The following is a 44,503-nucleotide window of genomic DNA, read 5'->3' on the forward strand; positions in this document are numbered from 1 at the left end:
CGGAAGGTCTGCGAGCAGGTGCCGTGGTGGCGGTAAAAGGCCCCGACCGTGGCAAAGGCCGACGACCGGCCGGCCTTCACCTCCTCATATTCCCTGATCAGGAAACGCCACTTCTGAACATAGTTCCGTTCAATCGTCCGGTCATAGCTGTTGTCGCGCATGGGTCGCTCCTTTCCGCAATCCCATCAGCGAATATCTGAACTCGCACAGCAATGACGCTAAATCGTTGTATTCAGAGGCAGTCTACAGCCGCCAAAGCGTAACGCCCTCCGGCGTTGCCGCCCGGTCCAGCCGACCGGAAAGGTCGGCGACGAGGCCGCGGCCGTCCTTCAACAGCGGTGCGACGACGTCCCAGCCACCATTGGAAACGAAGTCCTGGTGGGCGACCGCGAGCACCACGGCGTCAGCCGGAGTGATGTCACCAAGCTCCTGAAGGCTAACCCCGTATTCGGCCTGCATTTCCCCCGGGTCGGCGTTGGGATCGGCGACCGCCACCTCGGCGCCGAACTCGGTGAGCTTTGCGACGAGATCGACAACCTTCGAATTTCGGATATCGCGAATATCGGGCTTGAAGGTGGCACCGAGGACGATCACCCGTGGCGGGCGCTCGCAGCCGAGGCGCACGCATTCGCGCACCACGGTCGTTGCCACGAACTCCGCCATGCCTTCATTGGTGCCCCGTCCGGCAAGGACGACCTGCGGCTGGTGTCCGACCTCCAGCGCCTTGTGGGTGAGGTAGTAGGGATCGATGCCGATGCAGTGGCCGCCGACGAGGCCGGGCCGGAACTTGAGGAAATTCCATTTGGTGCCGGCGGCGGCGAGCACGTCTCCCGTGTCGATGCCGAGCCGGTGGAACAGCATGGCGAGTTCGTTCATCAGCGCGATGTTGAGGTCGCGCTGGGTGTTCTCGATGACCTTGGCGGCCTCCGCGACGCGGATCGACGGCGCCCGGTGGATCGGCGCGGCAATCACCGAGCCGTAGAGTGCGGCGAGCCGGTCGCACGCTTCCGGCGAGCTGGCGGCGACCACCTTGGAAATGGTCTCGAAAGTGTGCTCCGCATCGCCCGGATTGATCCGCTCCGGCGAATAGCCGACGGCGAAGTCGCGCCCGAAGGAAAGCCCGGAGACGGCCTCCAGGATCGGCACCGCGACCTCTTCCGTCGCACCGGGATAGACGGTGGACTCGTAGACGACCATGGCGCCAGGCCGCAGCGCGCCGGCAACCGTCTCCGTCGCGCCCTTGAGGGCAGAAAGATCCGGTTGGCGCGCCGCATCGATCGGCGTCGGCACGGCGACGATGTGGATGTCGGCGCGGGAAAGGGCGGCCGCATCGTCGGTGAATTTCAGGCCCGAGGCGGCTAGCCGCGCATCCTCGATGGTCGCGGTGCGGTCGTGGCCGGCCGCGAGTTCGCCGATCCGATCTTTCTTTATGTCGAAGGCGACGACGTCGTGGCCACCCTCGGCAAGCGCAACGGCGACGGGCAGGCCCACATAGCCGAGGCCGACGACGGAGACCGTCTCGCGCGCGAACGGCCGGGGGTCGTCAGACATTGTAGTAGTTCCGGTACCAGGCAACGAAGGCGGCAACGCCCTCGGTGACCGGCGTCCCTGGCGCAAAGCCGGTGGCGGCTTCGAGGTCGGAGGTGTCGGCATAGGTGGCGGCGACGTCGCCCGGCTGCATCGGCAGGAAGTTCTTCTTTGCGGTCGTGCCGAGGGCGGCTTCCAGCGCCTCGATATAGTCCATCAACTCGACCGGCCGCGAATTGCCGATGTTGAAGACCCGGTGCGGCGCGCGCCCGCTCGTTGCCGGATCGGGGTGGGTGCCGTCCCAGCCGGGATCGGGCTTCGGCGTGACCGTGGCGACCCTCAGAATGCCCTCCACGATGTCGTCGATGAAGGTGAAGTCGCGCCGCATTTTGCCATGGTTGTAGATGTCGATCGGCTCGCCCGACAGGATCGCCTTGGTGAACTTGAAGAGCGCCATGTCCGGCCGGCCCCAGGGACCGTAGACGGTGAAGAACCGGAGCCCCGTTGCCGGGATCGCAAAAAGGTCGCCATAGGCATGCGCCATCAGTTCGTTGGCGCGCTTGGTGGCGGCGTAGAGCGAGACCGGATGGTCGGCGACGTGGTGTTCGGAAAACGGCATCGCCGTATTGAGGCCATAGACCGAGGAGCTGGATGCATAGACCAGGTGGTCGACCGCATGGTGCCGGCAGGCCTCCAGCACCGACAGGAAGCCGGTGAGGTTGGACTGCACATAGTCGAACGGGGCGTCCAGGCTGTGGCGGACGCCCGCCTGGGCGGCGAGGTTGATGACGATCTGGGGGCGGTGGGTCTCAAAGAGGCCCATCAATGCCGCCCGATCTTCCAGCGCCGTGCGCGAGAACGTGAAATTCGGCACCTCGCCAATCCGGGCGAGCCGCGCCTCCTTCAGGGTCGGGTCGTAGTAGGCATCGACCCGGTCGACGCCGACGACCTCGTGACCGTCCTGCAGCAGCCGCAGCGCGACGTGGTTGCCGATGAAGCCGGCAACGCCGGTGACGAGGTAACGGGTCATGGGACCGCTCCCGATCTGAAACGGGCGACCGCGGAAAATGAGGAAAACGAAAGCGGCGCGGAGCCTTCATAGAACCCCGCGCCGCCGATCACAAGAAAGGCCCGATCTTAAGCGGCCACGATCTTAAAGGGCATTGACGACCATCGTTTCCAAACGCCCGCAGCGTCTCGCGGTTGATGCCCGTTCGGAAAAATCCCTCAGCCGGTGCGATCCAGGATCGCTTGCAGTTCCGGGCGGAACTCCGGCGCAATGTCGCCGCGGGCGAGCGCATAGGCGACGTTCGCGGCCAGGAACCCGACCTTGGAACCGCAGTCGAAGGTGCGGCCGTCGAACTTCACGCCGGTGAAGGTCTGGGTCTTCATCAGCGCCAGCATGGAGTCGGTAAGCTGGATTTCGCCGCCGGCGCCGGTGTCCTGGCCCTCGATGAACTGGAAGATCTCCGGCTGCAGGATGTAGCGGCCTGTGATGATGAGGTTGGACGGCGCGGTTCCCGGCTTCGGCTTCTCCACCATGCCGGTGACCGGGAAAACCTTGTCGGAGCCGCCTTTGCCGACTTCGACGACGCCGTACTGGAAGGTCTGGTCCTCCGGCACCTCTTCGACGGCGATGACGTTGCCGCCGGTTTCGTTGAAGGCGTCGATCATCTGAGCCAGGCAGCCCTTCTCGGCCTGCACCAGAACGTCCGGCAGCAGCACGGCAAACGGCTCGTCGCCGATCATGTCCTTGGCGCACCAGATGGCGTGGCCGAGGCCGAGCGGCTCCTGCTGGCGGGTAAAGCTGGTGCGGCCGGCGCGCGGGCGGCAGGCCTCGACGATGTCGAGCGCTTCGGTCTTGCCGCGTTCGCGCAGCGTGTGTTCCAGCTCGAACGAGATGTCGAAATGGTCGGCGATGACGCTCTTGTTGCGGCCGGTAACGAAGATCAGATGCTCGATGCCGGCATCGATCGCTTCGTCGACGACGTATTGGATGATCGGGCGGTCGACGACCGTCAGCATTTCCTTGGGCATGGCCTTGGTCGCAGGCAGGAACCGCGTTCCGAGGCCGGCGACCGGAAACACCGCTTTGCGCAGCTTTTTGGTTGACATGTTCTTTACCGTGGTTGGTGAGTGTTCGGACTATCTTCGAGGAATGGGCTTTGTGCCCCGCTATTGCGCACGAACTATGACACTTTCTTAGACAATTTACCGGAAGATGCTCCACGAGCTCGGGAATTTGCCATAGCCGGCCGCGATAAAAACGCGGCTCTTGGCCGGAGGTTCCCGTACGCCCGGTCGGATACTGCCGATTGTCCATTGCAAGAGGCAGCACATCGACCGCGGAAAGGCAACAGGGTGTTTTCGGGAGTTCGGGTCATGACGGTTCTGGTGACGGGCGGTGCGGGGTATATCGGCAGCCACATGGTGCTGGCGCTCGTCGAGGCGGGCGAGGACGTGGTCGTTCTCGACAACCTCTCCACCGGTTTTCGTGAGGCGGTCGCGCCCGAGGCGGCCTTCTACCGAGGCGATATGGCTGATGAGGCGCTGGTGATGCGCATCGTCGCCCGGCACGACGTCTCTGCGATCATCCATTTCGCCGGCTCGATCGTCGTGCCGGAGTCCGTCGCCGATCCGCTCGGCTACTATCTCAACAACACGGTGAAGTCGCGCAGCCTGATGGCGAGCGCCGTTGCCGCCGGTGTGAAGAACTTCCTGTTTTCCTCGACCGCCGCCGTCTATGGCGATCCGGCCGAGGTGCCGGTAACCGAGAAGGCGCCGTTTGCGCCGATGTCGCCCTACGGCACGTCGAAGATGATGACGGAGATGATGCTCGCCGACGTCGCCGCCGCCCACGATTTCACCTACACGGCGCTGCGCTATTTCAACGTTGCCGGCGCCGATCCGGAGGGCCGCACCGGCCAGTCGACGGCCCGCGCCACCCATCTCATCAAGGTCGCCTGCGAGACCGCGCTCGGCAAGCGCAGCCATCTCGACGTTTACGGCACGGATTACCCGACGCCGGACGGCACCTGCGTGCGCGATTACATCCATGTGAGCGATCTCGCTAACGCCCATCTGCTGGCGCTGGGCGCCATGCGGAACGGGGAGGGCAGTGCGGTCTTCAACTGCGGCTACGGCAAGGGATTTTCGGTTCTGGAAGTGGTCGATGCGGTCAAGCGCGTTTCCGGCGCGGATTTCGCGGTCAAGCTGGCGCCGCGCCGTCCGGGCGACTCGCCGCAAATCGTCGCAGGCGCCGATCGGATCCGAAAAACCCTCGGCTGGGCGCCGAAATATGACGACCTCGACACCATCGTCGAGCACGCCTTCCGGTGGGAGCGGCACCTCGGACTCGCCAAGGCGAGCTGAAACGCTTTTCCCGGAATCGGCCCATCGGCAAAAAGCCGCTGACTTGCGCCCCCTGGCAGCATGCGCTACACGCCCCGTGACCAGAGACATAGGGGCCTTCTTTTGACTGAGGACGCGCTGATCGACGCGCTCGCCGGCATCGCTTTGGACGCCGGCGCGCTGATCATGGACATCTACCGCACGGACTTCGACGCCCGGGTGAAATCCGATAATTCGCCTGTTACCGAGGCCGACGAAAAGGCCGAGGCGCTGATCCTTGAGAGGCTCGCGAGCCTTCAGCCGGACATTCCGGTGATCGCCGAGGAATCCGTTGCCGCCGGCCGGATCCCGGAGCTGAAGGACCGCTTCTTCCTCGTCGATCCGCTCGACGGCACCAAGGAGTTCCTGAACCGCAACGGCGACTTCACCGTCAATATCGCCCTTGTGGAGAACGGAGTGCCGGTTCTCGGCGTCGTCTACGCCCCGGCGCGCAACCTGATCTTCACCGGCGGTCGCGAAAGCGGCGCCCGTATCGGCAGGGTCGAGGGCGACGGCCCGGTCGCCTATGCCCCGACCGCGGTGCGCCCGGCGCCGCAAGAGGGCATCGTCGCGGTCGCCAGCCGCTCGCACATGACCGACGAGACGAGGGAATTCGTCGACCGCTTCACGGTCACAGATCTGGTCTCTGCCGGCTCGTCATTGAAATTCTGCCGCGTGGCGAGCGGCGAGGCGGATCTCTATCCCCGGCTCGGCCGCACCATGGAATGGGATACGGCGGCAGGCGATGCAGTGCTGCGCGCGGCCGGCGGCAAGGTGACGACGGTCGACGGCACGCTCCTTACCTACGGCAAGCGCAACCAGGCCGACGACAGCGATTTCGCCAATCCCTGGTTCGTCGCCGCCGGCGGCTTCGACCCCTTCAAGGAGGCGGAGAGCGCCTGAGGATTTGCAGCTGCTCGCGTTGTCGGTCCCTGCGTCGCACAGCTGCGGCGAAAAGGTGACCAAAACGGCGGTTTTGCCGAACAAAGAACACAAAGAGCTTCGACAGAAGGCGCCGTAACGAGGCGTCTCGTCACTGAGGAAGGATTTATCAGCGGTGTCCGTATCACGCACCTCCCACCTGAAGCGGCTGGAAGCGGAGAGCATCCACATCATCCGCGAAGTCGCCGCCGAGTTCCGCAATCCGGTCATGCTCTATTCGATCGGCAAGGACTCCTCGGTGATGTTGCATCTGGCGATGAAGGCGTTCTATCCGTCCAGGCCGCCATTCCCGCTGATGCACGTGGACACGACCTGGAAGTTCCGCGAGATGATCAAGTTTCGCGACGACACGGTGAAACGGCTCGGCCTCGACCTGATCGTCCACACTAACCAGGAAGGCAAGGCCCAGAACATCAACCCGTTCGACCACGGCTCGGCCTACTACACCCACGTCATGAAGACCGAGGCGCTGAAGGAAGCGCTGACATTGCACGGCTTCGACGCGGCCTTCGGCGGCGCGCGGCGCGACGAGGAAAAGTCGCGGGCCAAGGAGCGGGTATTCTCGTTCCGCAACGCCAACCACGTCTGGGACCCGAAGAACCAGCGCCCGGAGCTGTGGAACATCTACAACGCCCGGATCGCCAAGGGCGAATCCATCCGGGTGTTTCCGTTGTCGAACTGGACCGAGCTCGACATCTGGCAGTACATCATGTCCGAAGAGATCCCGATCGTGCCGCTCTACTACGCCGCCGAGCGCCCGGTCGTGGAGCGCGACGGCATGCTGATCATGGTCGACGACGACCGCATGGAGCTGCGCCCCGACGAAAAGCCGGAGATGCGGCTCGTGCGGTTCCGCACCCTCGGTTGTTATCCGCTGACCGGCGCGATCGAGTCGCCGGCCGACGACCTGGCCGGGATCGTCAAGGAAATGCTGATCGCCCGCACCTCGGAGCGCCAGGGCCGGCTGATCGACCATGACGATTCCGCGTCGATGGAAAAGAAAAAGCGTGAAGGGTACTTTTGATGATGGACACGCCGAACACGTCGTCCAACGACGAAGCGCTGGAGCTCACCGGCGAGGCGTTCGAGGAGTATCTCCAGCGCCAGGAAAACAAGTCGCTCTTGAGGATCCTCACCTGCGGCAGCGTCGATGACGGCAAGTCGACCCTGATCGGCCGGCTGCTCTACGACACCAAGCTGATCTTCGAGGACCAGCTCGCCGCGCTGGAGCGCGACAGCAAGCGCCACGGCACCGTCGGCGAGGACATCGATTTCGCGCTGCTGGTCGACGGCCTTGAGGCCGAACGCGAGCAGGGCATCACCATCGACGTCGCCTACCGGTTCTTCACCACCGACCGGCGCAAGTTCATCGTCGCCGACACGCCCGGCCACGAGCAGTACACCCGCAACATGGCGACCGGCGCCTCGAACTCCGACGTCGCGGTGCTGCTGGTCGATGCCCGCAACGGCATCGCCACCCAGACCCGCCGCCACGCCTTCATCGTCTCGCTGCTCGGCATCCGCCATGTGGTGCTGGCCGTCAACAAGATCGACCTCGTCAATTTCGACGAAGCCGTCTTCAAGAAGATCTGCAAGGATTTCCGGGCGTTCGCCGATTCCTTCGATTTCGACAGCATCGTCGAAATCCCGATTTCCGCGCGCTTCGGCGACAATGTGATGACCCGCAGCGAGCGCACGCCCTGGTACACCGGCTCCGCGCTGCTCGACCATCTGGAATCCGTCGAGGTCGAGAACGATCTGGCGGCCTCGCCGTTCCGCATGTTCGTCCAGTGGGTCAACCGGCCGAACCTCGATTTCCGCGGCTTTTCCGGCACCATCGCCTCCGGCCGCATCCGGCCCGGCGACGAGGTCGTCGCGGCGCTGTCCGGCCGCAAGTCGCGGGTCAAGCGGCTGGTCACCATGGACGGCGACCTGATCGAGGCGGGCCCTGGCGACGCGATCACCGTCGAGCTTGAGGACGAGATCGATATCTCCCGTGGCGAGATGCTCGCCGGCGCGGATGCCCGGCCGGACGTTTCCGACCAGTTCGCCGCCCACCTCATCTGGATGTCGGACGCGCCGCTCTATCCGGGCCGCCCCTATCTCATCAAGCAGGGGACGCGCACCGTCACGGCGACGATCACCGACATCAAGCACAAGATCGACGTCAACAATTTCGATCACCTGGCGGCCAAGACCCTCGACCTCAACGAGATCGCCTTCGCCAACCTGTCCCTGTCCGAGCCGATCGCGTTCGATCCTTACGAGGTCAACCGCGATACCGGCTCCTTCGTGCTGATCGACCGGCTGACCAATGCCACGGTCGCCGCCGGCCTCGTCTGGTTCGGCCTGCGCCGGGCCACCAACATCCACTGGCAGGCGCTCGATCTCGACAAGAGCGCAAGGGGCATCCACAAGGGCCAGAAGCCGACCATCCTCTGGTTCACCGGGCTTTCCGGCTCCGGCAAGTCGACGATCGCCAACATGGTGGAGAAGCGGCTGCATGCGATGGGCCGGCACACCTACGTGCTCGACGGCGACAACGTCCGCCACGGCCTCAACCGCGACCTCGGCTTCACCGATGCCGACCGGGTGGAGAACATCCGACGCGTCGCCGAGGTGGCCAAGCTGTTCGTCGATGCGGGTGAGATCGTGCTCGTCTCCTTCATCTCGCCGTTCCGGTCCGAGCGCCGGATGGCGCGCGACATCGTCGAGGAGGGCGAGTTCATCGAGGTCTATGTGGACACGCCCATCGAGGTCTGCCGCGAGCGCGACCCGAAGGGCCTCTACAAGAAGGCCGACGAGGGCAAGATCAAGAACTTCACCGGCATCGACTCGCCCTACGAGCCGCCGGAGACGGCCGAACTGCACCTCGACACCACCAAGGCCGATCCGGCCGAACTGGCCGAGGTCATCATCGCCGAACTGAAGGCGCGCGGCGTGCTCCTGTAGCACCCGTCGCCACCTGCGAACCCGCTTCGGAAGGCGGTGCGGAGAGATCCGTGCCGCCTTCTTCGTTGTCGCAGACACGGCGGAAAGAACCGCCCGATGGTGACGGGCATCACAACGAGCGCGCCTGCCATCGCCTATTCCTTGACCATCGAAACCGCCGGGACACGGCGACACAAAGGGGTTAGGGACCATGCGCACGTTCGGGAAAATCGTCACTGCGTTCGTTTTCGCCACAGCAGCAATCGGCGCCACCGCGCCGGCAAGCGCCGCCATGGGCAGCCTCGGCAGTGCGGTCAAAACCGCGGCCGCTGCCGGAGAGACGGAAACGCTGACGACGAAGGTCGGCTACTGGCGCAAGCACCGGCGTTTGCGCCGCGAACGCGGGGCGCGCCGCTACACCTTTGCGCGCCGCTACCGGACCGCCCGGCGCCACCGGCACTTCGGCCGCCATCACGAAGGCCGCCGCTTCCGCCAGGCCCGCCGCTCCCGGGATCATCGGTATCACAATGGCCCGCGCTACAAGCGTCATCGGACCGGCACGGCCGCGAACACGGCCCTGGTCACGAAGTACTACACCTACATCGATCGCTACGCCGACTGAGCCGGACCACGGACAGGACATCGACGGCGCGTCCGCGGAACATGCGGGCGCGTCGCTTTGCGTTCGACCGAAGGACGGCTTTTTTCCGTGCCGCTGCGAGCAACCGGACTTCGATGCGGGCTCCCGCGGTCCCGGGCAAGGCCCGCCCGCGCTACATCCGCGTCAGCACCTGCGGCCGCATCGTTCGCTCCAGCGCCAGCGCGATGAACAGCGCCGAGATGGTGAAGCCGTTGAGATAATAAAGGTCCAGGAAATCGCTGTTGAATTCGGCGAAATATCCCTGCCGCGTCCACTCGGTGATGTGAAGGATCGGATTGTAGTAAAGAATATTCTGGATCGACCGCGGCAACGATTCCGCGATGAAGAAGATACCAGAGATGAAGAACATTGGCCGGCTCGTCATCTTGAAGATCTTGACCCAGGATTTGAACACCGACCCGATGCAGACATTGAAGACGCCGATGGAAAAGCCGATCAGCGCGGCATAGATGAACGGTACGATCGTCATGATGAAGCTGTCCGGCAGGCCACCGCCGAACGCCACATGGTAGGAGACGAAGATCACCGACATGACAACCACCATCGTGGTGGTTTCAAGGACAGCCGATGCGACATAGGAATCGATCGGCTTGACGATCGGGAAGAACAGCAGGTTGCGATTGCCCTTGGCCGATCGGTTGATCGCACCTGTGACAGACTTGTAGGCCGAATAGGGCAGCATGCCGCTGGCAAAGAACAGGATGTAGCTTTCGCCAAGCGCCGGCTCGCGACCTTTCAGGCCGGTGGAAAACAGGAGAGCCAGCGCCGCGATCATGCCGACCGGCTCCATCACCGCCCACAGGAAGCCGAGGGACTGGTCGCTGAACCGGGTGCGCATGTCGCGCAGCATCAGCGACCATACGTTCCTGAGAAAAATCTGAAACGGTGAACCGAGCGTCTGCATGGTCGAGCCGCACGCCTTGAATGGAGAATAGGGATACCTAGTTCCCTATGTACGGTTTTCGGCATCTCGATGGCAAGGCGGTCGCCGCCTGACCGGCAAGGACCTTAGCTGTCGCCGCTGCCGGGATCGAACCACCGCGCCGCCGCATGAAGCGCCAGGTCGTCGCGGTTGTTGGCAATGAGGGTCTTCAGCGTTTCGGCCGAAAGGTCGAGCGCGGCCCCCGGCCGGTTGTGGGAGACGTTGCGCCGCCGCCGCACCGGACGGGAAAACCGCGCCGCCCTGGTATCGCATCCCTGCCGTTCGGCGAGCGCCTTGAAGAGGCCGGGAAAATCCTCGTCGATCCGGTCGGTGGTGGTGACGAAGGCAAGGCGTTCCAAAATGGCGAGCGCCGCCTGGAGCATGCTGCCGCCGGTCTGGCGGCTTTGCCGGCCGGTCAGTCCGGCGATTCGCCGCGTCATGTAGTTGCGGGTGTAGGCCGTCAGGCGACGGTCGCTTGCGGCGACGAACGCACCGAAGGAGTTCTCCTGGCAGAATTGGCAGCGGAAAAGATGGGCCGGCTTTCCCCGCGTCCGGTCGCCGGGACCGCGATCCTCCGCCAGCCTGGCGCCCTCGCGGCGGAAGTGGAAATATTGCGAGATCATGCGGTCGACCGGATCGCGCAGCACGGTGAAGACAGGTGCGCCCGCAAACCATTCGGCGATCTGGTCGGAGCGCATGTGCCCGGCGACGACGGCCGCCTTGTTGACCGGCGCATCCGGATCGGCAAGCTCGGCCCGCAGCCGCTCAAGGTTCTTGGCGTGATAGAGCCGCTCCATGCCGACGATCCGTCCCATCGCGTCGATGATGCTGGTGCCGCCGCATTTGAAGAGGTGAAGAAAGACGATCGGCGGCGTTGTCCGCATGGGGGTCCATTTGCCTTCAAGAGCCCGGGGCCGTTGGCCGTAGCGCCTTTTTTCGGCACTGCGGCGGGTGGCGAGCGCCGGCGCGTTTTAGCCGATGGGGTTCCGGTTCGGCAAGGCCTGCCGCGCCGGCGCTCCGTTGGCCAACGGGGATGGACAGGTCGGGCGGAACCCTTATGATCGCGCGCGCTTTCGGCGCCGGACCTGTGTCCCGGCGATCCTTCACATATCCAACAAGGCGACGGATCCCGCGTGACGATGACGACAGACACTGCCGGCGAGGACGCCGCGACCGGCTGGTCGGTCGGTGGCCGGCTGACGCTGCTCGAGATGACGGGGCGCCACGGCGCCCGCTTCCGGGCGGCCGGGCCTGAGGCCGCGATCCGCATCGACTTCGATCCGCCGTGGCGTGGCGGCTGGTGCACCATCGAGATCGACATGTGGTGCGATTCCTTCGCCAAGCCGCGGGCGCTGCCGGATTTCGGCGAGGGCATCGACGACGCCAAGGCGATCCCCTTCAAGCGCCTGCCGACCGGCGTCTACCGCGCCTTCGTCCGGCTGCCCGGCAAATTGCACGGCCTCGTCCTCAGGCCCGCCCAGGTGCCGATGACTTTCGAGATCTCCGACATGCGCATCGACCGCGTCGGCATTGTCGATCTCCTCGGCGTCGCCTGGCGCCATGCGCGGTTCAACTGGAACAAGGGGCCAAAGGCGTTCGTCAAATTCCTCGGCGAGGTTGTCGGCATCGTCGCCCTGCCGAAGCGTTTCAGCGCCTTTCGTGATGCCGAGGCGGGAAGCGGGGGCAAGGACGACCGGCAACTGCGCTATGATGCGTGGTGCGCAAAGCGCGATTTCGACCGGGCCCGCGACGGCGCGGCCTTGCAGGCGCGGATCGATGCCCTGCCGGAAAAGCCGGTCGTCTCCGTCATCATGCCGGTCTGCGACCCCGAGGTCGCCTGGCTCGATGCCGCGATCCAGTCCGTCGTCGACCAGGTCTATGCCGACTGGGAACTCTGCATCGCCGACGATGCATCCACCAAGCCCGACGTCATCGCCGCCCTGAACCGCTGGCAGGCGGCTGACGCTCGCATCAAAGTCGTATTCCGGGAGGAGAGGGGGCACATCTCACGCGCCTCCAACAGCGCCCTGGAGCTTGCCACTGGCACCTATCTCACCTGCCTCGACCATGACGACACCCTGGCGCCGCACGCGCTCGCCGAGACGGTCCTCGCCTTTGCCGCCGACGAGGCCCGCCGCATCGTCTATTCCGACGAGGACAAGATCGACGAGGCCGGACGACGTTTCGAACCGCACTTCAAGCCGGACTGGTCGCCGGACCTCTTCCACAGCCTCAACTACCTGAACCACCTGACCGTCTATCGCCGCGCCGATGTCGTTGCCGCCGGCGGCTGGCGCATCGGCGTGGAAGGCAGCCAGGACTACGATCTCCTCTGCCGGGTCATCGAGACGCTCCCCGACGGCGCCGTCCACCACCTGCCTCTCGTGCTCTATCACTGGCGCGCCATCGAGGGCTCTACGGCGCTGGCGACGGGCGAGAAGACCTACGCTGTCGTCGCCGGCCTCAAGGTGCTCCAGGAGCACGCCGAGCGTGCCGGCATTCCCGCAGACGTGGAGCCGCTGCCGGACTATCCGTTCTACCGCTTCTGCTACCGGCTGCCGGAAAATCCGCCGCTCGTCTCCATCGTCATTCCGACCCGCAACGGGCTGGAGCATGTCCGCCGCTGCATCGGCTCGATCCGCGAGCGCACCGACTACCCGAATTACGAGATCATCCTCATCGACAACCAGTCGGACGACGCCGAGGCGCTCGCCTATTTCGCCGAGCTGGACCGCTCCGCGGATGTGCGCGTGCTGCCGCACCCGCACCCGTTCAATTTCTCCGCGATCAACAATCGCGGGGTCGCGGAGGCGAGGGGCGAGATGATCGCGCTCCTCAACAACGACATGGAGATCCTCAACGAGGACTGGCTGTCGGAGATGGTCGGCCATGCGCTGAGACCCGAAATCGGCTGCGTCGGCGCCAAGCTCCACTATCCGGACGGCCGCATCCAGCATGGCGGCGTCATCATCGGCATCGGCGGCATGGCCGGCCATTCCCACCTGTACATGCCCGGCGAGCGCGCCGGCTATTATGGCCGGCTGGTGGTGGCCCAGAACCTCTCCGCCGTCACCGGCGCGGCGATGGTGATGAGGAAGGAGATCTTCGAGCAGGTCGGCGGCTTTGAGGAGGCGCACCTCGGCGTTGCCCTCAACGACGTCGACCTCTGCCTGAAGATCCGCAAGGCCGGCTACCGCATCGTCTGGACGCCGTTCGCGCGCATGATCCACTACGAGTCGGTGAGCCGCGGCCTCGACAAGGACGACCCGGAAAAGCGCGCCCGCCACGAGCGCGAGAAGGCCTACATGCGCTCCGTCTGGGGCGAGACGCTGAACCGCGACCCCTACTACTCGCCGCATCTGGAACTGCAGAGCGCCGATTTTTTGCCACTTGCCTGAGAGGGATCAGGCGAAGGCGTCGTCCAGCAACCCGGCGAGATAGTCGCCATAGGAGTTGTTGTAGGCTTTTGCGAGTTTGCGGACCTGGTCGTCGTCGATGTGGCCGAGGCGCCAGGAGATTTCTTCCGGGCAGGCGATTTTAAAACCCTGGCGCTCCTCGATGGTCTGTACGAAGTGGGCGGCCTGCAGGAGGCTGTCGACGGTGCCGGTGTCGAGCCAGGCGGTGCCGCGCTGCAGCTTGAAGACGCGCAGGTCGCCGCGATTGAGATAGGCCTCGATGATGGAGGTGATTTCGAGCTCGCCCCGGGCCGATGGCGTCACGGTCCTGGCGATCTCGGTCACCCGGCTGTCGAAGAAGTAGAGGCCGGTGACGGCGAGGTTGCTCTTCGGCTTGTCGGGCTTTTCCTCGATGGAAAGGGCACGTCCGTCCTCGGCCATTTCCACGATGCCGAAGGATTTCGGGTTGCGGACGGGATAGGCGAACACCGCAGCGCCCTGCTCGATCCCGGCCGCACGTTGCAGGAGTTCGGTGAAGCCGGCGCTGTAGAAGATGTTGTCGCCGAGGGCCAGCGCGCAGGCGGAGCCGGCGATGAAGTCGGCGCCGATGAGGAAGGCCTCGGCAAGGCCGCGCGGCTCGTCCTGTTCGGCATAGGAGAGCGCAATGCCCCAGTCCGAGCCGTCGCCGAGGAGGTCCTTGTAGAGCGGCAGGGCCTCGGGTGTGGAGATGATCAGGATCTCCCGGATGCCGGCCAGCATCAGCGTCGACAGCGGATAGTAGATCATCGGCTTGTCGTAGATCGGCAGGAGCTGCTTGCTGACCGCCTTGGTGACCGGATGGAGGCGCGTGCCGCGGCCGCCGGCGAGGATGATGCCCTTCATGGTGTTCCCTGTTTCTTTTGTCACCGGCGCGTTCGCCGCCTCGTTTTCCGGTTTCGGTCTTTAAATCTCTTGGCGTGCGGTCGCCAATCGCTCAGGTCTTTTCCGCAACGATCCGCCCGACGCAGTCGCGCACGCCGACCCACCAGTCGGGCAGGTCGATGCCGAAGGTCGCTTTCAGCTTGCCGCAGTCGAGCCGCGAGTTGAGCGGGCGCACGGCTGGCGTCGGATAGTCCGCCGTCGGGATCGGATCGGCCGCGGCCGTCGGCCCGCCGAGGGCCGCGGAGGCGGCAAAGGCTTCCCTGGCGAGCCCGCGCCAGGTCGTCTCGCCGGCATTGGCGGCATGGAAGACGCCCTGATAGCGCTGCTGCCAGCCGGTCTCGGCGATTCTTTCCGCGATGGTCAGGATGGCGTCGGCCAGATCGAGGGCGTAGGTCGGTGAGCCCCGCTGATCGTCGACGATCTTGAGCCGGTCGCGGGTTTCGGCCAGCGTCAGCATGGTCCTGACAAAATTGCGGCCGAACGGGCTGAACACCCAGGCAGTGCGGAGAATGACGTGCCGGTCGGTGGCCTTAGCCACGGCCTCCTCGCCTGCGAGCTTGGCGCGGCCATAGACGCCGAGCGGGCGCGGGCTGTCGGTCTCCACGTACGGACCGGTCTTGGCGCCGTCATAGACATAATCGGTCGAGATGTGGATGACCGGAACGCCGAGCTTCGCGGCCGCGCTGGCGACCCGTCCGGCGCCTTCGGCGTTGACGGCAAAGGCCGCGTCTTCCTCGTCTTCCGCCTTGTCGACGGCAGTGTAGGCCGCGGCGTTGACGACGACGGTCGGGGCGAAGGCGGCGGCCTGGTGAGGCAGGGTGTCCATCGTCGCGATATCGACCTCCGGCCGGCCGACGCACAAGGCCGGGATCTCCCGCGCCTCGGCACGCTCCAGGAGCGCTGTCGCGACCTGGCCGGACTTGCCGATAACGAGGACTCGCGCCCCCATCCTCAGTCCCCGTCCTTCAACAGGCCCTTGCGGCTTGCCGCGTGGTGCCGGAGCGGCTCCCACCAGGCGGGGTGTTCGAGGTACCAGAGAACGGTCTTTTCGATGCCGCTCTCAAAATCCTCCATCGCCCGCCAGCCGAGCTCCGTTTCGATCTTCGTCGCATCGATCGCATAGCGCCGGTCGTGGCCGGGCCGGTCCTTGACGAACTGGATGAGGTCGCGCCGCGACGTGCCGGCCGGTTTGTGCTTGTCGAGGAGGTCGCAGATGGTCTCGACGACCTGAAGGTTGGTGCGCTCGTTGCGCCCGCCCACATTGTATTTCTCGCCAGGAACGCCCGTCTCCGCGATCAGCTTCAGGGCGCTCGCGTGATCGTCGACGAACAGCCAGTCGCGCACATTCGCCCCGTCGCCATAGACGGGCAGGGCAACGCCCTCGATCCCGTTGAGGATCATCAGTGGGATCAGCTTTTCCGGAAGCTGGCAGGGGCCGTAATTGTTCGAGCAGTTGGAGATGATCACCGGCAGGCCGTAGGTGCGGTGCCAGGCGATCGCCAGATGATCGCTCGCGGCCTTCGAGGCAGAATAGGGCGAACTCGGGTCGTAAGGCGTCTTTTCGGTGAAGAAGCCGGTGGCCCCGAGCGAGCCATAGACCTCGTCAGTCGAGACATGGACGAACCGGAAGGCGTCGCGGGTGCTGGCCGGCGCGGCCTCGAAGTAGGCCCGCGCGGCCTCCAGCATCGTCATGGTGCCGACCACATTGGTGTCGATGAAGACGCCGGAACCGGTAATCGACCGGTCCACATGGCTTTCCGCGGCAAGGTGGATGACGATGTCGGGCTGCGCCTCGGCGAAGACTACGTCCATCGCCGCCCGGTCGCAGATATCGGCCTTGACGAAGCTGTAGTTCGCCCGGTCGGCGACCTTGGCCAGCGACCCGATATTGGCCGCATAGGTCAGCTTGTCGACGTTGACGACGGTGTGGTGCCGCTCCGCGACCAGGAGCCGGCAGACCGCCGATCCGATGAAGCCGGCACCGCCGGTGACGAGGTAACGCATGGTTCGTCCTCAGGCGCCGTAGGAAAAATAGTCGGGCAGGTCGGCAAGCAGCGGATGCGTCCGGTCCTTGGCCGAAAGGATCGCCGCATCAAGGTCCACCGGCCAGTCGATGGCAAGGGCCGGATCGTCGAACGCCAGCCCCTTGTCGCACTCCGGTGAGTAGTAGTCGTCGACCTTGTAGAGAACCTCGGTGTTCTCGGCGAGCGTGCAGAAGCCGTGGGCAAAGCCCGGCGGCACCCAGAGCTGGCGCCAGTTCTCCGCCGACAGCTCAATGGCGTCATGCCGGCCATAGGTCGGCGAGCCCTTACGGATGTCGACGATCACGTCGAGGATCGCACCCGCAACCACGCGCACCAGCTTTCCCTGCGCATGCGGCGGCACCTGGAAGTGCATCCCCCGGATGACGCCCTTCTCGCCCGACAGCGAATGGTTGTCCTGAACGAACGGACCCGAAATGCCGATCTCCGCCCAGTCCCGCGCGTTGAAAACCTCGGAGAAAAACCCCCGCGCGTCGCCGAACTTCTTCGGCTCGATCAGGAGAGCGCCGTCAAGGGCAAGCGGGGTCGCGGCGGGCATAGGAACTCCGGGGTCGGGCCGGCGCTGCGGTCCAGTGAAAGGTAAGCGCCGCGGGTGTCGCCGCAATCCCTACTGCGAAGGGTGCGCCGCGATCAAGTGGACTGTTCCCGCAAGGCTCGATTTGCCGCCCGTTCGCGCAGGCCGAAAGATCCGTTTTCCGGTTTCATAGCGGGCACGGCGATCCCGCTATGCGATGCGGCAAATGGCTTGTTAATCCCGTTTTGTATCTTCGGTTCAATTCGCCCGGCGGGGCCTGTAAAAAGCGGGGACTGTAAAACTCGCGTCAAATAAATCGGAAATTTTACCGAGTCTTTCGGCGCCCCCTGGAGGCGCATTCAAACAGACGGCGGCTGTCATGAAAATCACGATGATCGGAACCGGCTATGTCGGTCTCGTCTCCGGAGCCTGTTTCTCCGAATTCGGCTTCGACGTCACCTGTGTCGACGTCGACGCGGCCAAGATTGCACGGTTGGAAAAGGGCGAGATCCCCATCTACGAGCCCGGCCTCGACGACCTCGTCGCCCGCGGCGTTTCCGCCGGCAGGCTCGACTTCACGACGAACCTTGAGGACTCGGTCCAGAACGCCGACGTCGTCTTCATTGCCGTCGGCACCCCGTCGCGCCGCGGCGACGGCGAGGCGGACCTGCGCTATGTGCACGCCGCCGCGCGGCAGATCGCCAACGCCATGCGGCCGGGCACGGTCATCGCCATCAAGTCGACCGTCGTCGTCGGCACCTGCCGCGAGGTCCAGAGGATCGTCGCCGAGGAGCGGCCGGGCGTCGACTTTTCCATCGCCTCCAACCCGGAATTCCTGCGCGAGGGCTCGGCCGTCGAGGACTTCATGCGGCCCGACCGGGTGATCTGCGGCGTTGCCGATGAGCGCGGCGAGGAGACGATGCGCCGGCTCTACCGGCCGCTGAACCTGCGCGAGACGCCGATGGTCATCACCACGCTGGAAAACGCTGAGCTGGCGAAGTACGCGGCCAACGCGTTCCTTGCCATGAAGGTCACCTTCATCAACGAGGTCGCCAATCTGTGCGAGGCCGTCGGCGGCGACGTTCAGGTAATCGCCTCGGCCATCGGCCTCGACAAGCGCATCGGCAACAAGTTCCTCCATGCCGGGCCCGGCTTCGGCGGCTCGTGCTTCCCCAAGGACACCCGCGCCTATGCGGCGACGGGGCGTAAATACGGCCGGCCGCAGCAGCTCATCGAGGCCACCATCGAGGTCAATGAGAGCCGCAAGATCGACATGGCCGAGCGCATCCTCTCCGCCCTCGGGCCCGATCCTGCCGGCAAGACCGTCGCCGTCCTCGGCATCGCCTTCAAGCCGAACACCGACGACGTGCGCGAGGCACCGAGCCTCGTCATCGTCCAGACCCTGGAAGGGGCGGGGGTGACCGTCCGCGCCCACGACCCGGAGGCGATGGGCCCGGCCAAGGAGCTGCTGCCGAACGTCACCTGGTGCGACGCGCCCTACGAGACAGCCGAAGGCGCCGACGCCCTCGTCATGCTGACGGAATGGAACGCGTTTCGCGCCCTCGACCTGAAGCGCATGCGCGGCCTGATGCGCGGCGATGCGCTCGTCGACCTTCGCAACGTCTATCCGGCCGAGGACGCCAGGGACGCAGGCCTGCGCTACTTCCCGCTCGGCAAGGCCGCGCCCTCCGCCTGACGGGTGCCGGCCTGGCCGCGTGCTGGCCAAAGTGGAGCTCCCGGGCTCCGGTTGCGCCGCGGCCGGAGCCGTGCCATATGCATGCCTTGACACCGCCTGCCGTTGCCGGTAGGCGGACGTCTCTTTCCGAAGCGGCCTCCGGCCCACCGGATGAGAGCCCGTAGCTCAGCTGGTAGAGCAACTGACTTTTAATCAGTAGGTCCACGGTTCGAACCCGTGCGGGCTCACCAATTTCCGATAAAAAGCAACCGCAGCGTGAACCTTCCGTGACGGGTAGTTTTGCCGAGAGGCGTTGTGCCGCGCCTTTCGATACCGGCGGGCGGAGTTTTCCATCCGTGCGACCCGCCGCCAAAATGCTCTCGCCCTAAAATCCAATCAAAATCCTTTAAAAACAATATAATAGAAGGAGTCGTCGTGCCTGCGATGATCATCCGATCGCGACTTTTTACGAAGCCGCGGTCGGCGCCGCGCTCTTCGGCAGGTCAACCGCAGATTTTAGGGGGTTGGCGGTCCGTTCTGTCCGTCGGAATGTATACAGCGAATCCCGGCACCTGTTCCTACAACCTGGCGGAGACGGCATGATGGCAATCACAGGCACCAATGGCGCTGATACCCTCAACGGCACGGACACCTCCGAAGTTATCTCAGGCCTCGGCGGCGGCGATAGGATCAATGCGAGAGGGGGCGCCGATACGGTTTCGGGCGGTGACGGACATGACACCATTTACGGAGGAGACGGTGCCGACAGCCTGAACGGTGGCAACGGCAGGGATTCCATCTCCGGCGGCAATGGCAACGATTTCATCAATGGCAGCACCGGGTCGGATTCCCTCTACGGAGGCGAAGGAAGAGACACGATCTGGGGTGGCGACCAAGGCGACTATATCGACGGCGGCGGTTGGTCCGATTCCCTCCTCGGTGGCCAGGGCAACGACACCATTTATGGCGGTGATGGAGCCGACACACTCGCCGGCGGTGATCAGAATGACGAACTGCACGGCGGCAATGGCAATGACAACGTGATCGGAGGAAACGGCAACGATTTCGTAGCCGGCGGGGAGGGTCACGACACGGTGACCGGAAGTACCGGCAATGACTCCGTCTACGGCAACAACGGCAACGACAACCTTCAGGGCGGCGATGGCGATGACGTCGTTCTCGGCGGCAATGGCGACGATGTCGTGGTCGGAAACGGGGACGATGACTACGTCCAAGGCAACGCCGGCAAAGACACGGTGCGTGGCGACGAGGGCAATGACACGGTTCGGGGCGGCGACGGCAACGACGTCCTGGACGGTGGCAGCGGCAACGATACGCTCTACGGCGATGGCGGCGACGACAGCATTTCGGGTGGCGACGGCGCCGACACGGTGGTCTTCACCGGCACCTGGGCCGACTACGACATAACGGTCAATCCGGACGGATCCTATACCATTTCGGATACCCGCGCCGGCTCTCCGGACGGAGTGGACACCGTTTACGGCGACGTTGAGACCTTTGCTTTCTCCGATGGCCACGGCGGTGTCGTCAGGATCGCCTATGCCGATGTCCCGAACGATGCTCCGGCCGATATCGCGTGGGAGACCGGGAGCGCCGCCGTCGCCGAAGACGCCGCTGTCGGGGACATCGTCGGGACGGTTGCCGCGAGCGATGCCGATTCCGGTATTCCGTCCGAGACCACCTCCTTTGCGATCACTGCCGGCAATGAGGACGGGCTTTTCGAGATCGACACCGCAACAGGCATCGTGACGGTGGCGGCGGGGGCCTCCTTCGACTTCGAAACGACCCCTTCCTACGCGTTGACGGTCGCCGTCTCCGACGCGCACGGGGCGACATCGTCGCAAACGCTGACGATCGCCATCGGCGACGTCAACGAGGCGCCGGATTCGCTGACGGTCTCGGTCTCTCCCATCTATGAGAATTCGGCGGCCGGCACGGTCATCGGCACCGCATCGGCGAGCGACCCGGATGCCGGCGACAGCGTCACTTACAGCCTCGTCGACGACGCCGACGGCGCCTTTGCAATCGACGCGACGACAGGTGAGATCACCGTCGCCGATGCATCGCTCCTCGACTACGAGACTGCGAGTACGCCGGACATTATCGTGCGGGCAACCGACAGCGGCGGGCTCACAAGGGAGGCTGCCCAGACGATTGTCGTCCACGACGTCAACGAGGCGCCGGATTCCCTGACGGTGTCGCTTTCGACAATCGACGAGAACTCGGCCGCCGGCACCGTCGTCGGCACGGTATTGGCGACAGATCAGGATTTCGGCGACAGCCTGACCTACAGCCTCGTCGACGACGCCGGCGGCGCCTTTGCGATCGACGCGACGACGGGCGAAATCACGGTCGCCAACTCGTCGCTGCTCGATTACGAGACGGCGACATCCCTCGACATTGCGGTTCGCGCGACCGACACCGGTGGGCTCTATCTCGGCACCTCCGCGGCCGTCACCGTTAACGACGTCAACGAGGCGCCGGATTCCCTGACAGTGTCGCTTTCGACGATCGACGAAAACTCGGCCGCCGGCACCATCGTTGGAACCGTGTCGGCGACGGACCCGGATGCCGGCGACAGCCTGACCTACAGCCTCGTCGACGATGCCGGCGGTGCCTTCGCGATCGACGCAAGCACCGGCCTGATCACCGTCGCCAACTCGCTGCTCCTCGACTACGAAACCGCGAGCGCGCTGAACATCACGGTGAGGGCGACCGACAGCGGCGGGCTCCATCTGCAGTCGCCCGCGGCGGTGACGTTGAAGGATGTCGTTGGCGAGTCGGTCACCGGTTCCGTCGGCGACGATTCCATTGCCGGCGGCGACGGCAACGACATGCTGGACGGCGCTGCCGGCAACGACTCGCTCGTCGGCGGCAACGATGACGACTATCTCGTCGGCGGAGCGGGCGACGACAATCTTGCCGGCTCGCTCGGCTCGGACACCTTCGTCTATTCCGCCGCCGGCTTCGGACATGACACCGTCACGGATTTCGTGGCGGGTGCCGGGACGGACGACGCCATCGAGTTCAGCACGGACCTGTTCGCCGATTTCAGCGCTGTTATCGCGGCGGCGAGCGACGACGGCATCGACACGACCATCACGCTGGACGGCGACAACACGATCGTCCTTCAAAACGTCGTGGTGAACGATCTGGACCAGGACGACTTCCTGTTCGCGTAGGGCGGGGAGTTGCATCGACCGGACGTCCAGTGATTGATCGCCTGCCGGCGCCAGAGGTGCCGGCAGGCTCGTTCCAAAACGCCGGGCATGTCTCTCGAACGTCGATGCTTGCCCGGGCGATCGTCATGCCACGCTCGGTCTTGTATGGGCGCCATAGAGCGTCGACCGACGGTGTTTTCCGGTTTGATGCGCCGCGGATCGCCGACGCCCCCTTGCTCTCAATCGCGACCGGCCGTCTCGAGCGCCTTCAGGAAGCGCTCCAGAAACGCATTGCCGGCCGCCAGGTCGGCTTTGGAAAAGCCAGCAGCGGCAAGCCGGCCGTGATAGGCATCGAGCAGCATGGCAATGGCATTTTCGGCGAGGGCTCGCCCGGCGGCCGTCAGCCGGATTGGCCGGCGCCGACGGTCGTCGTTGGCCGCGCAGGTCGGCCGTTCGATCAGCTCGCGCGCCTCAAGCCCCTTCATCACCTTGGTCAACCCGCCGGACGAGATCAGCACGGCCTCGTAAAGCTCCGAGGGAATCATCTCGTGCGGCGGCGGACCGGAGCGGAGCGCCGCCAGGACTTCGAATTCGGTGAAGCTGAGGTCAAGCGGCGACAGGGCCCTGCGGGCGGTTTCGTCGAGCAGACGTGCCACGCGCTGGCACAGGACCACGCTGGCATGCTCCGCCGTCCGGCTCTCCGGCCAGTGCGCTTCGAGCCGCCCGAACAGCAATGCGGCGCTGCTCTTTTCCATGCCGGTCTCCTTTCGCCGAACGGTATCGGAGGTCGAAATATCTTGCAAGAAAGATATTTTCCCTATATGTCTTTCTGGAAAGATAGGGTGTGTCTGCCGAGAGCGGGGCCCGGTCTTGGACCAAAGGCACACGCAAGAACAAATGCACGGCGTCGGTCGAGCGATTTCGGCCAGCGCCCCCATTTCCCCACAACAACCGCCGCGTCGCATCGCCGACCGGCGGCGGCAACCAAAGGAGTTCATCGTGGAAGATAAATTCAAGGTAGCGGTCCTCGTCGGCAGCCTTCGCAAGGACTCGCTCAATCGCAAACTGGCCGAGGCACTCGCCGGGCTGGCACCGGACAACCTGGCGTTCGACTTCGTCGAGATCGGCGATCTGCCGCTCTACAATCCGGACCTCGATGATGGCGACGTCCCCGCCGCCTGGCAGCGCTTCCGCAGCGACATCCGCGCGGTCGATGCGATCCTGTTCGTCACCCCGGAATACAACCGCACGGTCCCCGCATCGATCAAGAATGCCCTCGATGTCGGCTCGCGGCCGATGGGCGAGAGCGTGTGGAACGGCAAGCCGGCGGCCGTCGCCACGGGCTCGCCGGGCGGCATCGGCGGTTTCGGCGCCAACCATGTGCTGCGGCAGTCGTTGGTGTTCCTCAACGTGCCGGCCATGCAGCAGCCGGAAGCCTATATCGGCGGCCTCATGAACCTCTTCGACGACGACGGCAAGATCGCCAAGCCCGATACGGAAAAATTCCTGGAAACGATCATGGCGGCGTTCGCCACCTGGATCGCCCGGCACGTCGACCGGTAGAGCAGCCGCGGGCGGCGGCGAGGGACGATCTGCCGTTCCGGCGTCCGACCCGGCATAGCGCTGTCTACAAATCTTCGTGAGTCGTCGCGTTCCTGTCGCCGATGTCGTCGACATTTCGGCTTCGCGCATCAGGTGTATGCGTGAGGCGGCTGCCAGTGCCGTGCCCGAAGCGTATTGGCACGGGCCGTCGCGAGCATGGACGCCAATAGAAACGATACGTCACCAACGACAGGGAGAACGAGCCGACATGACCCAGACAAAGACCCTTTTCGCCGCCGCCGTTGCGACCCTCTTCGCGGCCGGACCCGCGCTTTCCGACGATGTCGGCTACCAGGTCGACGGCAAGGACTTCACCGGCTATTTCGCCGCCGCCGACGAGCCCCAAGGCCTGGTGCTGATCGTCCACGACTGGGACGGCCTCGACGACTACGAACGCGGGCGCGCCGACATGCTGGCCGAGATGGGCTATGACGCCTTCGCCCTCGACATGTACGGCGCCGGCACGCCGACGGAGACCGTCGACGACCGCAAGGCCGCGACCGGCGCGCTCTACAAGGACCGTGCCCGCATGCGCCAGCTTATCCAGGCCGGCCTGGAACAGGCGCGCGGCCAGTCCTCGGCGGAGGGCCTCGTGGTCATGGGTTACTGCTTCGGCGGCGCCGTCGCCCTGGAGATGGCACGCTCCGACATGACCGGCGAGGCGGTCGGCTACGCCACCTTCCATGGCGGTCTGTCGACCCCGGACGACGAGAGCTGGCCGTCGGAGGCCCCGCCGGTGCTGGTCATGCATGGCGGCGCCGACACCGCCGTGCCGATGTCCGCCGTCGCAAAACTCTCCGAAGAGCTGGAAGCGGCGAAGGTGACCTACACCATCGAGGTCTATTCCGGCGCGCCGCACGCCTTCACAGTCAAGGGCAGCGAGCGCTACCAGGAGCGCGCGGACGAGGAGAGTTGGCAGGCCTTTTCCGACTTCCTCGACGAACGGCTCGGCGACTGACCGCTCCGCTCGCTCGACCGGGCAGCTTTTCAACATGACAGACGGCTCCCGCGCATCCGCCGCGGGAGCCGTTTTTGCGTATACCCCGTGGCGGCAAGGACTTGCCCCCGTCTGCTCGCCTGAAGTCTTTGACATGTATGCAGAAAATGCCGTGAAACCGGACTCTCGAGGTGCGGTTTGCGCTCGGACAGCCCGGACATCTCAAGCGGCATCGGCGGCACGCTGATCGCCTATCTGGACCGGCGCGACAACTACACCTGTTGCGGGGCAACGAACCTGTCCGACCGCGACATCGGCACCGGCGTTGCGAGCGACGGTTTCTATGCCATCGCCAATGCCGGGCCGGCGGCCGTCATTCTGGACGTCGGCTCCGCGAAAGCGCTGTCCGGGATCGCCATCTATGGCGGCTATGGCAACCGCGACGACGGGGCATACACGTTGAAGGACGGCAATGGCACCGTGCTCGGGTCCTGGACGGTCTCCAACACCAGCGGCGGCACCAATGACGGCATCGATTCCTACTGGCTGTCCTTCAAGACCGTGGTCACGACCGACAAGCTCGTCATCGATACGGAAAATGCGGAAAACGGCACCAGCAGCTTCCGCGAGATCGAGGTGTTTTCCGCCAATTCGCCGGAGATACGCATCGCCGTGATCGGCGACTCCTACACCGAGGGCTATGGCGACAACTGCGATATCAATGTCTGCAGCCAGCTGCCGACGCCGAAAAGCGAATTCACCACCAGCTACGAGGCCGCGCCGGTGATGCCGGGATGAGGCAACAAATATGGCTGGGCATCGAAGCTCGCCTATCGGATGAACGTGGTCAATCCGCACCGCCGGACCACGGTCGTAGGCCAGTGCACGCGAATAGGCGCCACCAGCACGGACATGTATGCGGCCGGCTGCGGCCCGATCTCCGCCGACAGGAACCCCACACATACGATCATCTTCGCCGGCATCGCGACGCAACCCTGTCAGCAGCACCCGAACGGAGCCAATTATTGGCGAATGGCCGAGAACCTGGTCTGGGCCGTCAACTGGTAGCAGCGGGGCCGGCTTGCCCGTCGCCGCACCGCCCCCCGCAAGGAACCACGCCGGCGGGATGGCTCGGCCCTAGCTGTTTCGCCGGCAAGGAAAAAACTTTGCCGGCGAAATTACGTGCCGAACAATCGCTTCACGAAAGTGCCAGGCGATTGATTTCGCGAAACAAACCGATACGACGTGAGATCAATGGCTTGGCCGCGATTTCTCAAGCCATCTCTGCGCGATGTATGCGATGGCAGCATGCGAAGCCGGTCGCGGCCCTTGCCTCAAAGCGCGATCTTGACCCATCGCCCGCCGGCCTTGGACGAGCGCACGCAGGACGCGATGAAGGCCATGCCCTCAAGACCGTCCGAAATTCCCGGCAGCAGCGTCTCCGGCGTCTTGCCGGTGCGCCTGGTCAGGATCGCGTCGGCGGCCCCGGCATAGAGGTTGGCAAAGGCCTCCAGATAGCCCTCCGGATGTCCGTTCGGGATGCGCGAAACGCTGTTCGCCGCCGCGCTGGCGCCGGCGCCCATGCGGGTGAGGATCCGGGTCGGCTCGCCGAGCCGGGTAAAGCGCATCACGTTCGGGTTCTCCTGCGCCCAGTCGATGCCGCCCTTTTCGCCATAGACGCGCAGCCTCAGGGCATTCTCGTTGCCGGGCGTGACCTGGCTCGACCACAGCATGCCCTTGGCGCCGCTGTCGTAGCGCAACAGCACATGGGCGTTGTCGTCGACCCGCCGGCCGGGCACGAAGCTGTCGAGATCGGCAAGCAGCTCGGCCGGCATCATGCCGGTGACGAAACGGGCGAGGTTGAAGGCATGTGTGCCGATATCGCCGATCGAGCCGCCGGCGCCGGAGCGTTCCGGATCGGTGCGCCAGGAGGCCTGCTTCTGCCCGGTTTCCTCCACATTGGTCGCCAGCCAGTCCTGCGGATATTCCACCTGGACGACGCGGAGCGGCCCGAGATCGCCGTTCGCCACCATCTCGCGCGCCTGGCGGATCAGCGGATAGCCGGTGTAGTTGTGGGTCAGCACGAAAAGGGCGTTGGATTTTTCGGCCAGTTTCGCCAGCTTTTTCGCGTCGGCCGGGGTCGAGGTCAGCGGCTTGTCGCAGATCACGTTGATGCCGCGCTTCAGGAATTCGGCCGCCGCCGGATAGTGCATGTGGTTCGGCGTGACGATGGCAACGGCCTCGATGCCGTTCTTCAGCCGCGCCTCGCGGATCGCCATCGTCTTGAAGTCGTCGTAGACGCGGTCGCCGGCAAGGCCGAGTTCGGCGCCGGACGCGCGCGCCTTTTCCGGGTTGGAGGAAAGCGCGCCGGCGACCAGTTCGAACCGGTTGTCGAGGCGAGCGGCGATGCGGTGCACCCCGCCGATAAAGGCGCCCTGGCCGCCGCCGACCATGCCCAGTCTGATCTTTTCCATATCTTCGCTCCGTCTGTCCGGGGAAGGGGCGTCAAATGCCGAGCATGCGCCGGTTGGCGGCCTCGTCGGTGCCGCCGTCCGCGAAATCGTCGAACGCCTTGTCGGTGACGCGGATGATGTGGTCCTTGACGAAGGCTGCGCCCTCGCGCGCGCCGTCCTCGGGATGCTTCAGGCAGCATTCCCATTCGACCACGGCCCAGCCGTCGAAATCGTTGGCCGCCATCTTGGAAAAGATCGCGCCGAAATCGACCTGGCCGTCGCCGAGCGAGCGAAACCGGCCGGCGCGGTCGATCCACGGCTGGAAGCCGCCATAGACGCCGGACCGCCCGGTCGGATTGAACTCCGCGTCCTTGACGTGGAACATGCCGATGCGGTCGCGGTAGATGTCGAGATTGTCGATATAGTCGAGGCACTGCAGCACATAGTGCGACGGATCGTAGAGCATCTTGGCGCGGGCATGGTTGCCGACCCGCTCCAGGAACATCTCGAAGGTGACACCGTCATGCAGGTCCTCGCCGGGATGGATCTCGTAGCAAACGTCGATGCCGCACTCCTCGGCGTGGTCGAGCAGCGGCTTCCAGCGCCTGGCCAGTTCGTCGAAGGCGGTCTCGACGAGGCCCGCCGGCCGCTGCGGCCAGGGATAGAGGAACGGCCAGGCGAGGGCGCCTGAGAACGTCGCGTGGGCGGTGAGGCCCATGTTCTTTGAGGCGGTGAGGGCCTTCGTGACCTGATCGACGGCCCAGGCCTGGCGCGCGGCCGGATTGCCGCGGACTTCAGCAGCCGCAAAGCCGTCGAAGGCATCGTCATAGGCCGGATGGACGGCGACGAGCTGGCCCTGCAGATGGGTCGAAAGCTCGGTGACGGCGACGCCGTTCTCTGCCGCAATGCCGCAAAACTCGTCGCAATAGTCCTTCGAGCCCGCCGCCTTGTCGAGGTCGATGAAGCGGCCGTCCCAGCTCGGCACCTGGACGCCCTTGTAGCCGCAGTCGGCGGCCCAGGCGGTGATCCCCGGCCAGGAGTTGAACGGCGCTTCGTCGCCGGCGAACTGGGCCAGAAACAGCCCCGGTCCCTTGATCGTTTTCATGAAAGTGCCTCCGGGTTTGCCGGCGCGCTGCCGACCTCGGGTCAAGCTAGCACGGCGATCGGGCGCGATGCGAGGAGGCCGCCGCCGGCTTTTTTGTCGCCGCATTTTTGCCCAGCAAAACCACTACAGTAACTAAACATTTTATTTTAGTGCAGTGCAGCATCGCGGGCGGAAACATCTGGAAAGAAACATATATTCGGCGACGAAAACGATTACCTATCGGCCGCCGGAAGTCAATCCGGTCCTTGATTTTAGCTGCAGACTAAAGTTTAGTTACTAAAATTGTGGGTCCTGTCCGGCGCCGGTTCCGCGGTCGGCGGGAAGTGGAGAAGGAACGCGTTTCAATGGACGACGCAACGCTCATCAGGGCTCTTGTTACGGCCTGTTGCGCCACGATCGAGGAGCACGCCGGCGAGTTGACGAAGCTCGACCAGGCAATCGGCGACGGCGACCACGGCCTCAACATGAGCCGCGGCTTCAAGGCGATCGCGGCGGAAACCGACGCGCTTGCCGCCATGACCCTAGGCGATGCCCTGAAGAAGGCCGGCATGACGCTGGTCATGAAGGTCGGCGGCGCCTCCGGCCCGCTCTACGGCTCGCTGCTGATGGATATGGGCAAGTCCGCGAGCACCGCTCCGGCCAACGAGGCCGAAGTCGCGGAAATGTTCCGCGCCGGCATCGATGCTGTCAAAAAACGCGGCAAGTCCGACGTCGGCGCCAAGACCATGCTCGACGTGCTGGTCCCGGTCGCGGAAACGGTCTCGGAGGGCGGCGATCTCGAGGCCGTCCGCGCCCGCACCGACGAAGCGCTTGAGGCGACCCGCGACATGCTGGCCATCAAGGGGCGGGCGGCCTTCCTCGGCGAGCGCTCGCTCGGTCATATCGACCCGGGCGCGCGGTCCTCGGCGCTCCTCATCCACGCCGTCTGCAACGTTCTGGAGGCCTCATGAGCGAGACCGTTTCCATTGTCATCGTTTCCCACTCGCCGGAGGTTGCCAGCGGCGCCGCCGACATGGTCCGCCAGATGGTCGGCGAGGAGGTCCGGGTCGCGGCCTGCGGCGGCAATCCGGAGGGCGGGCTCGGCACCGATGTCGGCAAGATCATGGAAGCGATCGAGAGCGTCTGGTCGGACAAGGGCGTCGCCATCCTCGTCGACCTCGGCGGCGCGGAGACCAATTCCGAAATGGCGATCGAGATGATCGGCGGCGCGCGTGCCGAAAAAATCGCGCTCTGCAACGCGCCGGTCGTGGAAGGTGCGGTGATGGCGGCGACGGAGGCCGCGGGCGGCTCCGACCTTCAAACCGTGAAGGCAACCGCGGAGGACTTCCAGTCATGAGCGAGGCCTGGCAAACGGAGTCCGCGGTCATCCAGGACGCCACCGGCCTGCACGCCCGCCCGGCGGTGAAGCTCACCAAGCTCGCCAAGCGGTTCGAGGCGCGCGTCGAAATCCGGCCGGAAAGCGCCGAGACCTGGATCAATGCGAAATCCCCCAGCGCCGTGATGAAACTGAAGGCGCCGCACCTGGCGCGGCTGGAAATCCGCGCCTCCGGCGGGGATGCTCCGGCAGCGGTCGCGGCGCTTCGCGATCTGATCAACAGGGATTTCAATGACAGCGCCGAACGCTGAACGGAGATTTGAAGGCCGATCCGCCGCACCCGGCTTTGCCCTCGGGCCGGCCGTCCACCTTGGAGTCGGGCCGGTGGAGACCGCAGGTGAGGCGGCAAGCCCGGAGGAGGAGCGGGAACGGTTCGACGCGGCGCTCGCGGCATCCGCCGAACAGCTCAACATTCTTGCCGACGCCGCAGATGTGCTCGGCGCGGAGATCCTGGAATTCCAGCTCGCCCTCATCGAGGACGACGAGCTGCTCGACCCGGTGCGCGAGGCGATTGCCGGGGGCCGTGCGGCGGCCACCTCCTGGCGCGCGCGCTTGGATGAGGAAATCGCCGACTACCGGTCCGCCGAAGACGACTACATGGCCACACGGGCCTCGGACCTCTCCGACCTTCGCGACCGGGTGCTCGCCAACATGAATGGCGGCTTTACGGCCGCCGACCTTCCCGACGGCGCCGTCATCGTCGCCGACGACCTCACCCCGTCGACCTTCCTCAGCCTCGACTGGCAGCGGCTTTCCGGCGCCGTGCTCTTCGGCGGCTCGTCGACCAGCCATGCCTCCATCCTTGCCCGCTCGCGCGGCGTGCCGATGGTCGTCGATCTCGGTGCTGCCGAGATCGGCGAGGGCGATCTCCTCGCCGTCGATGCGGCGGCAGGATCGGTGATCGCGGAGCCGGGTTCCGACACCCTTGCCGCCTTCACGGCGCAGCGGGAGGCCGACGAGCGCCTCAACAAGAGGGCCGCCGAGCTCCTGAAGGCGCCGGCAAGGACCGGCGATGGCGTGCCGATAAAAGTGCTCGTCAACGTCAACGAGATTTCCGAGATCGATGACCTGTCGCCGGAGATCTGCGACGGCATCGGGCTCACCCGCACCGAGTTCCTGTTTTCCGGCGGCGCGCCGGAGGAGGCGCGGCAGTACGAGGTCTACCGGCGGCTCCTCGCCTGGGCCGAGGGGCGTCCGGTCACCATCCGTACGCTCGACGCCGGCGGCGACAAGCCCCTTGCCGGCATCACGGTCGATGGCGAAAGCAATCCGTTCCTCGGTGTGCGCGGCGTCCGCCTGTCCCTGAAGCGCCGCGAGATTTTCATCACCCAGCTAAGGGCGCTCGCCCGGGCAGCAAGCCTCGGGCCGCTCAAGGTGATGGTGCCGATGGTGAGCGTTCCGGAGGAAATGGTCGCCGTCCGCCAGCTCCTGCGCCAGGCCGTCGCCGCGCTCCATGCGGAAGGCGTCACCGCCCGCGAGCCGGCGCTCGGCATGATGGTCGAGGTGCCTGCAGCGGCATTGATGGCGGACCGCTTTGCCGCGGACTTCTATTCCATCGGCTCCAACGACCTCATCCAGTACACCATGGCGGTCGCCCGCGACGTCGCCGGCCTCGGCCATCTGACCGCGGGGGACAACCCGGCGGTGATGGAGCTGATCCGGCGCACCGTTGCCGCCGGACGGGCGCGCGGCGTCGAGGTCAGCCTCTGCGGCGACATGGCCTCACGGCCGGAATATGCGGCGCCGCTCCTTGCCGCCGGGCTGACGACCTTTTCCGTGGCGCCGGCCGCCGTCGGGCGGATCAAGCTGGCGATTTCCGAGGCACGGGCGCTGGGCGCGGAGGCAAGGGCCGGATGACGAAGGATCCGCTGGTCGCCTACAAGACCTTCCTCAGCGCCGCCGTCGAAAAGCGGCCGTCGGGAACGCGGCGCAAGCTTGCCATGGCCTTCGGCACCCATCCGAGCTTCATTTCCCAGATCACCAATCCCGCTCTCAAGGTACCGCTGCCGGCCCAGCATATCCCGACGCTCTTCCAGGTCTGCCATTTCACGCCGGAGGAGCAGGACGCCTTTCTGGATCTCTACAAACGGGCCCATCCGGCCCAGGCCGCCTCCATCGAGGAACTCGCCGAGAACGAAAAGAACGTCGTCAAGATCCTGCTGCCGCAATTCGACGATCCGGCCGTCAAGGCCGACGTCATCCAGGCCATCAGGGATTTTGCCGAAAACGTGATCCGTCTCGCCGACGGCATCGCCAAACGCAAATAAGGGTGTTCAAAATGAAGAAGCTGATCAACGCTGTCGACGACGTGCTGACGGAAAGCCTCGCCGGCTTCGGGCGCGCCCATGCCAATCTCGTCGAGGTCTCCACCGATCCCAAGCTGGTGACCCGCAAGGGCGGCGGCAAGAAGGGCAAGGTGGCGCTGATCTCCGGCGGCGGCTCCGGCCACGAGCCGATGCATGCCGGCTTCGTCGGCATGGGCATGCTCGATGCGGCCTGCCCGGGCGAGGTGTCTACATCGCCAACACCGGACCAGATGCTGGCCGCGGCTGAAGCCGTCGACGGCGGCGCCGGCGTCCTGTGGATCGTCAAGAACTATGCGGGCGACGTCATGAACTTCGAGATGGCCGGCGAGATGTATGACGGCCCGACGGAAACGGTGCTGACCAATGACGACGTCGCGGTGGAGAGTTCGCTCCACTCGCAGGGCCGTCGCGGCGTTGCCGCCACCGTCATCGTGGAGAAGATCGTCGGTGCGGCGGCCGAGCGAGGCGACGACCTCGCGGCCTGCAAGGCCCTTGGCGACCGGGTCAACGAGGCCTCGGGCACCATGGGCATCGCGCTCACCTCCTGCACGGTGCCGGCGGCCGGAACCCCGACCTTTACGATCGGCGAGGGCGAGATGGAACTCGGCGTCGGCATCCATGGCGAGCCGGGCCGCAAGCGCGTCGAGCTGATGAAAGCCGATGAGATCGCAGAAGCGCTGATCGCCGCCATCTGCGAGTCCATTGCGCCCTCCGGCGACGATGACCTTCTCTTGCTCGTCAACGGCATGGGCGGCACGCCGCTGCTGGAGCTCTATCTCCTCTACAATTCGGCGCTGCAGGTGGTCGAGGAGAGGGGCCTGAAGATCGCCCGCTCGCTAGTCGGCAACTACTGCACCTCGCTGGAAATGGCCGGCGCCTCGATCACGCTGACCAAGCTCGACAAGGAGACGATGGAGCTCTGGGACGCCCCGGTGCACACGGCGGCCCTGCGCTGGAAGGCTTGACCGGAGAGCCGAACAGCGGTTGCCTTGGGAGCGAAGGCGATCCGTCCGATGTCGGCCGGCTCGCGCGCCAATGCGGCGCGGCGGCCGGTCAAACCGATGTCACCCCGGCATGGTGTCTTGCTGCCGGCGGCGGAGCGCCGTCGTTTCATTTTTCCAGAGGAGTTGCCATGAAATCCCTCATTCTTGCCGCCTGCCTCGGCCTTGCCGCCGGCAGCGCCCAGGCTTTCGAGCTGACCAGCGCCGATTTTGAGGACGGCGGCACGCTCGCCGACGAGTTCGTCTTCGACGGCTTCGGCTGCACCGGTTCCAACATGTCGCCGGCGCTTTCCTGGAGCGATGCGCCGGAAGGCACCAAGAGCTTTGCCCTGATGGTCCACGACCCGGACGCGCCGACCGGCGGCGCCGGCTTCTGGCACTGGATCGTGCTCGACATTCCCGCCGATACCACCGAACTGCCGAAGGGCGCCGGCGCCAAGGGCGGCGACAACCTGCCGGAGGGCGCCCATGCCATCGCCAACGACTATGGCTTTGCCGGCTGGGGCGGCCCGTGCCCGCCCAAGGGCGACGAGGCCCATCGCTACAACATCACGCTCTACGCCCTGCCGACCGAGAAGCTGGAGGTGCCGGACGGCGCCTCAACGGCGGTCACCGGTTTCATGATCAACGGCAATACGATCGGCAAGGCGACGCTGCAGGGCAAATACGGCCGCTGAGCCGACGGGGCGGGGAAGGGCGGTTTTGCTATCCCGTTCCGCCCCGTTGCAGCCTCAGCAATCCCATCATCAGGGCCGCGGGCGACCTCAAAGAGAGGTAGGCCGTGGCCTTTTCGTTCATGCCCGGACGACCCGCGCGACGGGCCAACGGCTTTGTAAAACCGGCGATTTTCCCGCAGGATCGGCCGTCTCCATTGATCCCGGCGCGGACCGGAAGCTGCCGGCTTCGGACATATCCGAATTCCGCACCGCCAATTAAAAAACGTCATAAAACAAAAAAAACGGTTTTTTTGAGCGTCGGATTGTGGCACAACTGTCGGTAACGCTTGCAACGAAATCGCGGGCAAGAAAATGACGAAGAACGTGGTCACCATCCTCGACACCGGGGAGACATATGGGTGCGCCCGGGAGGAAAACCTGTTGGATGCCATGGTCCGGCTCGGCCGGAAGGGCATTCCGTCCGGCTGCCACGGCGGTGGCTGCGGTGTATGCAAGATACATATCGTTGACGGCACCTGGCGCGGCAAGACAATGAGCCGCGAGCATGTCAGCAGTGACGAGGAGGCGCGCGGCATCGTCCTTGCCTGCCGGGCCTATCCGTCCTCCGACGTCACGCTGAAGGTGCTTGGAAAAATGAAAAAGGCCGTGTGCCGCGAACGGAAATACGGCCTGGTATAAAAACAGCTCGAATGGAGGAGACGACGACAATGGGTGTGATGCGAATTGGCCATATCAACCTTCGGGTGCTCGATATGGATGCGGCCCTCGACCACTACGAAAACACCATGGGCCTGTCCCGGACCGACACCGATGCCGACGGCAACGTCTACCTCAAATGCTGGGACGAGTGGGACAAGTACTCCGTCATTCTGACCGAGGCCGACACCGCGGGCATGAACTCCATCGCCTTCAAGGTGGAAAAGGACGCCGACCTCGACGCGTTCAAGAAGCGCATCACCGACTATGGCGTTGCGGTCACCGACATGCCGCCCGGCGAGATGAACGCCTGCGGCCGCGCCATCCGCTTCACCCTTCCGAGCGGCCACGACATGCGGCTCTATGCGGAAAAGGAATTCCTCGGCAAGGCAGTCGGCACCCTCAATCCCGAGCCCTGGCCGGACGAGACCAAGGGCGTCAAGGCGCACTGGCTCGACCACGCCCTGCTGATGTGCGAGCTGAACCCGGAAAAGGGCGTCAACAAGGTCGCGGAAAACACCAAATTCATGTCGGAGGTGCTCGACTTCCACCTCGGCGAGCAGGTGCTGGTCGGCCCCGACGGCGACATCCAGGCCGCGACCTGGATGTTCCGCACCTCGACGCCGCACGACATCGCCTTCGTCGGCGGCCCGAAGATGGGCCTCCACCACTGCGCCTTCTTCCTCGACGAATGGAGCGACGTCCTGAAGGCGGCCGACATCATGGCCAAGCGCAAGGTAAAGATCGACGTCACGCCGCAGCGCCACGGCATCACCCGCGGCTCGACGATCTATTTCTTCGACCCGTCCGGCAACCGCAACGAAACCTTCGCCGGCCTCGGCTATCTGGCCCAGCCGGACATGCCGCCGATCACCTGGACGGAAGAGAATTTGTGGCGCGGCATCTTCTACCACACCGGCGAGGAAGCCGGCGAATTCACCAGCGTCTACACCTGATCCTGAAGGGCACTGCAATTGTCGTTTCCCGACAGCCAACTTGCGGACCGCCGGGTGCTCCCATCGAGCACCCGGCGTTTTTTCCCGTCGGTCGCAATGCCTAGCTGAATTTGCGGAACAGCCGGGTCTTGTCGAAGAGGTCTTCCAGGTCGGCCATCCGCTCCCGTGTGGTCTGCCAGGTAGCGGCCTGGATTTCCGCGATGATGGTCTCCACGACCACCAGCAGCGAGGCGGCGGAGTCCCAGGCCGACGGCACCTCGATGCGGCAATTGAAACGGTGCGCCACGTGCTTGCCGACGGGCGAGCCCCACTGGTCGGTGATCAGGATCATCTCCGCGCCCTTTTCCCCGGCCAACTCGGCGAGTTTCAAGAGCTCGTTCTCGTAGCGCCGGATGTCGAAGAGCAGGAGCACGTCGCCGTCCTCCATGTCCATCAGATGGTGCGGCCAGACATTCGCGCCGGTCGGCATCAGGGTGACGTCCGGGCGCAGCATCTGCAGGTGCCGGAACAGATAGTCGGCAAGGGTGTAGGTGATGCGCCCGCCGGCGATGTAAATCGACCGCCCGCGGTCGGCGAGCAGCGCGCAGCTCCGGTCGAAGTCTGCGGCATCGATGTGCAAAAGCGTCTGGCGCAGGTTCTGAACGACAGTCTCGGCAAAGCGGTTGAGGATGTGCTCGTCCGGCGCGTTCTCGGCCCAGCGGTCGTGCTTGGCGATCGGATTGGAGATCGTCGCCTCAAGCTCCCGGCGCAGCGCCTCCTGGAATTCCGGAAAGCCCGAAAAGCCGATTTTCTTGACCATGCGGGCCACCGTCGGCGTCGAAACGCCGGCCTTTTGCGCCACCGCCGTGATGCTGGCGAGCCCGGAAACCGGCCAGTTTTCCAGCAGCGAATTGGCGAGCTGGCGCTCCGCCCGGGTCAGGTCGTCGAAGCGCTGCTGCAACAGGACGTCGACCGTCTTTTCCGCACCCGCCATCCCCGTTTCCCTCCCAACCCGTTGATTTGTCGCGGCTCTGATACTCTGATGCCCGAAGCGTTTCCAGCGATCCGGCCGCGCGTTTGGAAAAGATATTGACAGCTCATTTCAACCTGTTCAAATATTTTCAAACAGCGGGGACAGGGTGTGGCTGAGCAGCTCAACGCAGCGTTATTGTCGGAAGGGGATGGTCCCGCCGTGCGGGTCCGCAATCCCGGCGCCAGCAGCCCGATCCTCCTCGCCTGCGATCATGCCAGCAACCGCATCCCGGCCTCGCTCGGAACCCTCGGACTGGAGGCCGATGCGCTCGTCAGCCATGTCGCCTGGGATCCGGGAGCCGAAGCCGTCGCCATCGCGATGGCCGAAATCCTCGATGCGACGGTCGTCTCGTCGGCGTTTTCGCGGCTTGTCTTCGACGTCAACCGGCCACCCGGCGCGGAAGAGGCGGTCCGCCTCGTCAGCGAGACCGTCGAAATCCCCGGCAACCGCGATCTCGATCCGGCGGCATTAGCGGCCCGCGCCGATGCGCTCTATCATCCGTTCCACGATGCCATCGACGGCATCCTCGAAGAGCGCATCGCCGCCGGCACCGAGCCGGTGCTCGTCACCGTCCATTCCTTCACGCCGGTCTATTTCGGGCACACGCGGCCGGTGGAGCTCGGCATCGTCTTTGACGCCGATGCGCGGCTCGCCGATGCGGTCTTGAGGCTGGCGCCGGCGCACACGCGGCTCGCGATCCGCGCCAACGAGCCCTACGGGCCGAAGGACGGCGTCACCCACACGCTGGCGCGCCATGCCCTGCCGCGGCAGATCCCGAATGTGATGATCGAGATCCGCAACGACCTGATCCGCACTGCCAGCGACCAGTCGCGCATTGCCGGGCAGTTGGCGGCCCTCGTCGGCGCCGGGGTTGAGCTTCTGACCTCCACCTCAAGGACAAGAGCGGGGCGCGCCTGACCATGCCGCAAGCCCTGAAGACCTTCGTTCGGGCGATCGACGCCTTCAATCGGGGCCTCGGCCGCATCACGATGTATCTGATATTCGTGATGATGGGGATCCTTCTGTGGTCGTCCTTTTCCAAGACCTTCCTGCTGCCGTCCCTTTGGACGCTGGAAATGGCGCAGTTCACGATGACTGCCTACTACCTGATCGGCGGCCCCTACGCGCTGCAGGCGGGCGCCCATGTGCGCATGGACCTTTTCTACGGCAACTGGTCGGACCGCCAGAAGGCGTTCGCCGACGCACTGACCGTCGCCTGCCTGTTCTTCTATCTCGGCGTGCTGCTCTATGGCGGCATCGAGAGCACGATCTACGCGTTGAAATACGCCGAGCGCAGCTACTCGGCCTGGCGGCCCTACATGTCGCCGATCAAGATCATCATGTGCATCGGCATCTTTCTGATGCTGCTCCAGTCCCTCGCGGTCTTCCTCAAGGATATCGCCAAGCTGCGCGGGGAAGAGCTCTGATGTCCTACGAGATGCTCGCCCTCATCCTGTTCGCATCGATGATGCTGATGATGATGACGGGTCAGCGCGTCTTCGCCGCCATCGGCTTCGTCGCGGTCGCCGCGGCCCTGCCGCTGTGGGGCGTCGGCGGCTCCAACATCGCCTTTTCCGCAGCGATGAAGCTGATGAAGTGGTACCCGCTGCTGACGCTGCCGCTGTTCATCTTCATGGGCTACGTGCTGTCGGAATCGCGGATCGCCGACGACCTCTACAAGATGTTCCACGTCTGGATGGGACCGCTGAATGGCGGTCTCGCCATCGGCACCATCGGCCTGATGGTGCTGATCTCGGCGATGAACGGCCTCTCCGTCGCCGGCATGGCGATCGGCGCCACCATCGCGCTGCCCGAACTTCTGAAGCGTGGCTACGACAAGCAGATGGTGACCGGCGTCATTCAGGCGGGATCCTCGCTCGGAATCCTGGTGCCACCATCCGTGGTGCTGGTCCTTTATGCCATGATCGCGCGCCAGCCGGTTGGCCAGCTCTGGCTTGCCGGCGTCGTCCCCGGGCTGATGATGGCCGGTCTCTTCGTCCTCTACATCGTCATCCGCTGCTATTTCCAGCCGCAATTGGGGCCGGCACTGCCCGCCGAAGAGCGCGACGTCTCCCGGCGCGAGAAGCTGCGTCTCCTGAGCGCGGGCCTGCTGCCGCTGGCCATCTTCGGCGCGATGATGGTGCCCTTCATCAACGGCTGGACGAGCCTCGTGGAAAGCTCGGCCATCGGCGCGCTGACGGCATTCATCGCCGCCGTCCTGAAGCGGCGCATGACCTGGCACGTGTTCCACACCTCCGTGGAAAAGACCCTGTTCGTCTCCTGCATGTTCATGTGGATCATCCTCGCCGCGCTCGGCTTCGGCGCCGTCTTCGACGGTCTCGGCGCAGTCAAGGCGATCGAGGGCTTCTTCGTCGACCAGCTTGGCCTCGGCCCGTGGGAAATCCTCATCCTGATGCAGCTTTCCTACCTGATCATGGGCACCTTCCTGGACGACACCGCGATGCTGGTGATCGTCGCGCCGCTCTATGTGCCGCTGGTCCGGGCGCTCGGCTTCGACCTGATCTGGTACGGCGTCCTCTACACGATCACCTGCCAGATCGCCTATATGACGCCGCCCTTCGGCTACAATTTGTTCCTGATGCGCGCCATGGCCCCCAAGGAGGTCGGCCTTGGCGACATCTACCGCTCCATCGTCCCGTTCGTGCTCGTCATGCTCGTCGGTCTCGCGCTCATCACCGCGTTTCCCGAGATCGCGCTGTGGCTGCCGAACTACGTCTACGGGAAGTGATCCCGTGCCTGTCGGGGCACGACACCGTTTCGGCCGGGCCTTGCCCTTTGCCGAATGCCACACGGGCCCTACCGGTGGCCAACCAGAAGGAGGAGAACTTATGACGACGAGACGTGATTTCCTGAAGAATGCGGGCGTAGCCGGCGCTGTCGGCGCGTCCTCCCTTGCCGCCCCGGCCGTCCTTGCCCAGGCACCGATCAAGTGGCGCCTGCAGACCTATGCCGGCCCGGCGCTGGCCGAGCATGTGGTCAAGCCGGCGATCGATTCCTTCAACAAGATCGCCGAAGGCCAGATGGAGATCGAGCTTTACACCTCGGACTCCCTGGTGCCGACGGGCGAATTGTTCCGCGCCATGCAGTCCGGCACCATCGACATGGTCCAGTCGGACGACGACTCCATGGCCTCACCGACGGAAGTCACCGTCTTCGGCGGCTACTTCCCGTTCGCCTCGCGCTATTCCCTCGACGTGCCGGTGCTGTTCAACAAGTACGGCCTCGCCGAGATCTGGGCGTCCGAATACGAGAAGGTCGGCGTCAAGCACCTGTCGGCCGGTTCGTGGGATCCCTGCCACTTCGCCACCAAGGAGCCGATCAACAGCCTTGAGGACCTGAAGGGCAAGCGCGTCTTCACCTTCCCGACGGCCGGCCGGTTCCTGGCTCAGTTCGGCGTCGTGCCGGTCACCCTGCCGTGGGAGGACATCGAGGTCGCGGTGCAGACCGGCGAGCTCGACGGCATCGCCTGGTCGGGCATCACCGAGGACTACACGGTCGGCTGGGCGGACGTCACCAACTACTTCCTGACCAACAACATCTCCGGCGCCTGGATCGGCTCCTTCTATGCCAACATGGACCGCTACAACGAGCTTCCCGACAATCTGAAGGAACTCCTGAAGCTGGCCATGGACTCCTCGCACTACTATCGCCAGTGGTGGTACTGGGGCGGCGAGGCCTCGCTGCGCGTCGACGGCACCAAGATGAAGCTGACCTCGATCCCCGACAAGGAATGGGATCAGGTCGAGGAGGCGGCCCACAAGTTCTGGGACGAGATCGCCGCGGAGTCGGAGATCAAGGCCAAGGTCGTGGAGATCTTCAAGAAGTACAACGCCGACATGGCCAAGGCCGGCCGGCCGTATCGCTACACCTAGAGGCCGCCAGCACATTGACGATGACGCCCTTCCCGCCCGCCGCGGGGAGGGCACTTCTCTTCCAGACCCTTTTTAAAGAGACCAGAAATGTCCGGTAACCTGACACTTGACGAGCTCCAAGCCGCGGTCGCCAATGGCGAGATCGACACGGTGATCATGGCCCAGATCGACATGCAGGGCCGGCTGATGGGCAAGCGCTTCCACGCCCAGAACTTCCTCGACGCGGGCGTGGAGGAGACCCACTCCTGCAACTATCTCCTCACCGTCGACATGGAGATGGAGCCGGTGCCGGGCTACAAGTCGGCAAGCTGGGCCGCCGGCTACGGCGACTACACGATGAAGCCGGACCTCTCGACCCTGCGCCGCATCCCCTGGCTCGACGGCACGGCCCTGGTGCTCTGCGATATCCTCGACCACCACACAAACGAGCCCGTTCCGGTCTCGCCGCGGGCGATCCTGAAGCGCCAGATCGCGCGGCTCGATGCCATGGGCCTTGTCCCGATGATGGCCTCGGAGCTGGAATTCTTCCTGTTCCGCGAGACCTTCGAGGAGGCCGTCGCCAAGGGCTATCGCGATCTCACGCTGATCAGTCCCTACAACGAGGACTACCACCTCTTCCAGACCACCAAGGAAGAGGACGTCATGCGGGCGATCCGCAACGGCCTCTTCGGCGCCGGCATCCCGGTGGAGAACTCCAAGGGCGAGGCCTGGGCCGGCCAGGAAGAGATCAACGTGCGCTACGCCGAGGCGCTGACCAACGCCGACTACCACGTCATCACCAAGAACGGCTGCAAAGAGATCGCCTGGAAGAACGGCCGCGCCGTCACCTTCATGGCCAAATGGGACTACCTTGCTGCCGGCTCCTCCTGCCACATCCACCAGTCGCTTTGGACCAGGGACGGCAGCCCGGCCTTCTTCGACAAGGACGCCCAGTACGGCATGTCTGAGACCATGCGCCACTACCTTGCCGGCCTCCTGAAATACGCCGGCGACTTCACCTTCTTCCTCGCCCCGAACATCAACTCCTACAAGCGCTTCCAGGCCGGCACCTTCGCCCCGACCAAGGCGGTCTGGTCCCAGGACAACCGCACCGCCGGCTACCGCATCTGCGGCGACGGCACCAAGAACGTCCGGGTCGAATGCCGGGTCGGCGGCGCCGACCTCAACCCCTATCTCGCCTTCGCCGCGCTGCTCGCCGCCGGCATGGCCGGCATCGAGGAAAAGCTCGACCTGGAAGAGGAGTTCCGGGGCGACGCCTATGCCGCACGGCGGGCCCGCGAAATTCCCGGTACCCTTCGAGACGCGGCAACGGCCCTGAAGCGGTCAAAGATGCTGCGCGCGGCCCTCGGCGACGACGTCGTCGACCACTACGTCCATGCGGCGGAGTGGGAGCAGTTCGAATACGACCGCCGGGTCACCGACTGGGAAATTTTTAGAGGCTTCGAGCGGGCATAAGGCCCCGACAGAGAGTACGACATGACGACACTGACCTGTATCTCTCCGATCATCGGCGAGCCCTTCGCCACGCGTGAGACCCATCCCGTTGGCGAGGTCGAGGCGCTCCTCGACAAGGCGCGTACGGCCCAGGAGGCCTGGGCGAGGCGCTCCCTTGCCGACCGCCGCGACATCGTCATGACGGCCGTCACGGCCCTCAAGGTCATGAACGACGACGTGGTCGTGGAACTTGCCCATATGATGGGCCGGCCGGTGCGCTATGGCGGCGAGATCGGCGGCGTCAAAGAGCGCGCCGACCATATGGCGAGAATCGCCGAAAAGACGCTCGCCGACGACGTCATCGAGGACGACAAGGCCTTCAAGCGCTATATCGCCCGCGAGCCGCTCGGCGTCGTCTTTGTCGTCGCACCCTGGAACTATCCGTATCTGACGGCCGTCAACAGCATCGTCCCGGCGCTGATCGCTGGCAATGCCGTGATGTTGAAGCATGCGACGCAGACGCTGCTCGCCGGCGAGCGCTTCGGCGCCGCCTTCCAGGAGGCCGGTCTGCCCGAGGGGCTCTTCACCAACCTCTTCCTCAGCCACGACGACACCAGCGCGCTGATCGCCGCCGGAAGCTTCGATTTCATCAACTTCACAGGCTCCGTCAACGGCGGCCGGACCATGGAAAAGGCCGCTGCCGGCACCTTCACGCCGATCGGACTGGAGCTCGGCGGCAAGGATCCCGGCTATGTCCGCGCCGACGCCGACCTCGACGCCGCGGTCGACACCCTCATCGACGGCGCGATGTTCAATTCCGGCCAGTGCTGCTGCGGCATTGAGCGCATCTATGTCCACGAAAGCCTGTTCGACGCCTTCGTGGAAAAGGCCAAGGCCCTGGTCGAGACCTATGTCCTCGGCGACCCGCTGGACGACAAGACCACCATCGGCCCGATGGCCAATCTGCGCTTTGCCAATGTCGTCCGCGAGCAGATCGCCGAGGCCTTGGAGAAGGGCGCAAAGGCCCTGATCGACCCCAAGCTCTTTCCGGCCGATACCGGCGAGACCGCCTATCTGGCGCCGCAGATCCTCGTCGACGTCGACCACTCCATGAAGGTCATGCGCGAGGAAAGCTTCGGCCCCGTCGTCGGCATCATGAAGGTCTCGTCCGACGCCGAGGCCATTGACCTGATGAACGATTCCGATTTTGGCCTGACGGCATCCCTCTGGACGAAGGACGTGAAGGCCGCCGAAGAGATCGGCCGCCAGATAGAGACCGGCACCGTCTTCATGAACCGCTGCGACTATCTCGACCCGGCGCTCTGCTGGACGGGCTGCAAGGAGACCGGCCGCGGCGCGACGCTCTCCTCCCTCGGCTATCTGAGCCTCACCCGGCCGAAATCCTATCACCTCAAGAAGGCCTGACCTCCATGACTCCCACTGCCAACTGGAGCTATCCGACGACGATCCGCTTCGGCGCCGGACGGATCGCCGAACTCGCCGATGCCTGCAGGGCCACCGGCATCGCAAAACCGCTGCTCGTCACCGACAAGGGCCTTGCCTCCCTGCCGATCACCAAGGGCGCGCTGGACCTCATGGAAAAAGCCGGCCTCGGCCGCGGGCTCTTTTCCGACGTCGACCCGAACCCGAACGAGAAGAACCTTGCGGCCGGCATTGCCGCCTTCAAGGCCGGCGGCCATGACGGCGTGATCGCCTTTGGCGGCGGCTCGGGCCTCGACCTCGGCAAGCTCGTCGCCCTGATGGCCGGCCAGACCGTTTCGGTCTGGGACCTGGAAGACATCGGCGACTGGTGGACCAGAGCCGACGCATCCGCCATCGCCCCGATCATCGCCGTTCCGACGACGGCGGGCACCGGCTCGGAAGTCGGCCGGGCAGGGGTGCTGACGAACTCGGAAACGGGCGTGAAAAAAATCATCTTCCACCCGAAGGTGCTGCCCGCGATCGTCATCTGCGACCCGGAACTGACCGTCGGCATGCCGCCCGCGATCACCGCCGGCACCGGCATGGACGCCTTCGCCCATTGCCTGGAGGCCTATTCCTCGCCCCACTACCACCCGATGTCGCAGGGCATCGCGCTGGAGGGCATGCGGCTCGTCAAGGAAAACCTCCTAAAGGTGTTTCGCGACGGCAGCGACCTTGAAGCCCGCGCCCACATGATGAGCGCGGCGATGATGGGCGCGACCGCCTTTCAGAAGGGTCTTGGTGCGGTCCACGCCGTCTCGCACCCGATCGGCGCCGTCCACCACACCCACCACGGCACCACCAACGCCCTGTTCCTGCAGCCGGTGCTGACGTTCAACCGGCCGGCAATTGAAGAAAAAATCGACCGCCTTGCCGCCTATCTCGGCATCGCGGGCGGCTTCGAGGGCTTCTATGCCTTTGTGGGCGACCTCAACGCCGCCCTCGGCATCCCGACCTCACTCGCCGGCCTCGGCGTCGAAAACCCCGACCTCGACCGGTTGACGGCGGAAGCGCTGAAAGACCCCAGCGTCGGCGGCAACCCCGTCGCCATGACGCCGGAGAACACGCGGGCGTTGTTGGAATCGGTGCTGTAGGCCGGTCGTTCACTCGACATGCTGCATTGTCTTTTGCATGCGCCATGCAGATGAACGTGCAGCATTTCGAGATCGGACTAAGCGACAGGTTGTCTTAAGCAAGTGACAAGATGATATTTTCCGAAAGGCCGACTGGATTGCCGCGTCGGCCTGTCGGCCTCCTCGCAATTGTGCGAGTTCAGATATTCGCTGATGGGATTGCGGAAAGGAGCGACCCATGCGCGACAACAGCTATGACCGGACGATTGAACGGAACTATGTTCAGAAGTGGCGTTTCCTGATCAGGGAGTATGAGGAGGTGAAGGCCGGCCGGTCGTCGGCCTTTGCCACGGTCGGGGCCTTTTACCGCCACCACGGCACCTGCTCGCAGACCTTCCG

At 64.9% G+C, this 44,503-nt stretch carries 41 protein-coding genes, 1 tRNA gene and 1 pseudogene; 30 read left to right on the top strand and 13 right to left on the bottom strand.

The features are described from left to right. Positions 1-243 precede the first annotated feature (243 nt). The 3 genes from CH339_RS17680 to galU all read right to left on the bottom strand — a co-directional run bounded on the left by CH339_RS17680 (position 244) and on the right by galU (position 3,642). Positions 244-1,551, bottom strand: coding sequence for a nucleotide sugar dehydrogenase (locus tag CH339_RS17680; protein ID WP_111435707.1), 1,308 nt, complete (start codon positions 1,549-1,551; stop codon positions 244-246). Then, positions 1,544-2,557: an NAD-dependent epimerase gene (locus CH339_RS17685; RefSeq protein WP_111435708.1), complete on the bottom strand. Its 1,014-nt coding sequence runs from the start codon at positions 2,555-2,557 to the stop codon at positions 1,544-1,546. Before CH339_RS17685 ends, CH339_RS17680 begins: the two co-directional genes overlap by 8 nt. 197 nt (positions 2,558-2,754) lie before the next feature. Continuing rightward, positions 2,755-3,642 (bottom strand): UTP--glucose-1-phosphate uridylyltransferase GalU, encoded by an 888-nt coding sequence (gene galU / locus CH339_RS17690; protein WP_111435709.1) that lies wholly within the window; start codon positions 3,640-3,642, stop codon positions 2,755-2,757. A gap of 267 nt (positions 3,643-3,909) precedes the next feature. Between galU and galE the strand changes: the two genes are divergently transcribed. The 5 genes from galE to CH339_RS17715 all read left to right on the top strand — a co-directional run bounded on the left by galE (position 3,910) and on the right by CH339_RS17715 (position 9,412). Then, positions 3,910-4,899, top strand: coding sequence for a UDP-glucose 4-epimerase GalE (gene galE / locus CH339_RS17695; RefSeq protein WP_111435710.1), 990 nt, complete (start codon positions 3,910-3,912; stop codon positions 4,897-4,899). A gap of 102 nt (positions 4,900-5,001) precedes the next feature. Then, positions 5,002-5,820 carry a 3'(2'),5'-bisphosphate nucleotidase CysQ gene (gene cysQ, locus CH339_RS17700; RefSeq protein WP_274609880.1) on the top strand — a complete coding sequence of 273 codons (819 nt, stop codon included), beginning with the start codon at positions 5,002-5,004 and terminating at the stop codon, positions 5,818-5,820. 154 nt (positions 5,821-5,974) lie between these two features. Next, complete coding sequence (cysD, locus tag CH339_RS17705; protein ID WP_111435712.1) at positions 5,975-6,883, top strand: sulfate adenylyltransferase subunit CysD; 909 nt, start codon at positions 5,975-5,977, stop codon at positions 6,881-6,883. Further along, positions 6,883-8,811 (top strand): sulfate adenylyltransferase subunit CysN, encoded by a 1,929-nt coding sequence (gene cysN, locus CH339_RS17710; RefSeq protein WP_244669028.1) that lies wholly within the window; start codon positions 6,883-6,885, stop codon positions 8,809-8,811. Before cysD ends, cysN begins: the two co-directional genes overlap by 1 nt. 190 nt (positions 8,812-9,001) lie before the next feature. Next, entirely contained in the window at positions 9,002-9,412 is a 411-nt protein-coding gene (locus CH339_RS17715; protein ID WP_146610226.1) for a hypothetical protein, read from the top strand. Positions 9,413-9,563: 151 nt separating this feature from the next. Here the strand turns inward: CH339_RS17715 and CH339_RS17720 are convergent, their stop codons facing one another. Both CH339_RS17720 and CH339_RS17725 read right to left on the bottom strand, forming a co-directional pair. Beyond that, on the bottom strand, positions 9,564-10,355 hold the full coding sequence (locus tag CH339_RS17720) for an ABC transporter permease (protein WP_111435714.1): 792 nt from the start codon (positions 10,353-10,355) through the stop codon (positions 9,564-9,566). 104 nt (positions 10,356-10,459) lie between these two features. Beyond that, complete coding sequence (locus CH339_RS17725) at positions 10,460-11,257, bottom strand: sulfotransferase family 2 domain-containing protein (RefSeq protein WP_111435715.1); 798 nt, start codon at positions 11,255-11,257, stop codon at positions 10,460-10,462. Between the two features lie 255 nt (positions 11,258-11,512). Between CH339_RS17725 and CH339_RS17730 the strand changes: the two genes are divergently transcribed. Then, entirely contained in the window at positions 11,513-13,771 is a 2,259-nt protein-coding gene (locus CH339_RS17730) for a glycosyltransferase family 2 protein (RefSeq protein WP_146610227.1), read from the top strand. Between the two features lie 6 nt (positions 13,772-13,777). Here CH339_RS17730 and rfbA read toward each other — a convergent pair whose 3' ends face one another. The 4 genes from rfbA to rfbC form a co-directional block, all read right to left on the bottom strand. Further along, on the bottom strand, positions 13,778-14,650 hold the full coding sequence (gene rfbA / locus CH339_RS17735) for a glucose-1-phosphate thymidylyltransferase RfbA (protein WP_111435717.1): 873 nt from the start codon (positions 14,648-14,650) through the stop codon (positions 13,778-13,780). Between the two features lie 91 nt (positions 14,651-14,741). Next, positions 14,742-15,638: a dTDP-4-dehydrorhamnose reductase gene (gene rfbD / locus CH339_RS17740; RefSeq protein WP_111435718.1), complete on the bottom strand. Its 897-nt coding sequence runs from the start codon at positions 15,636-15,638 to the stop codon at positions 14,742-14,744. Positions 15,639-15,640: 2 nt separating this feature from the next. Next, positions 15,641-16,693 carry a dTDP-glucose 4,6-dehydratase gene (gene rfbB / locus CH339_RS17745; RefSeq protein WP_111435719.1) on the bottom strand — a complete coding sequence of 351 codons (1,053 nt, stop codon included), beginning with the start codon at positions 16,691-16,693 and terminating at the stop codon, positions 15,641-15,643. A gap of 9 nt (positions 16,694-16,702) precedes the next feature. Further along, positions 16,703-17,269: a dTDP-4-dehydrorhamnose 3,5-epimerase gene (rfbC, locus tag CH339_RS17750; protein WP_111435720.1), complete on the bottom strand. Its 567-nt coding sequence runs from the start codon at positions 17,267-17,269 to the stop codon at positions 16,703-16,705. 355 nt (positions 17,270-17,624) lie between these two features. On the opposite strand from rfbC, the gene CH339_RS17755 reads away from it, so the two are divergent. The 4 genes and pseudogenes from CH339_RS17755 (at position 17,625) to CH339_RS17765 (ending at position 22,123) form a co-directional block, all read left to right on the top strand. Next, complete coding sequence (locus CH339_RS17755; protein ID WP_111435721.1) at positions 17,625-18,941, top strand: UDP-glucose dehydrogenase family protein; 1,317 nt, start codon at positions 17,625-17,627, stop codon at positions 18,939-18,941. 154 nt (positions 18,942-19,095) lie between these two features. Beyond that, positions 19,096-19,171, top strand: a tRNA-Lys gene (locus CH339_RS17760). Between the two features lie 351 nt (positions 19,172-19,522). Next, positions 19,523-20,158 (top strand): annotated as a pseudogene (locus tag CH339_RS25440) (calcium-binding protein); the annotation flags it as partial. Between the two features lie 18 nt (positions 20,159-20,176). Further along, positions 20,177-22,123, top strand: coding sequence for a cadherin domain-containing protein (locus tag CH339_RS17765; protein WP_245408165.1), 1,947 nt, complete (start codon positions 20,177-20,179; stop codon positions 22,121-22,123). Positions 22,124-22,341: 218 nt separating this feature from the next. Here the strand turns inward: CH339_RS17765 and CH339_RS17770 are convergent, their stop codons facing one another. Beyond that, positions 22,342-22,857: a MarR family winged helix-turn-helix transcriptional regulator gene (locus CH339_RS17770; RefSeq protein WP_111435723.1), complete on the bottom strand. Its 516-nt coding sequence runs from the start codon at positions 22,855-22,857 to the stop codon at positions 22,342-22,344. Positions 22,858-23,101: 244 nt separating this feature from the next. On the opposite strand from CH339_RS17770, the gene CH339_RS17775 reads away from it, so the two are divergent. From CH339_RS17775 to CH339_RS24775, 4 genes are all read left to right on the top strand, one after another. Continuing rightward, entirely contained in the window at positions 23,102-23,665 is a 564-nt protein-coding gene (locus CH339_RS17775; protein WP_111435724.1) for an NADPH-dependent FMN reductase, read from the top strand. 247 nt (positions 23,666-23,912) lie between these two features. Then, positions 23,913-24,662 (top strand): dienelactone hydrolase family protein, encoded by a 750-nt coding sequence (locus CH339_RS17780; RefSeq protein WP_111435725.1) that lies wholly within the window; start codon positions 23,913-23,915, stop codon positions 24,660-24,662. A 177-nt stretch (positions 24,663-24,839) separates the two neighbouring features. After that, positions 24,840-25,439 (top strand): hypothetical protein, encoded by a 600-nt coding sequence (locus tag CH339_RS17785; protein WP_111435726.1) that lies wholly within the window; start codon positions 24,840-24,842, stop codon positions 25,437-25,439. Positions 25,440-25,478: 39 nt separating this feature from the next. After that, positions 25,479-25,709, top strand: a complete 231-nt coding sequence (locus tag CH339_RS24775) for a hypothetical protein (protein WP_170138571.1) — start codon at positions 25,479-25,481, stop codon at positions 25,707-25,709. 266 nt (positions 25,710-25,975) lie between these two features. Here the strand turns inward: CH339_RS24775 and CH339_RS17790 are convergent, their stop codons facing one another. Both CH339_RS17790 and CH339_RS17795 read right to left on the bottom strand, forming a co-directional pair. Next, complete coding sequence (locus CH339_RS17790) at positions 25,976-27,115, bottom strand: Gfo/Idh/MocA family protein (RefSeq protein ID WP_111435727.1); 1,140 nt, start codon at positions 27,113-27,115, stop codon at positions 25,976-25,978. 31 nt (positions 27,116-27,146) lie between these two features. Next, positions 27,147-28,199, bottom strand: coding sequence for a sugar phosphate isomerase/epimerase family protein (locus CH339_RS17795; protein WP_111435728.1), 1,053 nt, complete (start codon positions 28,197-28,199; stop codon positions 27,147-27,149). A 344-nt stretch (positions 28,200-28,543) separates the two neighbouring features. Between CH339_RS17795 and dhaL the strand changes: the two genes are divergently transcribed. The 9 genes from dhaL to CH339_RS17840 all read left to right on the top strand — a co-directional run bounded on the left by dhaL (position 28,544) and on the right by CH339_RS17840 (position 35,210). Next, positions 28,544-29,149: a dihydroxyacetone kinase subunit DhaL gene (gene dhaL / locus CH339_RS17800; RefSeq protein ID WP_111435729.1), complete on the top strand. Its 606-nt coding sequence runs from the start codon at positions 28,544-28,546 to the stop codon at positions 29,147-29,149. Continuing rightward, complete coding sequence (dhaM, locus tag CH339_RS17805; protein WP_111435730.1) at positions 29,146-29,535, top strand: dihydroxyacetone kinase phosphoryl donor subunit DhaM; 390 nt, start codon at positions 29,146-29,148, stop codon at positions 29,533-29,535. Before dhaL ends, dhaM begins: the two co-directional genes overlap by 4 nt. After that, on the top strand, positions 29,532-29,825 hold the full coding sequence (locus CH339_RS17810; protein ID WP_111435731.1) for an HPr family phosphocarrier protein: 294 nt from the start codon (positions 29,532-29,534) through the stop codon (positions 29,823-29,825). The genes dhaM and CH339_RS17810 overlap by 4 nt, the downstream gene beginning before the upstream one ends. After that, the gene (gene ptsP, locus CH339_RS17815; protein WP_111435732.1) at positions 29,806-31,431 is read left to right on the top strand and encodes a phosphoenolpyruvate--protein phosphotransferase; all 1,626 of its coding nucleotides are present in this window, start codon (positions 29,806-29,808) and stop codon (positions 31,429-31,431) included. Before CH339_RS17810 ends, ptsP begins: the two co-directional genes overlap by 20 nt. Then, positions 31,428-31,841: a hypothetical protein gene (locus CH339_RS17820; RefSeq protein ID WP_111435733.1), complete on the top strand. Its 414-nt coding sequence runs from the start codon at positions 31,428-31,430 to the stop codon at positions 31,839-31,841. The genes ptsP and CH339_RS17820 overlap by 4 nt, the downstream gene beginning before the upstream one ends. Before the next feature lie 11 nt (positions 31,842-31,852). Continuing rightward, complete coding sequence (dhaK, locus tag CH339_RS17825) at positions 31,853-32,845, top strand: dihydroxyacetone kinase subunit DhaK (protein ID WP_111435746.1); 993 nt, start codon at positions 31,853-31,855, stop codon at positions 32,843-32,845. A gap of 167 nt (positions 32,846-33,012) precedes the next feature. Then, positions 33,013-33,558: a YbhB/YbcL family Raf kinase inhibitor-like protein gene (locus CH339_RS17830; RefSeq protein WP_111435734.1), complete on the top strand. Its 546-nt coding sequence runs from the start codon at positions 33,013-33,015 to the stop codon at positions 33,556-33,558. Between the two features lie 363 nt (positions 33,559-33,921). After that, the gene (locus CH339_RS17835) at positions 33,922-34,236 is read left to right on the top strand and encodes a 2Fe-2S iron-sulfur cluster-binding protein (protein ID WP_201240932.1); all 315 of its coding nucleotides are present in this window, start codon (positions 33,922-33,924) and stop codon (positions 34,234-34,236) included. 29 nt (positions 34,237-34,265) lie between these two features. Then, a complete protein-coding gene (locus tag CH339_RS17840) occupies positions 34,266-35,210 on the top strand; it encodes a catechol 2,3-dioxygenase (protein WP_111435736.1) in 945 nt (314 codons plus the stop codon). Between the two features lie 100 nt (positions 35,211-35,310). Here CH339_RS17840 and CH339_RS17845 read toward each other — a convergent pair whose 3' ends face one another. Continuing rightward, positions 35,311-36,183: a MurR/RpiR family transcriptional regulator gene (locus CH339_RS17845; RefSeq protein WP_111435737.1), complete on the bottom strand. Its 873-nt coding sequence runs from the start codon at positions 36,181-36,183 to the stop codon at positions 35,311-35,313. 198 nt (positions 36,184-36,381) lie between these two features. On the opposite strand from CH339_RS17845, the gene CH339_RS17850 reads away from it, so the two are divergent. From CH339_RS17850 to CH339_RS17880, 7 genes are all read left to right on the top strand, one after another. Beyond that, complete coding sequence (locus CH339_RS17850; RefSeq protein WP_245408167.1) at positions 36,382-37,140, top strand: N-formylglutamate amidohydrolase; 759 nt, start codon at positions 36,382-36,384, stop codon at positions 37,138-37,140. 2 nt (positions 37,141-37,142) lie between these two features. Then, entirely contained in the window at positions 37,143-37,649 is a 507-nt protein-coding gene (locus CH339_RS17855; RefSeq protein ID WP_111435739.1) for a TRAP transporter small permease subunit, read from the top strand. Then, a complete protein-coding gene (locus CH339_RS17860) occupies positions 37,649-38,971 on the top strand; it encodes a TRAP transporter large permease (RefSeq protein WP_111435740.1) in 1,323 nt (440 codons plus the stop codon). The genes CH339_RS17855 and CH339_RS17860 overlap by 1 nt, the downstream gene beginning before the upstream one ends. Before the next feature lie 100 nt (positions 38,972-39,071). After that, entirely contained in the window at positions 39,072-40,115 is a 1,044-nt protein-coding gene (gene dctP, locus CH339_RS17865; protein ID WP_111435741.1) for a TRAP transporter substrate-binding protein DctP, read from the top strand. A gap of 87 nt (positions 40,116-40,202) precedes the next feature. Continuing rightward, on the top strand, positions 40,203-41,570 hold the full coding sequence (locus tag CH339_RS17870; protein ID WP_111435742.1) for a glutamine synthetase family protein: 1,368 nt from the start codon (positions 40,203-40,205) through the stop codon (positions 41,568-41,570). Positions 41,571-41,591: 21 nt separating this feature from the next. Continuing rightward, complete coding sequence (locus tag CH339_RS17875; protein WP_111435743.1) at positions 41,592-42,974, top strand: aldehyde dehydrogenase family protein; 1,383 nt, start codon at positions 41,592-41,594, stop codon at positions 42,972-42,974. Positions 42,975-42,979: 5 nt separating this feature from the next. Then, positions 42,980-44,125 (top strand): iron-containing alcohol dehydrogenase, encoded by a 1,146-nt coding sequence (locus tag CH339_RS17880; RefSeq protein WP_111435744.1) that lies wholly within the window; start codon positions 42,980-42,982, stop codon positions 44,123-44,125. Positions 44,126-44,503: the final 378 nt, after the last annotated feature.

Source organism: Rhodobium orientis (genome assembly GCF_003258835.1).
Classification (GTDB): Bacteria; Pseudomonadota; Alphaproteobacteria; order Rhizobiales; family Rhodobiaceae; genus Rhodobium; species Rhodobium orientis.

Bases quoted from the DNA above. Each gene is read 5' to 3' on its own strand.
- CH339_RS17715 (WP_146610226.1), top strand. From the start codon at position 9,002: ATGCGCACGTTCGGGAAAATCGTCACTGCGTTCGTTTTCGCCACAGCA.
- CH339_RS17680 (WP_111435707.1), bottom strand. From the start codon at position 1,551: ATGTCTGACGACCCCCGGCCGTTCGCGCGCGAGACGGTCTCCGTCGTC.
- CH339_RS17875 (WP_111435743.1), top strand. From the start codon at position 41,592: ATGACGACACTGACCTGTATCTCTCCGATCATCGGCGAGCCCTTCGCC.
- CH339_RS17870 (WP_111435742.1), top strand. From the start codon at position 40,203: ATGTCCGGTAACCTGACACTTGACGAGCTCCAAGCCGCGGTCGCCAAT.
- CH339_RS17725 (WP_111435715.1), bottom strand. From the start codon at position 11,257: ATGCGGACAACGCCGCCGATCGTCTTTCTTCACCTCTTCAAATGCGGC.
- CH339_RS17795 (WP_111435728.1), bottom strand. From the start codon at position 28,199: ATGAAAACGATCAAGGGACCGGGGCTGTTTCTGGCCCAGTTCGCCGGC.
- rfbB (WP_111435719.1), bottom strand. From the start codon at position 16,693: ATGCGTTACCTCGTCACCGGCGGTGCCGGCTTCATCGGATCGGCGGTC.
- cysN (WP_244669028.1), top strand. From the start codon at position 6,883: ATGATGGACACGCCGAACACGTCGTCCAACGACGAAGCGCTGGAGCTC.
- CH339_RS17840 (WP_111435736.1), top strand. From the start codon at position 34,266: ATGGGTGTGATGCGAATTGGCCATATCAACCTTCGGGTGCTCGATATG.
- CH339_RS17855 (WP_111435739.1), top strand. From the start codon at position 37,143: ATGCCGCAAGCCCTGAAGACCTTCGTTCGGGCGATCGACGCCTTCAAT.
- CH339_RS17780 (WP_111435725.1), top strand. From the start codon at position 23,913: ATGACCCAGACAAAGACCCTTTTCGCCGCCGCCGTTGCGACCCTCTTC.
- CH339_RS24775 (WP_170138571.1), top strand. From the start codon at position 25,479: ATGAACGTGGTCAATCCGCACCGCCGGACCACGGTCGTAGGCCAGTGC.
- CH339_RS17685 (WP_111435708.1), bottom strand. From the start codon at position 2,557: ATGACCCGTTACCTCGTCACCGGCGTTGCCGGCTTCATCGGCAACCAC.
- CH339_RS17845 (WP_111435737.1), bottom strand. From the start codon at position 36,183: ATGGCGGGTGCGGAAAAGACGGTCGACGTCCTGTTGCAGCAGCGCTTC.
- CH339_RS17880 (WP_111435744.1), top strand. From the start codon at position 42,980: ATGACTCCCACTGCCAACTGGAGCTATCCGACGACGATCCGCTTCGGC.
- CH339_RS17860 (WP_111435740.1), top strand. From the start codon at position 37,649: ATGTCCTACGAGATGCTCGCCCTCATCCTGTTCGCATCGATGATGCTG.
- dhaL (WP_111435729.1), top strand. From the start codon at position 28,544: ATGGACGACGCAACGCTCATCAGGGCTCTTGTTACGGCCTGTTGCGCC.
- CH339_RS17720 (WP_111435714.1), bottom strand. From the start codon at position 10,355: ATGCAGACGCTCGGTTCACCGTTTCAGATTTTTCTCAGGAACGTATGG.
- ptsP (WP_111435732.1), top strand. From the start codon at position 29,806: ATGACAGCGCCGAACGCTGAACGGAGATTTGAAGGCCGATCCGCCGCA.
- CH339_RS17830 (WP_111435734.1), top strand. From the start codon at position 33,013: ATGAAATCCCTCATTCTTGCCGCCTGCCTCGGCCTTGCCGCCGGCAGC.
- rfbD (WP_111435718.1), bottom strand. From the start codon at position 15,638: ATGGGGGCGCGAGTCCTCGTTATCGGCAAGTCCGGCCAGGTCGCGACA.
- galE (WP_111435710.1), top strand. From the start codon at position 3,910: ATGACGGTTCTGGTGACGGGCGGTGCGGGGTATATCGGCAGCCACATG.
- rfbA (WP_111435717.1), bottom strand. From the start codon at position 14,650: ATGAAGGGCATCATCCTCGCCGGCGGCCGCGGCACGCGCCTCCATCCG.
- galU (WP_111435709.1), bottom strand. From the start codon at position 3,642: ATGTCAACCAAAAAGCTGCGCAAAGCGGTGTTTCCGGTCGCCGGCCTC.
- CH339_RS17755 (WP_111435721.1), top strand. From the start codon at position 17,625: ATGAAAATCACGATGATCGGAACCGGCTATGTCGGTCTCGTCTCCGGA.
- CH339_RS17770 (WP_111435723.1), bottom strand. From the start codon at position 22,857: ATGGAAAAGAGCAGCGCCGCATTGCTGTTCGGGCGGCTCGAAGCGCAC.
- dctP (WP_111435741.1), top strand. From the start codon at position 39,072: ATGACGACGAGACGTGATTTCCTGAAGAATGCGGGCGTAGCCGGCGCT.
- rfbC (WP_111435720.1), bottom strand. From the start codon at position 17,269: ATGCCCGCCGCGACCCCGCTTGCCCTTGACGGCGCTCTCCTGATCGAG.
- CH339_RS17790 (WP_111435727.1), bottom strand. From the start codon at position 27,115: ATGGAAAAGATCAGACTGGGCATGGTCGGCGGCGGCCAGGGCGCCTTT.
- CH339_RS17730 (WP_146610227.1), top strand. From the start codon at position 11,513: ATGACGACAGACACTGCCGGCGAGGACGCCGCGACCGGCTGGTCGGTC.
- CH339_RS17820 (WP_111435733.1), top strand. From the start codon at position 31,428: ATGACGAAGGATCCGCTGGTCGCCTACAAGACCTTCCTCAGCGCCGCC.
- CH339_RS17810 (WP_111435731.1), top strand. From the start codon at position 29,532: ATGAGCGAGGCCTGGCAAACGGAGTCCGCGGTCATCCAGGACGCCACC.
- dhaM (WP_111435730.1), top strand. From the start codon at position 29,146: ATGAGCGAGACCGTTTCCATTGTCATCGTTTCCCACTCGCCGGAGGTT.
- dhaK (WP_111435746.1), top strand. From the start codon at position 31,853: ATGAAGAAGCTGATCAACGCTGTCGACGACGTGCTGACGGAAAGCCTC.